Here is a 55,259-nt window from a genome sequence, read left to right as displayed (position 1 = left end):
GAGACTGTTGGGGCGGTCAACGTTACCCTCGCACCGCGAAAAATCATAATAAAGAGAGAATCCCATGTCACAGAGCGCCACTGCCGCACTGGCCAGCGATGACGATAAAAACGCCATCTACAAGCGCGTTACCCTGCGCCTGATCCCCTTCATCTTTATCTGCTATCTGTTCAATTACCTTGACCGGGTAAATGTTGGCTTTGCCAAGTTGCAGATGCTCGATGCATTGAAATTCAGTGAAACCGTGTACGGCCTCGGGGCCGGGATTTTCTTTATCGGCTATGTGCTGTGCGGCGTACCGAGCAACCTGGCGCTGACCCGGTTTGGCCCGCGGCGCTGGATCGCGTTGATGATGATCGTGTGGGGTACGCTCTCCACATGCCTGCTGTTTGTAACCACGCCCACGCATTTCTACACCCTGCGCCTGCTCACCGGTGCCGCTGAAGCCGGCTTCTTCCCCGGTGTGGTGTTGTACCTTTCGCAGTGGTTTCCGACCTTCCGCCGTGGGCGGATCATGGCGCTGTTCATGTCGGCGATCCCGGTTTCAGGTTTGCTCGGCAGCCCGTTTTCCGGCTGGATTCTCAATCACTTCGCTGCCGGCCAAGGTGGCCTGGCAGGCTGGCAGTGGATGTTCTTGCTGCAAGGCATCCCCACCGTAATCCTCGGCGCCCTCGCCTACTTCCTGCTCAGTGACAGCTTCGCCAATGCCAAATGGCTCAAGCCCCATGAGCGCGCGGTGCTGGAAGCCGACCAGGCCACTGACCTGGCGAACAAGCCGAAAACCACCAGCGACTCCCTGGCCGAAGTGTTCAAGAACCCGGCGATCTGGGCATTCGGCCTGATCTACTTCTGCATCCAGAGTGGCGTGTATGCGATCAACTTCTGGCTGCCGTCGATCATCAAGAACATGGGCTTCAGCGACAACCTGGTGATTGGCTGGCTCAGCGCGATCCCGTATCTGTTGGCAGCGGTGTTCATGCTGCTGGTGGGCCGCTCCGCCGATTTGCGCAAGGAGCGCCGCTGGCATTTGGTGGTACCGATGTTGATGGGCGCCATTGGCCTGGTGATCGCCGTTAACTTCGCCACTACGCCCGCTATCGCCATTCTCGGCCTGACCATCGCCACCATGGGCGCCCTGACCGGCCTGCCGATGTTCTGGCCGGTGCCCACCGCGATGCTCAGCGCGGGCGCGGCGGCGGGTGGCTTGGCGTTGATCAACTCCATGGGCCAGATGGCGGGTTTTCTCAGCCCGTATATCGTGGGTTTTGTGAAGGATGCCACCGGGTCCACGGATATGGCGTTGTACCTGCTGGCGGCGGTGATTGTGGGTGGGAGTGTGCTGGCGTTGCGGATGACGCGTACGTTGAAAGCATGAGGACTATTTTGCGGTCATAAGGCTTGCCCTCGCCCGCAATCGGCAAGGCGCTCATCCTGATAACCAAGGATGGGCGCCTAAAGGGTCAAGCACGCAGGCATAGCCGACTACGAATGATGGACATCGAAGGAGCCAACAGCGGAAAACTTATTGAGTTCATCGTTGAATTCGCACTCGAAGTTCCCCTTGGCATACCCCGTTTCAGGTACATGCTCTAAAACCACCTGACCACTGCGTGCCTCTAACAAGGCACGTTTTACGAACTGCGTGAACAACACTATTACCGCCGGATCGTCACCCCCCAACTGATAGGTGCCTGGCGGCGTTCCCTTGTTAACCACAATAGACAAAAGATCGTCTTGAGTCGGAATGGGGTCATAGTTATGAATGCGCCCTTTTATAGAATCGGCATCCTTGGGCAGCGGAAACAGGTCCAGATGATTTATCTCGACCGTTGTTGCTTCAAATGTCGGATACGGACGCGCTTCACCCCTAAAGTCCGCGTTGATAAAGCCAGTCCCGTTGCTGACCTCAAACGTGCCACTGGAGACCTCGATTTCATGAGAGGTACCGATTGCTTGTGCTTTGAAATTGAACGTTGCCGCCATCCGGTTATCTTTAAGCGATACCGTGATCTCCCCCGTCTGGGCAACGAAATTAAGCTGCTGCGTATAGAGCGAAATGACGGTGTTATGGCTGCCTATCAAGAAGGTTTGAGGTTTTCCGTCGTCACACAAGTTGCTAGGGACGTTGACGGTGAACACAATCAAACTACCGCCGGTTGAGGGGCGCCCGTAACTGATGAGTGTCCACACATCTTGATCCAGACGTAGTTCTTGGGTGGGATCGCCAACATAATCAAGCGCCAAGTAGCCGTTCAATGTGGCGGTGAAAGTGCCTTTCGACAACGGTAAAATAGGGACATGCAGTGACTGTTTCATGTTAACCAGCCTCGCCAATAAATAAGTTGATAAAAGAGTTTGTGGGAATGTTAGTACCCTGCTGGCTCGGGCGACACTGTCAACTTTGACAGGTATAAAAAATGATTCTCTTATAACAGAGTCCTATAGAAGTTTGCACCATCAGTAAGAGAGGTGCTCCTAGCGACTCTAGTAATCAATAAACGTTTTCTAGCCTGTAATTTCTAACAGTATCCAAACCTTATCCGTGCGCCTAGGCTGAGGGCTCAGTCACGCTTGGAGGGCTATCGAAATGAAAGGCAAAACAGCAGCTACTGAAGGTACTTTTAACGTTACGGTGACAGGCCAACATAACGTCGTTTTCATCGGCGACGCCGACAAGATGGAGCTATACCGTGAGACGAGTGGGTTATGGCATTTGGCTGCGACCCAGCGCTTATCGGACGTACCGAGTGATTTTCTAGGTATCGATATTTTGCTTCCTTCCGATTTACCTACGGACGGAAGTAAACACACCTACTCGTTTGCAGAAGGCGCAACCAGGCTTCATTTCTCTACGTATGAAAACCAGGGAAATCCAACCTATGCCGCCACTGCAGGGAAAATAGAGGTGTCATTCGACGGTACGAATCTAAAGGCCTCTTTTGGGGCGAGCGCCGAATTTGGCAGCCAAAAAATAGAGCTGGTTGACGGCACGGCGGAACTGAGAGGCCTTTCAACTGGCCTGACTGCACAATACCCGGCAACGGGCGAACTGAAAGCGGTGTTCCAGGGTGGCCCATTACCGGATCCAAAGTTTGTCGCAACCGAATTCAGAATTGATAGCTCAGATTTCGGCGGCCACCGCCCTGATCACCGAATGTTTATCGGCGACCATTACGATGACGACCTATCGCGAACTCGAAATATTCTATCCATCGTGATCAATAAGGACACGAAAGGACTGACCCATGTTTTGGCCGGCAACAACAATGTCCGGGTTCAGTTTATGCGCCTAGACACGTACGGTGGGGTGACAGCCCATGCGGGTACGCTGAAACTGAACGAAGAAGTCACCGACGATCATGGCTCGGGGGAGTTTTCCTGCTCCTTTCGAAAAAATGACGGACCTGAGTTTACTGTCGAAGGTACGTTTCGACTGACCAGAGTCCGTCACTGAGCCAATCACCTTGCGGGCGGGGCGTTTACAGCAGTCCCCCGCCATCAATGTCGATGATGCTGCCAGTCAAGAAGCCATTTTCCATTGCCAACACATACCCCGCCGCCACCTCCTGAGCCTGCCCCACCCGCCCAACCGGCAATGCGCCGCCCGCCTTGGCAAACATCGCCATACGCTGCTCTTCTCCAAGCCCTGCATAGGCCGGCGTGTCAATTACCCCGGGGCTGATGACATTGACCCGACGCGGTGCCAGTTCCTTGGCCAACTGTTTGCCCAATGCCTCGGTCGCGGCGTTAATGCCCGTCTTGATGAACTGCCCTGCCGCCAACTTGCGCCCCAGTTGGCCCGAGGTCAGGCTGATGCTGCCCTGTTCATGCAAAAAGGGCAGTGCCTGCTGAATGGCACGTAGTGAGCCCCAGAGCTTCACATCGAAGTTGTCCTGAGCTTCATCCAGGTTGGTTTCACTCAAGGGTTTGGCCTGCACCGAAGGGCCCGAGGTGTAGACCAGATGGTCAAAGCGCCCTACGGTCTCGAACAGCCGCTGCAAGGAGGCGCTGTCAGTGACGTCCACCGGCTCACTGCGCAGGCCGTTGGCGGAGCTTGACGCCAAGCGGCGCCCGGCCACGACCACGTGCGCGCCGCGTGCCAAGGCTGCCTGGGCCACTGCCGCGCCGATGCCACTGCTGCCACCAATGACGATGACGGTTTTACCGCTGAGGGAAGAAGTCATGAGAAAAACTACCTGGGTCAGAAAGTGAGCGTTCATCTTCCCAGCTTGGTAATCGATGAAAAATCCGGGTAAAACGACAAGATCTTTAAAGGATTTTTATCAATGAGCTCGATTCTCGACCTTGAAGTCTTCGTGCGCAGCGCCGACACCGGCAGCCTGACGGCCGCCGCCCGAGGCCTGGGCCTCACGCCAGCGGCGGCCAGTATTGCCCTCAAGCGCCTGGAAACGCGCCTCGGCATCCGCCTGCTCGCCCGCTCCACCCGCAGCATGCGCCTGACTGAAGAAGGCCGGCGTTACCTGGACAGTGTGCGGGTGGCGCTGGAGGCGCTGTCGGAAGGCGAGCACGCCATCAAGCAACAGGGCCAGAGCCTCAGTGGTTTATTGCAGTTGGCCGCGCCCTCGGACTTTGGCCGCAATGTGCTGCTGGGCTGGCTGGACGAGTTCAAGCTGGAGCACCCTGATATCCGCTTGCAACTGTTGCTCAACGACAGCAATGCCGACTTGTTTCGCGACACCGTCGACATTGCCTTGCGCTTTGGCGTGCCGAGGGACTCCAGCCTCGTGGCCCTGCCGGTGGTACCCGATCACCATCGCATTGCCTGCGCCAGCCCTGAGTACCTGGCGCGCCACGGCACACCGCTTGAGCCCGAAGACTTGGCCCACCACAGCACGCTGCGCTATATGCGCCGGGGCCAGGCCAATAGCACCTGGTATTTCCGCCAGGGGGCGTTGCTTCAAGAAGTCGAGGTGAGCGGTGACTACCTCAGCGATGACGGCGAGATTGTCCGCCGCTGGGCGTTGGCGGGGCATGGCATTGCTTATAAAGCTAACCTGGACGTGGCCCGTGATATTCAGGCCGGACGGCTGGTGCCCCTGCTACCCGAGTGGCAAGGCGAACCCACGCCGTTCAACCTGATGTGCCCCCACCGCCTGCAAGTGTCGGAACGCGTGAAAGTGCTGCACCGTTTTTTACAGGCGCGCTGCGTGACTTTGCTACGCAAATGAAGAAATGCGTCCAGGGCTTGTTCCAGAGCGCTCGGGTCTGGTATTGCATCACTTACATTTTGCCTGCCATGAGGAGCTTTGCATGATTTACCGCACATTGGGCCACTCCGGGTTGAAGGTCAGCGCTCTGACCCTCGGCACCATGATGTTTGGCGAACAGACCAGCACCGAAGATTCGCTGCGCATCATCGACAAGGCCTGGGACCAGGGCATCAATTTCATCGACACCGCTGACGTGTACACAGGCGGGCGCTCCGAGGAAATCGTCGGTGAGGCGATTGCACGCAACCGCCACGATTGGGTGGTGGCCTCCAAAGTCGGCTTCGGCCCTGCCGATGGCGTGCCCAACCGCAGCGGTTTGAGCCGCAAGCGTATGTTCACTGCGCTGGACGCCAGCCTGGCACGGCTGGACACCGAGTACCTGGACATCTACTACCTGCACCGCGAAGACCACGACACGCCGTTGGAGGTCACCGTGTCCGCCATCGGTGACTTGATCCGCGAAGGCAAGGTTCGCTATTGGGGCCTGTCCAATTACCGGGGTTGGCGCATCGCTGAAGTGATTCGCGTGGCTGAACGCCTGGGGGTTGATAAACCCATCATCAGCCAACCGTTGTACAACATCGTCAATCGCCAGGCCGAGGTGGAACAGATCACCGCTGCAGCGGCTTATGGGCTGGGCGTGGTGCCTTACAGCCCGCTGGCCCGAGGGGTGCTCAGCGGTAAGTACGCACCGGACGTCACGCCTGAACCCGGCAGCCGTGCCGCGCGCCAGGACAAGCGCATCCTGGAAACCGAGTGGCGGGTTGAATCACTGCGCATTGCCCAGCAGATCCAGCAATACACCCAAGGGCGTGGCGTAGGGATCGTCGAGTTCGCAATCGCCTGGGTGCTGAACAATGCGGCGGTGAGCTCGGCGATCGTCGGGCCACGGACCGAGGCGCAGTGGGACGCCTACACCGGGGCGCTGGCGGTGCAGATCAGCGCCGAAGACGAGGCGTTCATTGATTCGTTGGTCACGCCGGGGCATTCGTCCTCGCCGGGGTTCAACGATGTCGGGCATTTTGTATCCGGTCGATTGGCACGCCTGTAGACTGCCGACGAAATAATCGGCTTTCGCGAGGACAGCGTGTCTAAAGGTGTGGTGTTATCGGTTTTGGCCTCGGTGTTGTTTGCGGTGATGTATTACTTCACATCGCTGCTTACCCCCCTGAGTGGCCTGGAAATTTTCGGCTGGCGCATGTTGCTCACCGTGCCCTGCATGACGGTGTTCATGATTGTCAGCGGTGAGTGGCGCAGGGTGTGGGAACTGCTGCGCAGGCTGGCGGCTAAGCCACGGCTGATTGGCGGCGTGCTGGTGTCTTCTGCCCTGCTCGGCGTGCAGTTGTGGCTGTTCATGTGGGCGCCGCTCAATGGGCGCAGCCTGGACGTGTCGGTGGGGTATTTCCTGCTGCCGTTGACCATGGTGCTCACCGGGCGCCTGGTCTACGGCGAGCGTCTGTCACGGCTGCAACAGATCGCCGTGGTGTTGGCGGCGCTTGGCGTGTTGAACGAGCTGTATCAGGCCGGAGGTTTTTCCTGGGCAACACTGGTGGTGATCATCGGCTACCCGGTGTACTTCGTGGTGCGTAAGTACCTGAGCACCGACCATCTGGGTGGGCTGTGGCTGGATATGGCGTTGATGCTGCCGGTGGCCTGGTGGTTTGTACAAAGCGGCGAACAAGGCTTTGCCGTGCTGGATGGGCACCCAAAGCTCTATGCATTGATTCCCATGCTGGGCCTTATCAGTGCCTCGGCGCTGGTGAGCTATATCATTGCCAGTCGCTTGCTGGCGTTCAGCCTGTTCGGGCTGCTGAGCTACGTGGAGCCGGTGCTGTTGCTGGCGGTGGCGTTGCTATTGGGTGAAGGCATCGAGGGTGGGCAATGGCTGACCTATATCCCGATCTGGCTGGCGGTGATGGTGCTGGTGTATGAGGGGTTCAAGCACTTGGTGCGTCAGCGCCGGGCTTGATGGGCGGCTTAGCGTGAATGTCGGTTGCGGGGTTTCCCTACCCCTCTGTCGATTGAGTCAGGTCCTGACTTCGGTCGTCGGCACTTCAGGTGTGCCGGCGACTTGTTCAATGACGTTGGCTGTATTTTCCAACCCGTCTCGCCACGCACCGTAATAGGGAATGTTGCTTTGGATTTGGCTGCCTGTGCTTTCCAGATGGGCATCCATCTCGGCCTGATCGACTCCAAACAGCTTGCCGATACGATTGTCGCGGTTCAATTCAAGCAACGTTCCTTTAACGGGGTCTTTCACGATGGTTTCGATGGAGTGGGCCACATCGTCAGGAACACCCAGCGCTTTCAGCGCGGTGGCAAGGCCATGCCCAGGGCTTCTGAGTTGCTTCAGGAATTCGTCGTAAAGACCGTTTAGATTATTGGCACCCACATTGTCCAGGGCGGTACGGGCTATTTTTTTGCCGAACTCCTTTTCGGTCATGGGTTCAAGCGGTTTATTTTCGGTCAACCCGTTTTGAACGAAATAATATCTGAACTCCTTGTCGTCCTTTTTTTTCCCCGCGCCTTGTAAATTTCCATAAGCGTCGTAGCTATAGACTATGGCTTCCCCATCTGCCCGGTGCCCGACATAAAACGCCTTGCCATCTGGTTCAAGTTTATAGAGCTTGGTTCGCACCAGCCCGTCGACCGGAGCGGGCGGCACCGAAGCATCTTTGTTCAACCGTTCGAAAATATCACCCTTCTCGTCGCCAAAGCTGCCCACTACTGCATTGATGTCGCCATCAGCGAACTCGCCGAACTTCTTGTTAACCCGATCCTCCTGCTTCGGCGCTTTATCACTGGAAAAATGCTGGGTAAATCGCTTGCGCTCGGCCGGGTCGTTGGCTACATCCTTGAGCCAGGCAGTCATCTCCTCTTCATTTTTGAACTCATGAAACGAGGTCACGTCATCCTCCGGCATATACAGGACGAGATTAGGCCCCTCTTCCGTAGGCGGCACCCGCTTGATCACCATCATGTCGTTGGACTGAGCGCCATCAACGGCAAATGTCGAAACCTGTACCTTTGGACTTCCCGGTTTGTTGGGTGACACAGCTGCCTTCGTCAGTTGATACCCCTCGGCGCTGAATGTGCCGCCCAAGTATTCGGTTTCACCGTCATCGAGAAACTTTTTACGCGCCTGATCGACCGGGTCTGCATGGCCGGTTGAACGAACATTGCGCACAGGCCCAGCCTGCTCCGTTGATATAGATGGGCCGATCGGGTGTTGAGGGGTAGGAGAATTTACATTCATAAGAGAGCCTCTTCATGGTTCAGACGCAGGCTTTTCCTGCGTCCTGCCCTCTATGTGATATGTGAAGAAACATCTGTTCCTATTTCACCGCCGTTCAATTGCGACAGAACGCAACGCACACGAAAAAGCCCGGTAAAAACCGGGCTTTTTCGTTATCCAGTCAATCAGTCGGCGGTCAAGACACCACGACGCACCTGGTCACGTTCGATCGACTCGAACAGCGCCTTGAAGTTGCCCTCGCCAAACCCATCGTCGCCTTTGCGCTGGATGAATTCGAAGAACACTGGGCCCATCAGGGTTTCCGAGAAGATCTGCAGCAGTAGACGCTTGTCACCGGCAACCGACGAGCCATCCAGCAGAATGCCGCGCGATTGCAACTGGTCCACCGGCTCACCGTGGTTCGGCAGGCGGCCTTCAAGCATTTCGTAGTAAGTGTCGGGCGGCGCGGTCATGAAGCGCATGCCGATCTTCTTCAGCGCGTCCCAGGTCTGGATCAGGTCGTCGGTGAGGAACGCGACGTGCTGGATGCCCTCGCCGTTGAATTGCATCAGGAACTCTTCGATCTGCCCGGCGCCCTTGGACGACTCTTCGTTCAAGGGAATACGGATCTTGCCATCCGGCGCGCTCATGGCCTTGGAGGTCAGGCCGGTGTATTCGCCCTTGATATCGAAGTACCGCGCTTCGCGGAAGTTGAATAGCTTCTCGTAGAAGTTGGCCCAATAAATCATGCGCCCGCGATAGACGTTGTGGGTCAGGTGGTCGATGACCTTGAGGCCCGCGCCTACCGGGTTGCGATCAACGCCTTCGAGGTACACGAAGTCGATGTCGTAGATCGAGTTGCCTTCGCCGAAACGGTCAATCAGGTACAACGGCGAACCGCCAATGCCTTTGATTGCCGGCAGGTTCAATTCCATCGGGCCGGTGTCGATGTGGATCGGCTGGGCCCCCAGCTCCAGGGCACGTTTGTAGGCCTGTTGCGAGTCCTTGACGCGGAACGCCATGCCGCACACCGACGGGCCGTGCTCGGCCGCGAAATAGGAAGCGAGGCTGTCGGGTTCGTTGTTGAGGATCAGGTTGATCTCGCCCTGGCGATACAGGTGCACGTTCTTGGAGCGATGGGTCGCCACTTTGGTGAAGCCCATGATCTCGAAGATCGGCTCCAGGGTGCCTGGGGTGGGCGCGGCAAATTCGATGAATTCAAAGCCCATCAGGCCCATTGGGTTTGCGAGTTGGTCGGTCATGTTCGGTGCCTCATCATTCTTGTAGGTAGCAATTGATTAGTTGCGAGCAAGGATGAGGCTGGAGGGTGGCGCACAAGAGAGGCCTCGCACGCTGCGGGCGAGGAAGTCACCAAAGATGAGGGGGGAGCCAAGTAGCTTCATGGTGTCATCAGTCTCTGACGGCCGAGGCTTGCGTGAGCGCAAGTCCATATTCTTGTATGCGTAAACTGATTCTACACAGCGTAACCAGGTTTGTCCGTACTCTTATCAAATCCCCATTGCCCTGCCCGGCGCAAGGGGTTTGTTGCACAGGTAGATACCCAGCAGGATGATTGCGCCGCCCAGTAACATCGGCATGCATATCGGTTCTGTGATGCTGGATCGGCGTCAGTCTTCCCCGGCTGCCCTGGCATTCATCGCGCTGGCACAAGGGCTGTACCCCTCGCCTACTTAGTTACCGGCCTATGCGCTGCGTGCTCTCATGCGTCGCGCCATAGTCATCCAATGTGGTGAAGCGCAGCGTCGGCGTACCTCGCCACGGTACAACCCAACCCGGCATGATCAACTCGGCCGTTGAGCGCGGTGCCAGCATCGGTGGGTTTTCATGGCGGTATTCGACGCCCTCAAGGTTGAGTGCCACGCTGGAAAAGGTCACATGAAAGGCACTCGGGTTGCGCACCCGCAGCACCGGGCGGTCGTCTGCCAGTTGCCATTGCAGCGCCGCCACGGCATCTTCCGCCCTGCCAGGCAACGCATTGGGGCGCAGGAACAGTTTGATGCGCGTGCGAAACGCCAGTTGCAGTTGATGGCTTGCCGCGTCAGTAGGCCGTATCCCTAGCACATTCAGCCAATACACCACTTCCTGAGGATCGGTCATGGCTTTTCTGGGTACCGGGTGATAAATCACCCGCAACGCTTGAGCCTTGCCGGGGTCCATTCGCAGAATCGGTGGTGTGACAGTAAAGGGTACGTCACTCAATTCCGGCGCCATCTGGGGGTCGCCTTCATCGATCCATACCTGTACCAGCCGTGGGCTGTCCGCCTCGTTGCGCAGGGTGAGGGTTACCACCCGTGCCGCGGCCGGGTAAATAAGCCGGGTGCGATCAATGACGATTTCCGCTTGCACCATCGCCATAGATGCCGCCAGTGCCAGACCGGACACGCAGGTCAATAAGACTCGGATCATCACGCCGACTACCGATAGGCCAAAGTAAAGGTCGCCAGCCCGTTGGCCGTGCCCGGGCGGACGGTGGCGCCGGTTTGTATGTAGCGCGCGGTCAAGGGAATCTGGAAGGTGCCGTTGCCGGTGCTGCCTGCCAACCATTGATTCGGCGTGCCGATAGCGACGGCGTCGGCGCCGTAGCTGATCAGGTGGTTGCCAAACAGCAGTTGCAGCGCCACGCCCTTGGCGGTGGAGTTGGCGGTCAATGTCAGTTGGTCACTGCGATTGGCCGGTTGGGCCTGGTCGGTCAAGGTCAACAGCACATCGCTCTCAGCGCCCCCGCCACCAGCGCATTGCAAGGTGATGGTGCGGGTGGCATTGCCGGCCACGCTGCCAATGCCCTTGAACGCCCTGCTCTCCACCGCCCCCAGCGGGATCGCCACGGAGGGCGTCGAGACCGTGCAGGTGGGTTTACTCGGCGGGCCGACTTCGACACTGCCGAAGTTGAACGCGTGGTGCGTGTCGCTGGTGTACAGGTACAAGCCCGCGAAGGTACGCGGCGTAATGGTGCCGCCCTGGATCGGGCCGGTTACCACGAAGAACAAGCGGCCGCGCAAGCCCCACGTAGGCAAACCGGGATGGATCGGTCCGCGCAGCACCGTGACTCCGGTGGTTACGGTTTGCATCGGCCCCACGTCACGGTCCCGCGCCATAAACGCAAACCCGACGCCTTGCACGCCGGTCAGATGAACCGGCATGACGACCCCTGAGTGGAAGAAGTTACGTCCTGTCCAGGGAATCTCCCGTGCAATCCGCGTGGACGACCAATAGCGAACAATAAGGTTGGGCGGATATGTGCACCTCAACCCGTGCGCTACCTCGACGGGGTAGCCACCCGGGTTGCCCAGGGCCTGGCCGACCACAGGATTGGCGGGCACCGTAATGCGCGGCACCGACAGCACCGTCGGCGGCGCGGGCGTACACGTCGCCTTGGCCTGGGCATGGGGCGCGCTGGCGAGGGCGATGCAGGTCACCATTACAAGCCCTGCCAAACGTTGCGTACCGGGGCTGATCATCGGCTGCTGACCTCATTGTTGGCGGTGTTAGCGTGGCACCGGCTGACCAGTTGGTCGGCATTTTCCTGGCGGTGCCCCGGTGGCCGCGGTGGCAGACGGTATGGGATATAGCAGCGGTCACTTGCCGCCTCGGTCCAACGCACGGTCAGCGTGCCCTGGTCGGCCACGCCGCGCACAAACGCCTTGCCGGCTTGCCCAATCACCCCGACTTCCCTGCCCTGCTCGTCGAACACCTGAGCGGCAAAAGGCAGCGGCTGACCGTTGCGATGGGTCGCCTTGATCACCACCGCACGGCCACTGACGGTCTCGAACTTGACCAGCGACACTGCGCCCCCTGTCGGTACCACCGAGTGATTCGATTCCTTGAGCTCCACATCCATGGGCATGCCTTCGGGGTCGATATCCACGTCATTGGGATGGTAGGCCCGCAAGCTCGGCAACACGCCATAGCCGTGTGAGTCGATGCGTACACCCCCACCGATCTGCGCGCCCTGGGCATCCGGTGCATACACCAGTGCCGACGCTTCACCGAGGCTTTGCGAGAGGGTCACGCCACCGCCATGGGCAATCAGCCCGCCGTCGGCGCCCATGGACACTTGTGCGTTGTTGCCACTCTGGCCGTAACCTGCGCGCAGGTTGGCCGTGCTGCTGCGATACCCGGCGTAGGCATTTAGGCTGGAACCTGCCTGGCTCCCCGTGCCCTGGCTGCCGGCCAGGCCGTAGTGCCCCTCTGACGCCTCGCCGAGCAAGCCATTGATGCCCACTTGCTGTTGACTGCCCTTTGATTCGCCGGTGTCGCGCGACAAAGCGCTGCTCAGGGTCGGCGCCGACGTGCCCTGGCCCAGCGGCATCGACAGGGTCAGCGCCAGACGATTATCGACGCGACCGGGTTGCAACGCGCGGCCGAAAAAGATCGCGTCACTGTGGTCACGATCGCTGGGTGGGTCGGCGTCGCTGACCCTTGAGCGCTGCGCCGAAATGTTCCAGTTGAGCTGCTTCCAGCGTGATCCATAGCTGAGGGTGAAGGATGTCTGGCGACCTTGCCGGCTCGCCCAGTAGTCAACAGAACTGCCGTACAGGCTCAAGGTGCCTTCCCCCAGGTGCTGGCTGATCGTCAGGTCGAGACGGCTTTTCTGGCGGGCATAGCCCTCGATGTTCCCATGCTGGCGGGCCAGCTCCTGCACATTCAAAGCATCCGGCAGGCTCAGATAGCCGGCCGTGGAGAAGCGGTAGGCGCCCAGCGCAAAATGGGTTCCGGAAAATGGCAGGTTTTTGTTGTAGGCCAGGCCCCAACTGTGTCCGCCAACCACCCCGTTGCCCTCAACGCGGGTGCGCGAGTGCGTGGTGTCCAGGGCAAACGCGCCGATGGGCGTACTCATCGCCAGCCCGGCCTTGCCCTGCAAGTATCCCCGGGAGACCGCGCTGCCGCCGTACAGGCTCAAGCCATCGGTAAGGCCATGCTGCAAGGTGCCCTGAAACACCATGGGGCTGGTCTTGCTGACCCCGCGTTGCTGCACTTGGCCCAACGTGGTGCTGTAGTGAGTGGCGCCCTGGCGCAATAATTGTGGGGCCACGGAATACGGCACGACAAAGGTGGTGCGGCGCCCGTCCACCTCGGTGACGCTGACATTAAGGTCACCACCGTAGCCCGTGGGATAGAGGTCGTCGATGACAAAAGGCCCCGGGGCAACCTGGGTTTCGTAGATCGTGTAGCCGTTCTGGCGCACCGTTACCGTGGCGTTGCTGTCGGCGATGCCGTGTATCTGCGGTGCATAGCCTTGTTGCGACGGCACCAGCATGCGGTCATCGGTCGACAGGGTAATCCCCCGCACCCGCACGCCGTCGAGGACCTGGCCGTTACTGAAGCTGTCGCCAAGGGTCAGTTGCGAACGCCAGGCCGACAAGGGCCGTTGCAGGTACGTGGCGGTGTGTTGATAAGGCAACAGACCGCCACGGGAAGTCCAGGCCTGGCCGCCTTGGTGGCGCAGGCGCCAGTCGCCGAGGTTGACGCCGCCGTTGAGGCCCAGGTAACCCCGACCTTCCCCCGCCCCCGAAGTCACCGCTGCGGCGCTGAAGGTGTAATTGAGCAGCGCAACGTCGAGCCCCTTGTCCCAACGGGCCGGGTCAACGTAACCGCGCGCGGCTCGGCTGAGGTAAGCCTGCGGGATATTGACGTCGAGCGTCAGGGTCTCAATGTCGAGCTGGCTGCTGGCCAGGGGGATCCATTGGGTAAATTCACGGCACTGCGTGTCGGCGCTGCGTTCGTCAGGTGGCAGCACGACTCCGAGTTGGGCAAGTTCCAGGGCGCTCACGCAAGGCTGGACGTTGTCCTTGTCATCACGCGAGACAAAGCTGATTTCACGGCGCCCCGCGGATTGCCCATTGAGGAATACATCCACACGATAGACGCCAGGCGCCAATGCATTGCCCGTATTGAAACGCGAAATATCCACCGCCGTGGACAAGCCGGTGGTAAACGCCTCGATATCAAACAATAGCGCCGCGGCTTCGGCCGGCAGGCATAAGGTCGTGAACACACCCAGCGACACCATCAGCCGCGAGTTGCACAACAGCCAGGCAAACACGGGATGCCCCGTAAATGGCAGGTAAACAGACATAATCAAAACTTCAGGGGGGCTCGCTGCGGCGCGGAGAATGCGCCGTAATCATTGATGTATTTGAAATGCACCTGGGCGTCAGCGGGGATCGTCGGCAGGGTGCCGCGTACAGGCAGTTCAAGGCTGGCACCTGGCGGCACCATGCCTTCTTGTACCGGTATCAGGTGGGCGTCAGGCCGAGGGCCCAGCGCCAGTGCCACCTCGTTGAAGGTCACGTGAAAGGCCGTAGGGTTGTGTACGCGCAGTACGGCTGCGCGCTCGGTGCGCCTCAGACTCCAGCGCAGTTGCGCGGGGGCCTGGTCTGCACTGCCAGGCAAATGACGGGGGCGAAAAAACACTTTGGTGCGGATACGAAAAGCAAACTGCAGATGATTCCCTTCAGGGGCTTGTTCACCGAGTTCGGCCGCACTGATTTTCGGGGGGACCTCCAAGGCATTAAGCCAGAACAAGGACTCTCGATCTGGCGGCAACGGATCCTGGGTGTAGACCAGCCGCACACCCTGGCTTCTCCCTGGATCCAGGCGAAACACTGGGGGCGAGAGGCTGAACGGCACGTCGCTATGGGAGGGATCTGGAGTGGCATCGCCTTGATCCAGCCACACCTGGACCAGGCGCGGTGCCCGTTTATCGTCGTTGCTCAGGCGCAGGGTGATTTCACGGCGCTGCTGGGGGTAGATGTGCCGTGTGCCATCGATCACCACTCCCGCGTGGGCCGTGGACGGTAAGCCGGCGATGACAGCAAAGGTAAGGCTCGCCAGTAATGTGCGAAAAAGCATGCGTCCTTCCTTCAAGGCAGGGCCTGGCAGGTCGCCAGGCCCACTGGCCTTGATCAGGGGAATGTCACGGAATACAGCACTTGCGTGCTGATCGGGCCGGCGGTCGCTGCCCCCGTGGCGAAGTACTGAGCTGCAAATGGCAGCGTCACCGCGCCGCCGTCAGGCACTGTCGAGGTACTCGAAGTCAGGCCCAGCCGCAGATCCAGGGGCTGGTTGGTGACGCCGTCTACAATCTGTACTTCCACGAACTTTGCCGGTTCGGGTGTGGCTGGCGCCTGATTGACCAGGTTACCGGTCGCCGGGTTGATGGCCGGGCTGCTGCTCTCGAATAACACCGCGACCACCGTATCCTTCGGGCAACTGCCGACTTGGATAAAGAACGGCTTTACCCCCGCCGTCTGCCCGGCAGCCTTGAGTGCGCTGGCCTGGACCTTGTGCAGCGCAATGGCAAAGTCCGGCCCGGCGCCAGGCGCAGCGCCTGCCCCGCCACTGATGCTGCAGGTGGTGCCAGTGATCTCACCGGTCAGGGTGATAGTGCCGTCCGCCGCGAACGCCGGTAGAGCGACAACGCTGTTAGCCATCAACAAGGCAACGGCCAGTGCGATTTTTTTCATTGCTGCAAATTCCTGTGGAGTCGTTAAAAGGCTGCAAGGCGGCTTCCGACATTCGAAAGGCACGCGCCGACCGGCCCGCCAAAATTGGGCTAGCACGGCACTGAGAGAGGCTGGAGGGGTACGGTCCTGAGTCTCTTACTTCTTGCAACGATGTTTATGTTGCCTAGATGAAATCCCCGCCACAACTGACCGAACGGCTAGGTCAACCCGCTCAAAACAACTGAGCAGGCCTGCGTATTGCCATCTATCATCGGCTTATCTCACTCTTTTTCTCACGACTGACCGCCCCTATGCCCCTGACCGTCAAAGGCCCACGAAGCCGAGCCGCACGCTATTTCATCAGTGCAACCAGCGGCGTGTTGCCCATCTTGCTGGGGGTTGTGATTCTGTATTGGCAAGCCGAGCGCACCCTTGAACAAAGCACGGCGCAAACCGCTCAAGAAGCGGTGCGCCAGTTCGACCTGATGCTCGACAACACCGCCATCGCTGCCCAGGCTTTGCTGCCGCTGGCCGGTAAACCGTGTGACAGCGCCGCCAAGTTGGCGCTACGTGAACAAGTCACGCGTCGGCCGTTTGTGCGGGCCACCACGCTGTCCTGGCAGAAAAACATCTATTGCAGCTCGTTGTTTGGCGGTCGCTACCAATCGCCCGTCAACCCCGACGACTACGTGGATGGGCGCCTGTGGTTGATGAAAGGCAACCCCGTCACACCCGATACCGCCCTGCTGGTGTACCGCCTGGTCCAAGGCGATCAAGGCGCGTTTGCCTCGGTTGACGGTTACCACCTCACCAACGCCTTGCGCTTGATCAGCCGTTACGCGTATTTGGTATTGCACGTCGGCCCGAACTGGCTGGGTGCCGACGGCAAAGTGCATCAAGGCGCGTTGCCGACATTTGCCGTGGCGCCACAGCGCCTGGCTTCCGAGCGCTATCAATACAGTGTCGAGGCCGGAATGCCCGAGGGTGAAGTCTGGCGCTATATGCAGGCGCGGTATCCGGCCCTGTTCAGCCTGGTGGTGTTCTTCGGGATATTGGCGGGGCTGCTCGCTCACTGGCTGCAAAAACGTTCGTCAGCGCCAACCCACGAGTTACAACGCGCCTTGGGGGCCAATGAATTCATGCCCTATTTCCAACCGGTGGTACGCGGTGACACCCGCCAATGGGCCGGGTGTGAGGTGCTGATGCGTTGGAAGCATCCCAAAGAAGGGCTGGTGCGCCCGGACCTGTTTATTCCCCTGGCCGAAGACTCCGGCCTGATCGTGCCGATGACCCGTGCCCTGCTGCGCCAGACTGCCGCGCAACTGGCGCCTCATGCCGCGCGCTTCAGCCCAGGCTTTCATATCGGCGTGAATATCACTGCGCGCCATTGCCAGGACATGGCGCTGGTGCAGGACTGCCGGGAATTTCTCGCCGCGTTCCCACCCGGCCAGGTCACCCTGGTGCTGGAGTTGACCGAGCGGGAGTTGATCGAACCCACCGAGACCACCCGCCGCCTGTTCGAGGCGCTGCATCAAATGGGGGTCATGATTGCCATTGATGATTTTGGCACCGGCCACTCCAGCTTGGGCTATTTGCGCAATTTCAATGTCGACTACTTGAAGATCGATCAAAGCTTTGTCGCCATGATCGGTGCGGATGCGCTGTCGCGGCATATTCTGGACAGCATCATAGAGTTATCAGTCAAGCTGGATCTAGGCATTGTTGCCGAAGGCGTAGAAACAGCCCAACAGTGTGAGTACCTCGTGGCCCAGGGCGTGGATTTCCTACAGGGTTACCTGTTTGGCCGACCATTACCCTGCGATGAATTCATTAAATCGTTGGGCATCGTGGAATAGCCTTGCGCGGCCTATGATGAAAGATTGGTCTTTCTTTAAAAGACATGATTTACTCAGGATGAATTAACTACTACAATTTTTTCTGCCTGTGCAGAACTCGCAGAAGGGTCTTTTTCGTTGACGTGGCTTAACGTTCTTGGCTTATAGCTTTGTCTGCAGTTGATATCAGCAACTACATTATTGGAGTACAGATTTTGTCCAGACTCGCCGAATTTCGCGCAGCAGAAAAAGCCCTTCAAGAGCAGCTTGCACAGCTGGAATCCTTGAAGAACGACGCTGGCCTGAAGAAAGAAATCGAATTCGAAGAAAAGCTCAAGACGCTGATGGGCAAATACGACAAGAGCCTGCGTGATGTGATCGCTATCCTCGATCCCGCGCCACGCAAAGGCGGTGCACCGGCCGCCGCCGCGCCTAAACAGCGCCGCGCACGGGTGGTCAAGGTTTACCACAACCCGCACACCGGCGAACTGATCGAGACCAAAGGTGGCAACCACCGCGGCCTCAAAGCCTGGAAAGAAGAGTACGGCGCTGCCACTGTAGACTCCTGGCTTCGCGGCTGAAACATGTACTAAAAAATAGCCCCGCATACGCGGGGCTTTTTTTGCTCTAACGGTTCGGAATCGAACTTAACTCAGCGTTCATATTGTTCAAATTCGCTCAGCTTGAGCGGGTCAAAGTTTCAGACTGTTACGCACCAAACTGACTTCCTCCTTGCTCGCCTCGTACGCTTGCGCCTGGCCGGCGTATGAAAAAACATAGGCTTTGTCGACATCCAGCGCACCGACTAATGTTTGCGACAATACGTGTCGACCGTTCTCGGTAATCACGCAGGTAGTTTCCAGCGCGTCAAGCCGACTCAATGTCGTGGGGTGCATTTTGCTGCACACGCTTTGATAACCGCCACGGGCAAAGTCTTTCTGGATGGACTTGCGCATCTCCAGCAACACGCCAGCAAGATTAACTTTATGGCCGGCCTCAATTGGCGTTCCGGTCAACTCCATGACCATCAACGTGGCGCCATTTTCATCATTCTTGATCGCTCGCTGCCGGGACACTGCTAGGGGTTTGGCAGGCGGCTCGCCGTCAGGCACGACTTCTTCGACCTGCCAACCGCTGGGCCAATGGACCTGCGGCTCGGCGGCCAGCACAAACGGGCTGCCCAACAACACGCACATAGCACTCAACAGCGGCCTACGAAACTCGATCATTGCGAAAAACACCCAAGGTTCCAGCGGCAAAGTGTGCGGCCCGGCGCGCGCTGACCGCAAGGGCCTGGCGCGCTTTTTCATTTGGCGCAGCCGGTGCGCCTTGCGTATCATGGCCCGTCTGCATGGAGGCAGACCGCAAGCCAATGGACCGCTCATCTCACATTTTTTCTGGAGGGCCCATGAGCCTGCACGAATTGAACACCTTCCCGGGCGTCACCGCCCAACCCGACAACGCCACGGCGAACTTCGTGTTCAACCACACCATGTTGCGGGTCAAGGACATCACCAAGTCGCTGGACTTCTACACGCGCATCCTGGGTTTCTCCCTGGTCGAGAAACGTGACTTCCCGGAAGCCGAATTCAGCCTGTACTTCCTGGCCCTGGTGGACAAGGCCCAGATCCCGGCCGACGCCGCCGAGCGTACCCAGTGGATGAAGTCGATTCCGGGCATCCTCGAACTGACCCACAACCACGGCACCGAAAACGATGCCGACTTTGCCTACCACAACGGCAACACCGACCCACGTGGCTTTGGCCATATCTGTATCTCGGTGCCGGACATTGTCGCGGCGTGCGAACGCTTCGAAGCCTTGGGCTGTGATTTCCAGAAGCGCCTGACGGATGGCCGCATGAAGAGCCTCGCGTTCATCAAGGACCCGGATGCTTATTGGGTCGAGATCATTCAGCCGGCGCCGATGTAATAAGCACTGCGTGACGCGGAGCGTCACCGGATGCATTCCCACGCGGAGCGTGGGAACGAGAAAAACCCCATGATCGCTCATGGGGTTTTTCATTTTCAGCTCAGGATGATTTACGCCGGAGCAGAGGTACGGATCAGGTGATCGAACGCGCTCAACGAAGCCTTGGCGCCCTCGCCTACTGCAATCACGATCTGCTTGTACGGCACGGTGGTGACGTCACCGGCGGCGAACACGCCAGGCAGTGAAGTCTCGCCACGGGCATCGACAATGATCTCGCCGCGCGGCGACAGCTCTACGGTGCCTTTGAGCCAGTCAGTGTTGGGCAGCAAGCCAATCTGCACAAAGATGCCTTCCAGGTCGATGGTCTTGAACTCACCAGTGTCGCGGTCCTTGTAGGCAAGGCCGGTGACTTTCTGGCCATCGCCTTTGACTTCACTGGTCAATGCGCTGGTGATCACATCCACGTTCGGCAGGCTGTAGAGCTTGCGTTGCAACACGGCATCGGCGCGCAGCTTGCTGTCGAACTCAAGCAAGGTGACATGGCTGACGATACCGGCTAGGTCAATGGCCGCTTCCACGCCGGAGTTACCGCCGCCGATCACCGCCACACGCTTGCCCTTGAACAACGGGCCATCGCAGTGCGGGCAGAAGCACACGCCACGGGCTTTGTATTCCTGCTCGCCGGGCACTCCCATTTCTCTCCAGCGGGCGCCAGTGGCCAGGATCACGGTCTTGGACTTGAGTGTGGCACCGCTTTCGAAGCGAATTTCGTGCAGCTCACCGGCATTTTTTGCCGGTACCAGGCGGCTGGCGCGTTGCAGGTTCATGATGTCCACGTCGTACTGACGCACATGGGCTTCCAGTGCGCTGGCCAGTTTCGGCCCTTCGGTTTCCTGTACCGAGATAAAGTTCTCGATGGACATGGTGTCCAGCACCTGGCCACCAAAGCGTTCAGCCGCCACACCAGTACGAATACCTTTACGTGCTGCGTAGATGGCAGCCGAAGACCCGGCCGGGCCACCGCCCACCACCAGGACGTCGAAGGCGTCCTTGGCGCTGATTTTCTCTGCGGCTTTCTCGATACCGCTAGTGTCGAGCTTGGCGAGGATCTCTTCGAGGCCCATGCGGCCCTGGCCAAAGTTGACCCCGTTCAAGTAGACGCTCGGCACCGCCATGATCTGGCGCTCATCGACTTCGGCCTGGAACAACGCACCGTCAATCGCGACGTGGCGGATGTTCGGGTTGAGCACGGCCATCAGGTTCAACGCCTGGACTACGTCCGGGCAGTTCTGGCAGGACAGCGAGAAGTAAGTCTCGAAGCTGAACTCGCCTTTGAGGGCACGGATCTGTTCAATCACCTCGACACTGGCCTTCGACGGGTGGCCACCGACTTGCAGCAGGGCCAGCACCAGCGAAGTGAATTCATGGCCCATGGGGATGCCGGCGAAACGCAGGTTGATATCGGCACCCGGGCGGTTGATGGAGAACGATGGCTTGCGCGCATCATTGCCATCGGTGTTCAGGGTAATCAGCGTGGAGAGGCTGGTTACGTCCTGCAAAAGAGCAAGCATTTCCTGGGATTTCGCACCGTCGTCGAGGGAGGCGACGATCTCGATCGGCTGGGTGACCCGTTCCAGGTATGACTTCAACTGAGCTTTAAGATTGGCGTCCAACATACGGGCGATTTCCTGTTCATTCGGTTTATTGCAGACAAAAAAACGCCCGAGCGAATCTCGCCCGGGCGTTTTGAGGGCGGATGCAGCTTACTTAAGTGCGGATACCCGCCCTTGATACGCGTTCACAGACTTAGATCTTGCCGACCAGGTCCAGAGACGGCGCCAGAGTGGCCTCGCCTTCTTTCCATTTGGCTGGGCAGACTTCACCTGGGTGGGCAGCAACGTACTGAGCGGCCTTGATCTTGCGCAGCAGCTCGGAAGCGTCACGGCCTACACCACCGTCGTTCAGCTCAACGATCTTGATTTGACCTTCTGGGTTGATCACGAAGGTGCCGCGGTCTGCCAGGCCAGCTTCTTCGATCAGCACGTCGAAGTTGCGGGAGATGGTCAGGGTTGGGTCGCCGATCATGGTGTACTGGATTTTGCCAATGGCTGGCGAAGTGTTGTGCCAGGCAGCGTGGGCAAAGTGGGTGTCGGTGGAAACGCTGTAGATTTCGACGCCCAGCTTCTGGAATTCGGCGTAGTTGTCAGCCAGGTCTTCCAGTTCGGTTGGGCAAACGAAGGTGAAGTCGGCTGGGTAGAAGAATACAACCGACCACTTGCCTTTCAGGTCAGCGTCGGTCACATCGACGAAGCTGCCGTTTTTGAAAGCGGTAGCTTTAAACGGTTTTACTTGGCTGTTGATGATAGGCATCGTTGACTCTCCGTCAGGGGTTAAGAAGTTGATGAGTGAATCCTACCGGCTCTTTCGGTCGATGGCTCATTGGCAAACCTGATGCTGGCGATTGGTTTTCTCTATCAGGTAACTGTATTAATAGAAGAAATCTCAAATCAGTGGTTGGGTTGCCAGGGTCATGCCTAGAAACGGCGTCGCTTCAACATAGCGCATCGCAGATTTCATGTCGTTCCAACCGACGTAACTCATCAGCGACTTCAAATCCCAGCCACTGCGATGCGCCCAAGTGGCAAAGCCCCGCCGCAGCGAGTGGCTGGTGTATTGCTCGGCGGGGATGCCTGCGCGCTCAAGGGCCTGGCGCAGTAGCGGGATCACACTGTTGGGGTGCAAGCCCTCCTCGCCCAGGTTGCCCCAGCGGTCAATGCCACGGAATACCGGCCCGCGCACCAAAGCCGAGGCGCTGAGCCACTCGCTATAAGCCTGCACCGGGCACAGCCGCAACAGCGCCGGGGTCTGGTAGGTCTTGCCGAGGTTATCGCGGTCACTTTTGCTGCGCGGCAAGTACAGACTGATGCCTGCGCCGGGCACGGCTTGCACATGCTCGATGCTTAACCGGCACAGTTCATCACTGCGAAAGCCGCGCCAGAAGCCCAGCAGAATCAGCGCAGCATCGCGCTTGGCCCGCAGCAAGCGCGGTTGGTCGTGATGCTCGCTGGCCTGTTTGGCTTCAATGTCCAGGGCGGCGATCACCTGTTCCAAATGCTGGAGCTGCAAAGGCTCGGCCTGTCGCTCTCGCGCCGGGTGCACGGCGCGGATGCCCTTGAGCACTTTGCGTACCACTGGCGCCTTCGTCGGGTCGGCAAACCCTTGGCTGGTATGCCATTGCGCAAGTGCCGAGAGCCGCAGCTTCAAGGTATTGACCGCCAACACTCCGGCATGCGCCACCAAGTAACGCGCCACGCTGTCACTGGTGGCCGGCAGGAACCCTCCCCAACTGACTTCGAAATGCTCGATGGCTGCGCGGTAGCTGCGGCGCGTGTTGTCACGGGTGGCGGCGTTGAGATATCGGTCCAGGTCGCTCATAGGCGTCTTTTCGTACTGCTGACAGATGGATGGCGGAGGAAAACACAGATGACACGGGATAATACGCCAATATCCCATCTGTTAAATCTTGAATTTAAACGAGTTTTTAATCATGATATGGTATGTATCTACATACCATGTACCACAGTACTAAATCGACGGAGACCCCATGGCTCGTGGCGGCATAAACAAAGCAGTAGTGCAGACGGCACGCCTGGCGATCCTCGCCCGCGGCGAAAACCCCAGCATCGATGCAGTGCGTATCGAAATGGGGAATACCGGCTCGAAAACCACGATTCATCGCTATTTGAAAGAGCTGGACGAAAGCGAATCACGACAAACCATCACTCAGGCGCCAATTGACGATGAGCTTGGCGAACTGGTCGCACGCCTGGCGCAACGCCTGAAAGAGAAGGCCCAAGAGCCGATCGACCTGGCCCTGGCGCAATTCGAGCAACGCAAAGCCGCCCTGCTCGCCCAGGTAGAAACCCTGGAAGAGGCGCACACCCAGCTCAAACAGCAATTTGATATCCAGGCCGCGGCCCTGGCCGAAGAAAGCGCGGCGCTGCAAACCGCCAGCACCAGCTTGCAGACCGAGCAAACCCGTAACGCCGGGCTGAGCCAGGCATGCAGCGACTACGAGCTAAGGCTCAACGACAAGGACGAGCAGATTCGCTCACTGGAAGAAAAACACCTGCACGCCCGTGATGCGCTTGAGCATTACCGCACTGCCATCAAGGAGCAGCGCGAGCAGGAACAGCGTCGCCATGAAGGCCAGTTGCAGCAAGTTCAGGCCGAATTGCGCCAGGCACAGCAAAGCGCGCTGGTGCGCCAGGATGAGATCACCCAGTTGCATCGCGATAACGAGCGTCTGCTGAGTGAGCAGCGAGCGACCGCCAAGGAATTGAATGCGCTGCAGGAGCAAACTCGTCAGGACCAGGCGCTACAGCTGAAACTCAAGGAACAACTCAGCCAGATCGACAGCGAACGCGCCCTGCTCCAGGAACGCCTGCGCGTGGCCGTGCAGGACAGCCAATCACGCCAAGCTGCGCTACTGGAACATCAGCAGCACAACAAAGCGCTTGAGCTGGACCTGATCAAGGCCCAGGCAAGCATCGAAGCGCTGCGCCTGGCGGCCGTCGTTGCAACGGCGCCAGAAGCAGCAGAGCCAACCTGATCAGTCCGCCACGGGCGTGCGCATGGTGACGAATTCTTCCGCCGCCGTAGGATGCACGCCGATGGTTTCGTCGAAATGCTGCTTAGTCGCGCCCGCCTTGAGCGCGATCGCCAGCCCTTGCACGATTTCACCCGCATCCGGGCCGACCATGTGGCAACCCAGCACTTTGTCGGTGTCGGCGTCGACCACCAGCTTCATCAGGGTCTTTTCCTGGCAATCGGTGAGGGTCAGCTTCATCGGCCGGAAACGGCTTTCAAAGATCTGCACGTTGTGGCCGTGCTTGCGTGCATCCTCTTCCGTCAGACCGACTGTGCCGATATTTGGCAGGCTGAACACCGCCGTCGCGATATTGGCGTAATCCACCGGGCGGTATTGCTCGGGCTTGAACAACCGCCGCGCCACGGCCATGCCTTCAGCCAGGGCCACCGGCGTCAGCTGCACACGACCAATCACATCGCCAATCGCCAGGATCGACGGCTCGGCGGTCTGGTAGAGATCATCCACCGCGACGAAACCGCGCTCGTCCAGTTTGACCCCGGTGTTTTCCAGGCCCAGGTTATCCAGCATTGGGCGGCGGCCGGTGGCGTAGAACACACAATCGGCTTCCAGCACGCGACCATCCTTCAACGTGGCCTTGAGGCTGCCGTCGGCTTGCTTATCGATGCGCTCGATGTCGGCATTGAACTGCAAGTCCAGGCCGCGCTTGGTCAGCTCTTCTTGCAGATGCTTGCGCACCGAGCCATCAAAGCCGCGCAAGAACAAGTCGCCGCGATACAGCAATGAGGTTTGTGCACCCAAGCCGTGGAAGATGCCGGCGAACTCGACGGCGATATAACCACCGCCCACTACCAGCACGCGCTTAGGTAGCTCTTTGAGGAAGAATGCCTCATTGGAACCAATGGCGTGCTCGCGCCCTGGAATCTCAGGGATCTGCGGCCAGCCGCCGGTGGCGATCAGGATGTGCTTCGCAGTGAAGCGCTCACCGTTAATCTCCACCTGGTGGGCATCAACCAGGCGTGCATGCCCTTCATGCAGGGTCACGCCGCTGTTGACCAACAGGTTGCGATAGATGCCATTGAGGCGGTTGATCTCGCGATCCTTGTTGGCGATCAAGGTCGCCCAATCAAAGTTCGCCTCGCCCAGGGACCAGCCAAAGCCACTGGCCTGCTCAAAATCCTCGGCAAAATGCGCGCCATACACCAACAGCTTCTTTGGCACACAGCCGACGTTCACGCAGGTGCCACCCAGGTAGCGGCTCTCCGCCACGGCCACCTTGGCGCCAAAGCCAGCGGCAAAGCGCGCCGCGCGAACACCGCCAGAACCGGCGCCAATTACATACAGGTCAAAATCGTAGGCCATTTCACTCTCCTCGGCAGGACACCAGCATACCGACTTACATGGGGCTGAAAAACGAAAAAGCCACCCGAGGGTGGCTTTCGCTTAAAACGTACCGGCAAGCGTGAATCAGTAAGCCTTGCCCGTCTTGTAGAAATGCTCGTAGCAGAAGTTGGTCGCTTCGATGTAACCCTCAGCACCGCCGCAGTCGAAACGTTGGCCCTTGAACTTGTAGGCAATCACGCAACCGTCTTTGGCTTGCTTGAGCAGAGCGTCGGTGATCTGGATCTCGCCGCCCTTGCCTGGCTCGGTCTCTTCGATCAGCTTGAAGATGTCCGGGGTAAGGATATAACGACCGATGATCGCCAGGTTCGACGGTGCATCTTCCGGTGCTGGCTTCTCGACCATGTCGCGTACACGGATCAGGCCATCGCCAATATCATCACCGGCGATAACACCGTACTTATTGGTTTCGGTTGGGTTGACTTCCATCACCGCAACGATGGTGCAACGGTATTTCTGGTAGAGCTTGACCATCTGGGTCAGCACACCGTCGCCTTCCAGGTTGACGCACAAGTCATCCGCCAGGACCACGGCGAACGGTTCGTCACCGATCAGCGGGCGGCCGGTAAGGATGGCGTGGCCAAGGCCTTTCATTTGAGTCTGACGGGTGTAGGAGAACGAGCACTCGTCGAGCAATTTACGGATACCGACCAGGTATTTTTCCTTGTCGGTGCCCTTGATCTGGTTTTCCAGCTCATAGCTGATGTCGAAGTGGTCTTCCAGCGCGCGCTTACCACGACCCGTGACGATGGAGATCTCGTTCAAACCGGCATCCAGAGCCTCTTCCACACCGTACTGAATCAGTGGCTTGTTCACCACTGGCAGCATTTCTTTGGGCATGGCTTTGGTCGCTGGCAAGAAGCGAGTGCCGTAACCGGCTGCTGGGAACAAGCATTTCTTGATCATATGAGTCCTTACAAAGGGCTGTGCGTACGGAATTCGGCGCAGTCTAATCAGGCCGCAGTCACCTTACAATGGGTCCTGCTGGCGTTGCGATGTCATCATAGAGAAAAAATGTCGGCGTAAGTTCCGCTGATCCTGCAAAGGGTGTCACCAACGGTCAGTCAGCACCCGACTTGGCCCCTTGTTTAAAAGGGCTGCAATGGTTTTAGCACGCTTTTGCCCCTCTGGCACTGACCCGCAACAACTTGCGCCCTGCCCCGGCATTTGGCGCTATCATGGGCGCCTTGAACCAAGACCACGAGATTGCCAACAGATGTCAGAACCCAAAGGTGTAAACGGCTACCTGATCACGAAGCGAGCAGATGGCTGGCACTTGATCAATTTTCACGGCGACAGCGTTGCCGGTGTATTCGAAACCGAGAGCATGGCGATTGCCGTCGCTGAAGTGTTTGTGGATGAGGCGGGCCATGCATCGAGCAAGCGGCCGAAAACCAAGTAAGCCTCATGTGTTGCGCAAGAAGCCCCGTGAAAGGGGCTTTTTTGTTTGTCTGTACCTAGATGGCCGTTCGCTATAACCTTCGACAACGCCACGACAGTGTCAGCGCGCCCTTCCAATACCTCGATGACGAACCTCTATGAAAAAGATCCTGGCACTGACCGCAGTACTGGCACTCGCCGGCTGCACTACCGCTTCCGACACCTTGCTGAAAAATGGCGAACAAGGCTTGACCATCGACTGCTCGGGCGAGGCCAATTCATGGGCCAGTTGCTACGAGAAAGCGGACGCATCCTGCGCGGGCACCGGTTACCGCATCGTCGGCACTAACGGAACGCCGGCGCTCAAGGAGAGCGACAAGACCTTGGGCCAGGACGTGGGCAACTTCAAAGGCCGCAGCGTGGTGGTGGTCTGCAAGTAAGCCTGCTACAGGTGCACTTCAGCAAACTTGATCCCCAGGCCACGCAGGGTTTCGATCAGGTCATCCAGGCGCGCAAATGATTCGACCTCATCCTGCTCGTCCACCAGGAAGTAGCTGCGCCCGCCGCTCTTCTTGAAAAAAACGATCCACTCGCCCAAGTCGGCGGGGTTCTGGATGACATGGGTGGCTGAAATCTGGCCTTCAGCATGGCGGGCTTTGACGTGTTCTCGTTTCATAACGGGCTTTCCAGAAAAACAAATGCCGCTCAAACCCAGGGTTTGAGCGGCATCTTTGTAGTGAATGCCCGACAGTTTAACGGATGCAGGCCGTCCCTGCAGGGTGATGGCTTTTTTTATCGGGTTTGAGGGATGAGCCTGTGGCTCAACCGGAAATGCACTCTTCCCCTGCCTTCTTCACGTCGCCCGGGCGGATGGGCACATTGGACATGCTTTCATAAAGCTTGATGCTGCTACCGCTGGAGCGGTCTTCAATTTCAAAGATTGCCGAGGGGTCTGCCGAGAATTTCTGCGGCACGATCACCTGAATACCGTCTTTATGGGGCTCGATCTGCGGCGGCCGACGGGTCGCCTCCAATTTGCGCACCACACACGCCGCATATTCCTGCGGTTTCTTCCCTGAGATGACCACCAATGTTGGCGGGGTCTGCTTGATATCTGCAACCGAAGCACACCCACCTATTGCCAAGGCCAGCACCAACACACTCCACTTCATACAAAAACCTCCGATAAAGACCCTACGACAGCGGGGATGGTAATTTTCTCCCACCAACGTAGGATTTATCTGTGATAACTCGGTAAATAACTGTTTTAAATTGTCGAAGTCGTCGACGACGGCCCGATAATAAACGCGCTGGGGCTGATAAACTCCATCTTAACCTACGTATCGTTCTGATTTTTCAGAAAAAGCCCTTCTGGAGAGACCCCATGAAATTCATCCACCAGCGTGAGCACCTCAACGAGGGAGACATTGTCGTCATCGAATGCTCGCAGACCTGCAATATTCGCCTGATGAGTGATGCGAACTTTCGCAGTTTCAAAAACGGCGGCCGCCATACCTACCACGGCGGCGCATTTGATAAATTCCCGGCCAAGATCACCGCACCGAGCACCGGCTTCTGGAACATCACCCTGGATGTGGTGACCCGTCGCGCCATCAGCGTGACCCGCAAGCCTGCGTTGTCCCACAAGATCCGTATCGTTCGTCGTACCAGCAGCAAGCTGAGCTGACCCGAACACCTGACAGGAAAAAAGCTGTGACCACCACAACCAAATACGTCATCAAGTACAAGCTCAACGGCGAACGCCGCTTTGAATTCGCCCAGTTGCATAGCAACAGCGTCGATGAAGCCAAGCAAGCCTTGGCGAAAATTCATGATGCCAGCGACGAAATCACCGACATCAATGTGAGCAAGGCGCTGTAAGCCATGCCGGGCCCTACCGCCGATTTGTTTGCCGATGATGCCTTGCAACAGCCTGCCGGGCGCGAGCAAATTGGCGAAGAATCCTACGTACTGAAGGGCTATGCCCTGCCCTGGATCGAGCGGTTATTGCCTGAACTGCGGCGTGTCCTGGCTCAATCACCGTTTCGGCAGATGGTCACCCCCGGCGGCTTTACCATGTCGGCGGCGCTGAGCAGTTGCGGCGAGCTGGGCTGGACCACCGACGCCCGTGGCTATCGCTACAGCCCACTCGACCCGCGCAGCCAGCAACCCTGGCCCGTCATGCCCGCCACATTGCGCCAGCTGGCGGTGGCAGCGGCTACCGAGGCCGGTTTCAGCGGTTTTCAACCCGATGCCTGCCTGATCAACCGTTACGTACCGGGGGCGAAAATGTCCCTGCACCAGGACAAGAATGAGCGCAGCTACAGCGCGCCCGTGGTCTCGGTGTCCCTGGGGCTGCCGGCGGCTTTCCTGTTCGGTGGCCATTCGCGCAGCGACAAAACCCAAAAGGTTTCGCTGTTTCATGGTGATGTGGTGGTGTGGGGCGGCGTTGATCGCCTGCGCTTTCATGGCGTGATGCCAATCAAGGACGGCGTGCATTCGGTCATGGGCCCGCAGCGCATCAACCTGACCTTTCGCACCGCTGGGTAATTTGACCGCAAGCTTCGGAGTGTCGGGCGCGAGCGGCGGGCTTAATCTGCTCCGGAACCGTCAAGAGTGCAGGCCATGAACAACGAACACGATCCGCGCTGGGCTGCGATTATTGCCCGTGATGCCAAGGCTGACGCGCTATTTGTCTACGGCGTGAAAACCACCGGCGTGTATTGCCGCCCCAGCAGCGCCTCGCGCTTACCGCGCCCGGAAAATATCGAGTTCTTCGACACGCCGGCGCAGGCCGAGGCCGCCGGTTATCGCCCGAGTAAACGCGCTGCCGGCGACCAGACCCAGTTGGCCGCTCACCATGGGCAACTGGTGGCCGAGGCCTGCCGGCAAATCGAACAAGCCCAAACCCCGCCTAGCCTGGACATGCTCGCCCAATGCGCCGGGTTGAGTCCGTTTCACTTCCACCGCGTATTCAAAGCCAACACCGGGTTGACCCCAAAGGGTTACGCCAGCGCCCTGCGTTCGCGCAGAGTGCGCGACGGCCTCAAGGGCCAGCATTCGGTGACGGACACCCTGTACGACGCGGGCTTTAATTCCAATAGCCGCTTTTATGAAGCCGCCGACCAAGTGCTCGGCATGAAACCCCGAGACTACAAAGGCGGCGGCGCCAATAACACCATCCGCTTTGCCGTTGGCCAATGCTCGCTGGGGGCGATTCTGGTGGCGCAAAGCCAACGTGGCGTGTGTGCGATTTTACTGGGCGATGATCCGGACAAACTGGTGCGCGACCTGCAAGACCAGTTTCCCAAGGCTGAGTTGATCGGCGCGGATCAGGGTTTCGAACAACTGGTGGCCCACGTCGTCGGCTTTGTCGAAGCCCCTGCCGTGGGCCTGGATTTGCCCTTGGACCTGCGCGGCACGGCCTTTCAGGAGCGGGTGTGGCAGGCGTTGCGCGAAATCCCTGCGGGCAGCACCGCCAGCTATGCGCAGATTGCCGAGCGTATCGGTGCACCCTCCTCCTTTCGCGCCGTGGCCCAGGCTTGCGGTGCCAACCACCTGGCGGTGGCGATTCCCTGTCATCGCGTGGTGCGCAGCAATGGCGAGCTGTCGGGCTACCGCTGGGGCGTAGAGCGCAAGCGCCAGTTACTCGAGCGTGAAACCCAGCCCCACAAAACGCCGCTTCCGTCCAGTGAATAAAACAGACTGGCCGGGTGCTGATTGCCCTGCTAAAACAGCGAAAAGCCCTACTAACGCTGGAGAAGCACCCCATGAGCACCTGGCCAGACACCCGCATCCTTGACCTGTTGGGCATTGAGGTGCCGATTATCCAGGCGCCGATGGCTGGCGCGACGACCACCGCCATGGTCATCGCCGCCCAGCAAGCCGGTGCCCTGGGCTCCATGCCTGCGGCGGCGCTGAGCCAGGAGCAACTGCGCGAGGCCTTGGCCCTCATTCGCCAGGCCAGTCATGCGCCGCTAAACGTCAACTTCTTCTGCCATCAACCGCCCGATGTCGATGACGCGCGGGACCAGGCTTGGAAGGCCTTGCTGCAACCTTACTACCATGAACTGGGCGCCGACTTCGATGCGCCAACGCCGGTATCCAACCGCGCGCCGTTCAACGAAGCAGCCTGCCAAGTGGTAGAAGAGTTTCGGCCAGAAGTAGTGAGTTTTCACTTTGGCTTGCCAGAGAAGTCCTTACTCGACCGGGTAAAAGCCACCGGTGCCAAGGTGCTGTCATCGGCCACCACCGTCGAGGAAGCCGTGTGGCTGGAACAGCACGGCTGCGACGCGATTATTGCCATGGGTATTGAAGCCGGAGGGCATCGTGGCCTGTTCCTCAGCGATGACCTCAACAGCCAGATCGGCTTGATGGCGCTGCTGCCGCAGATTGTCGACGCGGTCAGCGTGCCGGTGATTGCTGCGGGCGGAATCGGCGATGCGCGTGGCATCGTTGCGGCCTTTGCCCTCGGCGCTTCGGCCGTGCAGATCGGCACGGCCTACCTGTTCACGCCCGAAGCCACTGTAAGCGCCTCCCATCACCATGCGCTGCGCCATGCCCAGGCCAGCGAAACCGCGCTGACCAACCTGTTTACCGGCCGCCCGGCGCGGGGCATCGTCAACCGGGTGATGCGTGAACTCGGCGCCATCAACCCGGCGGCCCCGGCGTTCCCCAAAGCCGGAGGCGCATTGATGCCGCTCAAGGCCAAGGATGAGGCCGGTTTCAGCAACCTGTGGGCAGGCCAGGCCCTGGGGCTGGGCAAAGACCTGTCCACCTACGACCTGACCCGCCAATTAGCCGAGCACAGCTTGAGCAAACTCACCCGCGGCTGATTTGAGCAGCAACTTGGCACTGTACCGGCAATGGCCAACCGCTATATATTCCCATACATAGCGGTAAGCCCTCTTTCCTGCACCCTGCCGTACACCTTCAAGGAGTTGCCTCATGATGACCCGCGTTTCGCGCCTGGCCCCCCTGCTTGCCGCCTTTGCCTTGGGTACGGCCCATGCCGATGAAGTTCAGGTGGCCGTGGCCGCCAACTTCACCGCCCCGATCCAGGCGATTGCCGCCGACTTCGAGAAAGACACCGGCCATAAACTGGTCGCGGCTTACGGTGCCACGGGGCAGTTCTACACCCAGATCAAAAATGGCGCGCCTTTTGAAGTGTTCCTCAGCGCCGATGACACCACCGCGCAAAAACTCGAAAGCGAAGGCGCTACCGTCAAGGGCTCACGCTTTACCTACGCGGTCGGTACCCTGGCGCTGTGGTCGGCCAAAGAAGGCTATGTGGATGCCAAGGGCGAGGTGCTAAAGAAAAATGAGTTCAAGCATTTGTCCATCGCCAATCCCAAGGCTGCACCCTACGGCTTAGCCGCCACCCAGGTGCTGGCCAGAGAAGGCTTGACTGACAAGGTCAAGGACAGGCTCGTCGAAGGCCAGAACATCACCCAGGCTTATCAGTTTGTTTCCACCGGCAACGCCGAGTTGGGCTTTGTCGCCCTCTCGCAGATCTACAAGGACGGCAAAGTCACCAGCGGTTCGGCGTGGATTGTTCCGGCCTCCCTGCATGACCCGATCAAACAGGACGCCGTGATCCTCAACAAGGGCAAGGACAGCGCCGCCGCCAAGGCCCTGGTGGACTACCTCAAAGGCCCGAAAGCCGCTGCCGTTATCAAATCCTACGGTTACGAGCTGTAAATGCCCCTGTCGAGTGCTGATTTTTCTGCGATCTGGTTGACCCTAAAACTGGCCTCGCTGACCACTCTGATCCTGTTGATCATCGGCACACCGATCGCCCTGTGGCTGTCGCGCACCCGTTCCAAGTGGCGCGGGCCCATTGGAGCAGTGGTCGCACTGCCGTTGGTGTTGCCGCCAACGGTCATCGGTTTTTACTTGCTGTTGGCCATGGGGCCCAACGGCTACGTCGGCCAGTTCACCCAGTGGCTGGGCCTGGGCACCCTCACCTTCAGCTTCGCCGGGCTGGTGATCGGCTCGGTGATCTACTCCATGCCCTTCGTGGTGCAGCCGTTGCAGAACGCGTTTTCGGCCATCGGCACGCGCCCGCTGGAAGTGGCCGCGACCTTGCGCGCCAACCCGTGGGACACGTTTTTCACGGTGATCCTGCCGCTGGCACGCCCTGGGTTTATCACCGCCTCGATCCTGGGCTTTGCCCATACCGTCGGTGAGTTCGGCGTGGTACTGATGATCGGCGGCAATATCCCGGACAAGACCCGTGTCGTCTCAGTGCAGATCTACGACCATGTCGAATCCATGGAATATGCCCAGGCCCATTGGCTGGCCGGGGCCATGGTGGTGTTCGCGTTTCTCGTGCTGCTGGCGCTCTATTCCAGCCGCAAAACCAAGATGGGCTGGAGCTGATCGCCATGATGGATATACGCCTGCAGCTGAAGTACTCCGCTTTTGCATTGGATGTGGACCTGCAATTGCCCGGCCGTGGCGTGAGCGCGCTGTACGGGCATTCTGGCTCCGGCAAGACCACCTGCCTGCGCTGCATCGCAGGTTTAGAACGCGCCGAACACGGCTTTGTGCAAATCAACGACGAGGTCTGGCAAGACAGTCGCAAAGGGCTGTTTGTGCCGCCACATAAACGCGCTTTGGGCTATGTGTTCCAGGAGGCGAGCCTGTTTCCTCACCTGTCGGTGCGCGCCAATCTGGAGTTCGGCCTCAAGCGTATTCCACGCCCGCAGCGGCGCGTGGGCATGGCCCAGGCCACCGAACTATTGGGCATCGGGCACTTGCTTGAGCGTCACCCGCAACACTTGTCCGGCGGCGAGCGTCAGCGCATCGGCATCGCCCGTGCCTTACTCACCAGCCCCAGGCTGTTATTGATGGATGAACCGCTGGCGGCCCTGGACAGCCCGCGCAAAAGCGAGATATTGCCTTACCTGGAACGCCTGCACGACGAGCTGGATATCCCGGTGCTCTACGTCAGCCACGCCCAGGACGAAGTGGCGCGGCTGGCTGACCATATCGTCTTGCTCAGCGACGGCAAAGCCCTGGCCAGCGGCCCTATCGGCGAAACCCTGGCGCGCCTCGACCTGCCCTTGGCGCTGGGCGACGATGCCGGCGTGGTGATCGCCGGCAGCGTCGTTGCCTACGACGCGCACTATCAGTTGCTCACCCTGCAGTTGCCCGATTGCCCGTTGCAGATGCGCGTGGCCCATGCCCCGCTGGCGGTGGGCAACCCACTGCGGGTCAAGGTCCAGGCGCGGGATGTGAGCCTGAGCCTGCAGGCCGAAGAACACAGCAGCATCCTCAACCGCTTGCCGGTGACCGTCACCCAGACTGTCGGCGCGGACAACAGCGCCCATGTGCTGGTGCGCCTGGACGCCGGCGGCACGCCCTTGCTGGCGCGCATCACGCGCTTCTCCCGCGACCAATTGCAACTGCATCCGGGCCAGACGCTGTGGGCGCAAATCAAGGCGGTGGCAGTACTGGCTTAAGCATTTGGCACGACCGCAGGGCGCTGCGGTCAATCAGACATACCGGCCTGATTTGTTGCCAAGGAACCCGCCCCATGCCTGACTCTTCGTTACCCGCCGACCTGCCCCGCGACCTGCATTATGTGGATGACACCCAGCCCGGCATCCGCCGTAAAAAAGTGCGAGGCACGTTCCAGTATCTGAACGCCAAGGGCGAGCGCATTACCGACGCGGACGAAATCAAACGCCTGAACGCCTTGGCGGTGCCACCCGCCTACACCGACGTTTGGATCTGCGCCGACCCTCGCGGCCACCTGCAAGCCACCGGCCGCGACGCCCGTGGCCGCAAGCAATACCGCTACCACCCACGCTGGCGCGAGGTGCGTGACAGCGACAAGTATGCGCGCTTGCAGGCCTTTGGCGCCGCCTTGCCCAAATTGCGCAAACAGCTCGAAGCGCAAATCGCCGAACCCGGGTTTACCCGCGAAAAAGTGCTGGCCACGGTGGTGATGTTGCTGGACGCCACGCTGATCCGCGTCGGCAATACCCAATATGCCCGCGAGAACAAGTCCTACGGCCTGACCACCCTGCGCAACCGCCATGTGGACATCAAGGGCAGCGAGATCCAGTTCCAGTTTCGTGGCAAAAGTGGCGTGGAGCATCAAGTCAGCGTAAAGGATCGGCGCCTGGCGCGGGTGGTCAAGCGCTGCATGGAATTGCCGGGGCAAAACCTGTTCCAGTACCTGGACGAAGACGGTGAGCGGCATACCGTCAGCTCCCAGGACGTCAATGACTACCTGCACAGCCTGACCGGCGAAGATTTTACCGCCAAGGACTACCGCACCTGGGCCGGCACGGCGATGGCGCTGGCGGTGTTGCGCGAGTTGGCGTGGCAGCCCGAATCCGACGCAAAGCGGCATGTGGTGGCGATGGTCAAGGATGTCGCCCGGCAGTTGGGCAACACGCCGGCGGTGTGTCGCAAGTGCTATATCCACCCGGCGGTGCTTGAGCATTTCAGCCTCGGCCAATTGTCGAAGTTGCCCAAGCCGCGGGTGCGCAAAGGCCTGAAAGCCGAAGAGGTCGCACTGGCGATGTTCTTGGAAAAACTGGCCGAAGACTTGCCGCACAAAGTTAACGTGGGTTAGGCTCTGCCTCCCTTCTGACTCACGGGATGACCGCCGACGTGAACATCTAAGCCTTCCAGAATGTATCTGCAACGAGCCGCCTGGCGCGCTTGTTGGCCTGTTCGACATTTTTTGGAGGTGCTGATGACTGACGTCAAACGGCTGCCCGCGCTTGTTTCCCTGCAACACCTGTCTTTCCAGTTCGCCAATGGCGAAACCTTGCTGGCGGACGTAAACCTGTCCGTTGATCAAACGCCTACCGGTATCGTGGGGCGCAATGGACGGGGCAAAAGTATCCTGGCGAAATTGATGGCCGGCGTGCTACTGCCCTCCTCCGGCACCCTGAAAAAACCCGCCAATGTTGCCTATGTGCCCCAGGCCATCGCGGTTCAAGCAGGGCAAACCATCGCCGATATCACCGCAACTGCCGCTGCCTTGGCAGCCCTTGCACGTATGGCCCAGGGCGATGCACGCCTCGGTGATCTGGAGCTGATCGACGATCGCTGGGACCTCGCCGAAGGCCTGCGCCAGGCGCTGGATGCAGCGGGTTTGCCAACCCTCAGCGCCAGTACCCCGGCCGATCAACTCAGTGGCGGCCAACTGGCCAGGGTCGCGCTGATCGGGGCGTTGTTGGCGGCGCCGCAGTTGCTGATTCTGGATGAACCCAGCAATCACCTTGACGCTGCCGGACGCGATTGGCTGTTGCATGTGTTGCGCGATTGGCGCGGCGGGCTGGTAGTGGTCAGCCATGATCGACAGTTGCTCAACGTCATGGGTCGCATCATTGAGCTGTCGCCCCTGGGCATTCAGGTCTATGGCGGCAACTACGATGCCTATCGCCAGCAACGCGATACTCACCAGCAGGCCGCGATGGCCTCGTGGGAGCAGGCGCGTCTGGCCCGCAGCCGCGAGCGTCGGCGCCTGCAAAAAGATCACGACGACCTGCAGCGCCACGCCGCACGCGCACGTAAACAGGCCGAGACCGCCAACGTCGACCGTTTTACCAGGGCACGCTGGAAAAGCGCGGCAAAGGAAGTCGTCAGCAACGTGGGCAGTGCCCATCATGCGTGCAAAAACCAACTCGACGCCCAGGTACGTCAAGCTTACGAGCGCGTGGTGGATGAGACGCCCACACTGCTCGCATTACCAGGCTCGAGCGTCCCCAATGGTCGCCAGGTACTGGTGCTGGAACAGGCGCAGTTGCCTTGGCTCGATCCGCTGGCACCCGCCAGCTACCTGACGCTCAACCTGACAGGCCCGGCTCGCGTTGCCGTACGTGGGCCAAACGGTTGCGGCAAATCGACCTTGCTCAAACTGCTTGCAGGCCTTTGGCGGGCGGTCAGTGGCGAATGCACCGTGGCGGTGCCGAGTGCCTATATCGATCAACACCTGGCGCTGCTGGATGACCGGCGCAGCCTTGTCGAGCAACTTAACCTGCTCGACACGCCCCTGGCCGAAGCCGAACTGCGCACACGCCTGGCGTTATTGCAGCTGGACGCGCTGCGGGTGACGCAGCCCGCAGGGCAACTCAGCGGCGGCGAGCGCTTGAAAGCCGCGATGGCCGTTGCCCTCTGGCGTGAGACACCGGCGCAATTGCTGTTATTGGATGAACCCACCAATCACCTGGACCTGGAATCGGTGCTGGCGTTTGAGCAGGCATTGAAGGGGTTTACCGGCGCGCTGCTGGCCGTGTCCCATGACGAGGCATTCTTGCAGGCGATCGAGCCGACTCACCATCTGACGTGGCACGCCACCGGCTGGCAACTGGAGCGTGTCTGAGGTCATTGCGCGGACAGGCAAAGCATCCTACGGTAGTGGCCGGATAATCTCACCGAGGAAACCGGCCCCATGCTGCCTTCGTCCCGCAAGCCTTACGCCAATGCCACGCTCGCCCTTCGACAGCGCTGGCGCGGGCGGGTGGGCTTGATGCTGGTGGCCTGTCTGTCGGTGCTGGCGGGCATGACCGATGCCATCGGCTTTATGGCCAGCGGCGATTTCGTCTCGTTCATGAGCGGTAACACCACGCGCCTGGCGGTGGCTATCAGCGTGGGCGACCTGGGGCTCACCGGACGGCTGGTGTTGTTGGTCGTCACCTTCGTGGTCGGCAATGCCTTGGGTGTGCTGGTCAGCCGTTTCAGCAAGCGCCATGCGTTGCCCTTACTGCTGTGCATCGGCGCCTTGCTCTGCGCTGCGGCGTTGTGGCCTGCCACCGACACCTTGCCCGCGTTGCTCGCGGCGATCATTGCCATGGGCATGCTCAACGCGGCCGTCGAGGAGGTGAACGGGTTACCGGTGGGGCTGACCTACGTCACCGGGGCGCTGTCACGCTTTGGTCGCGGGCTGGGCCGTTGGTTATTGGGCGAGCGCCGCAATGGCTGGCGCGTGCAATTGATTCCGTGGGGTGGGATGTTCATTGGCGCTGTGATCGGTGCGCTGCTGGAACAGCAGATGGGCCTGCGCGCATTGTGGGTCAGTGGTGCGTTGGCTGGGGCCTTGGGGGTGGCGACACTGTTGATTCCGCGACGCTGGCACTTGGGTTTCATGCCCCGTTGAGGTGGGGTGGAGGAGCTCGTTCGACGTTTAAGCCTCGACATCCGTGTACCGGTAAAGAGCCATCACGTCGAACGAGCGAGTGAATCATAAGCCAATGCCCGGTGGCTGTCCCGCCAGGCGTTTCGGAATATGACTAAGGCAACCGACTTACAGACAAGTGGCCAGTGCTGCCAGGCGACGTTTAGCCGGCATAGTGTCCTGCGCGGCGTAGTAGTTGACCGTAGACCCTGCGCCGGTGCTGAGTACATCGACAAAGTAATCGCCACCGGTGGTGTACACCGTGAAACCACCCGCCTCGGTCGCTTCCTTGAAGCCGCCGGCATCGACGCCGAACACGCTTTCATCCTGCCAGCCGAACTGGATGCACTGGGCAACGACCAGGGTGGCCTTGTCTGACGCCAGGGTCTTGTAGGGGCTGCCTGCGCGCGCCTCTTTCATCTTCGAACCTGCGCAACCGGCCAGTGCCGCCAGTATCAATACGCCCATTACCACGTTGTGCATGCCATTGCTTCCTTGGAAAAACCGTGACTCTACCACTGTGCCGAGGCCAACTGACGCGCCCATGAACTTTGTTTCACTGTGAAGAGCCAACACGCCGCCTATAGTGGCCAGGCTCATTTTTTAGAAGTCTCCCTTCTGCCCGCCACCCCGCGGGCTTTTTTTTGCCCGGGTATCAGAGCCACCAACGCAGCAGATAGAACAGCGCCATGCTCAATAACACGGTGGTCAATACGCTGCGTGTCCAGTACATCAACGCCACGGCGCAGATACCGGCCAGCAGGTAAGGGTTGGTCGGGCTCAGGTTGAGCTGATGGTCCGCCAGGAAAATAATCGGCCCGCAGATCGCCGTGAGCATGCCTGGCACGGCGAAGCCCAGAAATTCACGCGCGCGGCGATTGAGCCGCACCGGCAAGCGTGGCTCGATAAACAGGTAACGGTTGAAGAACACCACCAGGCCCATGGCTACAATCATCAGGTAAATCATCGTTGCCCCACTCCCAGCCGCTTGCAGGCAAACCCCGCGCTCATCCCCAACACACCAGAGACCACCACCGCCGATTCCCAGTGCAAATAACTCAGCCAGACTGAGCACAGCAGTGCCACCGCCACGCATACCACCGTGGGTACATCGCGCACCACGGGGGTGATCAAGGCGATAAAGGTGGCGGCAATCGAGAACTCCAGCCCCAATTGATCAAGGCCGGGAATGCTCTTGCCCAGCACAATGCCGGCAAGGGTAAAGAGGTTCCAGATGATATAAAACGTCAGGCCGACGCCCAGGGCATACCAGCGATTGAAGGTCTGGCGGTCATAGTGGTTGACCAGGGCGAAGAACTCATCGGTCAACAAAAACCCCAGGCTCATGCGCCAGCGGGTGTTGAGCGAAGAAAGGGTAGGACGCATGTGCATGCCATAAAGCAGATGCTGGGAGGTCAGCAGCAAGGTGGTCAACACAATGGAAATCAGGCTGGCACCGCTCTTGACCATGCCAATGGCGACCAGTTGTGCGGCGCCGGCAAACACAATGGCAGACAAGCCTTGGGCTTGCAGCGGGGTAAATTGCGCGTCGATAGCCATCGAGCCGGCCAGCAAACCCCAGGGTGCGCAGGCCAGGGACAAGGGAATGACGGCGATGGCGCCGCGGGTGAAGGCGTAATGAGGTAATGCAGTGGACATGGAAACGGCTCATCGACAGACAGTCGACAAGCATGCCAGCACGAACGAGGGCGTGTCTTGAACGATCTTGCTCAGGCGAGCTTGACCGACACCTGCTCCACCGAATCCCGGGCCTCGCGCAATTCGTAGGCATCCTGGTTCAGTCGGTGGATGGTATTGAGCAGGCGTTGGCGCAGCACTTCATCGCCGAGTTTTTCCACGGCGCGCATCAGGTCAAACGCCGCGGTTTCGTTATTTTCCGCGACAGAATCCAGGGTCTTGCGCAGGTTGCGGGTGGCTCGGGTCACGCGGGGTCTTCCTTCATCAGCAATGGGCAGGCACGTTAGGACATTTGTGTTTCATTTTAATTTCAAACAGTTGTGGCGGTTTCAAAGGCATTTGATCCATATCAATTGAAACAAGATTTGACCGATATATATGGAAATACGTATATTCGAATGTACCTACTTGAAAAGTCCTTGATCATGTCAGACCTCCTCATCCCGACCGCCCTGTTCAAATGCCTGGCCGATGGCACCCGTGCACGGGTGACCTTACTGATCCTGCGCGAGGGCGAACTTTGTGTGTGTGAGTTGATCCATGCCTTGGACGACAGCCAGCCAAAAATCTCCCGCCATCTCGCGCAATTGCGCAGTTGCGGCCTGCTGGTGGACCGTCGTCAAGGGCAATGGATCTACTACCGCATCAATCCGGCACTGCCCGCTTGGGTCACTCAGGTGCTGGACATCACTCTGCAAGCCAACCAGCCATGGTTGCAGGACGACGCACTGCGTCTGAATGCAATGGGCGACCGACCACAACGGGCCAGCACCTGCTGCTGAGCCATCGGAGCTTTTATTCATGCTTGTCGCAATTGCGATTTTCCTCGTCACCATCGTGCTGGTCATCTGGCAACCCAAGGGCCTGGGCGTCGGCTGGAGTGCCACGTTGGGCGCCATCCTCGCGCTGGCCTGCGGAGTGATCAGCCTGGCGGACATTCCGGTGGTGTGGCACATCATCTGGAACGCCACCGGTACCTTTGTCGCGTTGATCATCATCAGCTTGTTGCTGGACGAGGCAGGCTTCTTCGCCTGGACAGCCCTGCATGTGGCGCGTTGGGGCCGTGGTCGCGGGCGGCGGTTGTTTGCTTATATGGTGCTGCTGGGTGCGCTGGTATCGGCGCTGTTTGCCAATGACGGTGCGGCGTTGATCCTGACGCCTATCGTGATGTCGATGCTGTTGGCCTTGCGATTTTCGCCGACGGCGACCCTGGCCTTCGTCATGGGCGCCGGGTTTATCGCCGATACGGCGAGCCTGCCATTGGTGGTGTCGAACCTGGTGAATATCGTTTCGGCGGACTATTTCAAGATCGGCTTCAACGAATATGCTGCCGTGATGGTGCCGGTGAACCTGGTCAGCGTGGCTGCGACCCTGGCAGTGCTGCTGTGGTTTTTTCGCCGGGACATTCCCCAAACCTACGACCCGGCTGACCTGGAAGACCCCAGCAGTGCCATCCATGACCCTGCGACGTTCCGCGCTGGTTGGTGGGTACTGGGTATTCTGCTCATCGGCTGTTTCGCCCTGGAACCTCTGGGTATTCCCATCAGTGCGATTTCCGCCGTCTGCGCCGTGCTGCTGCTGGTGATTGCCGCCAAGGGCCATAAGATTTCAACGCGCAAAGTCCTCAAGGAAGCGCCTTGGCAGATCGTGATTTTTTCCCTGGGCATGTACCTGGTGGTGTATGGCCTGCGCAACGCCGGCCTGACCGACTACCTGGCCACCTGGCTCGACTCCTTCGCCACCTACGGCGTGTGGGGCGCGGCCATGGGCACCGGGGTACTGACGGCGCTGCTCTCCTCGGCCATGAACAACCTGCCGACGGTACTGATTGGCGCGTTGTCCATCGAGTCCAGCCATGCCGTGGGCGTGGTCAAGGACGCGATGATCTACGCCAATGTGATCGGCAGCGACCTGGGCCCGAAAATCACGCCTATCGGCAGCCTGGCCACCTTGCTGTGGCTGCACATCCTGGCGCGCAAAGGCATCACCATCACCTGGGGTTACTACTTCAAGGTCGGGATCGTGCTGACCTTGCCCGTGCTGCTGATCACCCTCGCCGCCCTCGCCTTGCGCCTGAGCCTCTAAAGGAACGCCCCATGAAAGTCCTGTTCATGTGTACCGCCAACAGCTGCCGCAGCATCTTGTCCGAGGCGATGTTCAACCACCTGGCACCGTCGGGCTTCGAGGCGATCAGCTCTGGCAGCTTCCCCAAGGGGCAGGTGCTGCCACGCAGTCTGACCACGTTGCAGGCGGCGGGCATCAGCACTGACGGCCTGTACAGCAAAGGCAATGACGCCTTTGAAGACAGCCCGCCGGATGTAGTCATCACCGTATGCGATAAAGCGGCCGGTGAAGCGTGCCCGGTGTATTTCGGCCCAGCGGTGAAGACGCATTGGGGCTTGGAAGACCCTTCCGAGGTGCAGGGTAACGAGGCGCAGGTAGAGGCGGCATTCACGGCCACCCTCGACATTATCGCTGCACGCTGCAAGGCGTTTTTTGCACTTCCGTTTGCGAGTTTATCGTCGGATGAATTGAAGGCTGAAATCGACCGCATTGCCTCAACACCGCAGCCTTTGTAGGAGCGAGCTTGCTCGCGAAAAACTCATAAGCACCGCGTTCATTCAGGAAACGCGCGTTATCGTTGACGCTTCTCGCGAGCAAGCTCGCTCCTACAGGGACCTGTGACAGACGCTGATTCTGTGGGCAATGCATGGCTAGTGTGGGAGCTGGCTTGCCTGCGAAGGCGGTGGTTCAGTTGAAGATTGAGTGGCTGACATACCGCCATCGCGAACGTTCCTACAGAGGACGTGGTATCCCCTTCCCGGACTGACGTATGCTCTGGCACTTTCTCGAAAGGAACTGAGCATGCTGTCGATCTTTGTTTATGCGCTGGTATTCGGCTTCGTATTTTGCCTTTCCCCCGGCGCCGTACTGGCAGAGACCCTGCGCCGCGGCTTGCTCCATGGCTTCACACCGGCCCTGCTGGTGCAGTTCGGCTCGCTGGTGGGCGACGCCGTCTGGGCCGTGATTGGCCTCACCGGTATCGCACTGCTGATCCAGCATGATGCAGTGCGGGTACCACTCACAATCATCTGCGCGCTGTACCTGGCTTGGTTGGGCATCCGCAGCCTGATCGATGCCTGGCAGCTACCCGCAACCGGCAACGCCCCTGCCAGCTCAGGCAAAAATGCGTTGGCGGTGGGCGCGGCGATTTCCCTGGCCAACCCGAAGAACATCGTCTACTGGGGCGCCCTGGGCAGCGCCCTGTCGGGGATTGTCGGCACCACCCCCAGCCACGGGCAAACGCTGATGTTTTTTGCCGGCTTCATGCTGGCGTCGGTGCTCTCGTGTTTTCTCACTGCCGCCTTGGTAAACCTGCTGCGCAAAAACGCATCACCGACTTGGCAACGCGTGAGTTATGCGGCCTGCGGTTTAGTATTGATCTATCTGGCACTCCTCGCCGCGCAAGGTATATGAAGTTATTCAACCTACAACTTACGCGCGCCTCTTATCTGAACGAACTCTGAACACCGGATAATTTAATTAATCATACGTTGACATTCACTGACGCCCTGAGTAGATTGCCCGTGCCCGCAACTGGGGCCTTTTTTAAACCTCACAAAAGAAGCCAATGGACACAGTATCTAGTCGCTGTCCGAGCACCGCCTCTGCGGGCGTCGGGCGCCAAACCCAGAATATGACAGGACTCGCGTTCCAGGTCCGGTAAGCTGCGCTAGAGCTTGATGCTCCACCGTAACTGCCTCACCGGTCGCCCGTCCGGTCCCGAGGTGTGTTATGACCTTCCAACTCCTTGTTTTGCCCGATACACGCACACTGGTCGCCGCCCTGCGCGCCAAGCTGTGCCGCGAGCCCGTGGGCTTTTCGTCAACCCGCTCGACCTTTGCCATACCCTCCCCTCAAGTGCGTCCGGCACCGCCGCTGGCCCACTGGCGTATCTGCCCTGAAAGCGGCCACCTGGTGCAGCACTGGGATCACGCCGACCCTCAAGACCCACAGAGACCCCAGGTTTCCAGCCTGGCGCAAGCCCGCTTGCTGTTCGGTCTTTACCTGAGCGCTCGCGCCGCCTGACCTGGCTGCAAACTACAACTTTCTTTTTGATACCCCTGGAGTTCTTTATGAACAAGTCCAGTAGTAGCCCGCTGCACGTTAGTTAATTAACGCACTGTTAGCGGGCCCTTCAGAAGTTACGTGAACACTTTATCTAAACCGATCGCGAAGTCCGCGACTCGGCATGCTTTCGCTCGCCTGTCTACAGGTAAGTACCGGGTATGTTTTGTCGAGAATTGGCGACAGGAGTACAGACAATGAGCGCCGTAAAAAACACGCCTCTGCACAAAAAAAATGGCACCGCCACCGACACCAAGCTGTCGATGCGTGCCGCCCGTGAAGCCCACAATGGCCTAGCAGCCACCCTCGCCAATGTACGGGCCACCCAGGACGGCCTGACCGAACTGGACGCCTCGGCGCGCCTGCAACGGGAAGGCTATAACGAAGTCGCCCATGACAAGCCGCCACACGCGATCATCCAGTTCCTGCAGGCCCTGAACAACCCGTTCATCTACGTGCTGTTGACCCTGGGCGGCATCAGCTTTGTGACTGACTGCTGGCTACCGATGCAGGAAGGCGAAGAGGCTGACCCGACCAAGGTCGTCATTATCATGACCATGGTGCTGCTCAGCAGCCTGCTGCGTTTCTGGCAGGAACACCGTTCGGCCAAATCCGCCGAGGCCCTCAAGGCTATGGTGCGCACCACCGCCACCGTGCTGCGCCGCGAGCAGGTTGGCGCCCAGCCCACCTTGCGCGAAGTGCCGATGCGCGACCTGGTGGCCGGCGATATCGTGCAGTTGTCTGCCGGCGACATGATCCCTGCCGACATCCGCCTGATCGAATCCCGTGACCTGTTTATCAGCCAGGCCGTGCTGACCGGTGAAGCCTTGCCGGTGGAGAAGTACGACACCCTGGGCGATGTCACGCAAAAATCCGCCTCTACCCTCGCCGCCGACCAAGGCAATCTGCTGGACTTGCCGAACATCTGCTTCATGGGCACCAACGTGGTCAGCGGTCGCGCCAAAGCGGTGGTGGTGGCAACGGGGCCGCGCACTTACTTCGGCTCCCTGGCCAAGGCGATTGTCGGCTCGCGGGTGCAAACCGCCTTCGACCGCGGCGTGAACAGTGTCAGCTGGCTGTTGATCCGCTTCATGCTGGTGATGGTGCCCATCGTATTTTTCCTCAATGGCTTCTCCAAGGGCGATTGGGGCGATGCCTTCCTGTTTGCCCTGGCAGTAGCCGTCGGCCTTACCCCGGAAATGCTGCCGATGATCGTCAGCGCCAACCTGGCCAAGGGTGCTACGGCCATGGCCAAGCGCAAGGTGGTGGTCAAGCGCCTCAATGCGATCCAGAACTTCGGTTCGATGGACGTGCTGTGCACCGACAAGACCGGCACCCTCACCCAGGACAAGATCATCCTCGAGCATCACGTCAATGCCTTCGGCCAGCGCGATGACGCCGTGCTGTCCCTGGCCTGGCTCAACAGCTTTCACCAGAGCGGCATGAAAAACCTGATGGACCAGGCGGTGGTGCAGTTCTCGGAACAGAACCCCAAGTTCCAGGTGCCGTTTGCCTACAGCAAGGTTGACGAATTGCCGTTCGACTTTGTACGCCGCCGCCTGTCGATTGTGGTCAAGGATGCCGCCGGTGACCATCTGCTGGTGTGCAAAGGCGCGGTGGAAGAGATGCTGAGCATTGCCACGCACGTCATGGAGGCCGGCGAAGCCTTGCCCCTGGATGAGCGCCGTCGTGACGCCCTGCTGACACTCGCCAATGACTACAACGAAGACGGTTTCCGCGTACTCGTAGTGGCGACCCGCAATATCCCCAAAGCACTGGCACGCCAGCAGTACACCACCAGCGACGAACGCAACCTGGTGATCCAGGGCTTCCTGACCTTCCTGGACCCACCAAAGGAAACCGCAGGCCCGGCCATTGCGGCGCTGCAACAGATTGGCGTGGCGATCAAAGTGTTGACCGGTGACAACGCCGTGGTCACCAGCAAGATCTGCCGCCAGGTTGGACTGGAACCCGGCCAGCCGCTGCTGGGCGTGGAAATCGAAGCCATGGACGACGCCACTTTGCTGCGCCGTGTGGAAGAACGCACGGTGTTCGCCAAGCTCACGCCGCTGCAAAAATCCCGCGTGCTCAAGGCCCTGCAAGCTAACGGGCACACCGTCGGCTTCCTCGGCGACGGTATCAACGATGCACCGGCGCTGCGCGATGCCGATGTGGGCATTTCGGTGGACAGCGGTACCGACATCGCCAAGGAATCGGCGGACATCATCCTGTTGGAAAAGAGCCTGATGGTGCTCGAGGAGGGCGTGCTCAAGGGCCGCGAAACCTTCGGCAATATCATGAAGTACCTGAACATGACCGCCAGCTCCAACTTCGGCAACGTGTTCTCGGTGCTGGTGGCCAGTGCGTTCATTCCGTTCATGCCGATGCTGGCGATCCACCTGCTGCTGCAGAACCTGATGTACGACATCTCCCAGTTGGCCCTGCCGTGGGACAAGATGGACAAGGAATACCTGGCCAAGCCGCGCAAGTGGGATGCGAAAAACATTGGCCGCTTCATGATCTGGATCGGCCCTACCTCGTCGATCTTCGACATCACCACCTTTGCGCTGATGTGGTACGTGTTCTCGGCCAACAGTGTGGAAATGCAGACCCTGTTCCAGTCCGGCTGGTTTATCGAGGGGCTGCTTTCGCAAACCCTGGTGGTGCATATGCTGCGCACCCGCAAGATCCCGTTCTTCCAGAGCACAGCCGCCTGGCCGGTGTTGATGATGACCTGCATCGTGATTGCCTTGGGCATCTACGTGCCGTTCTCGCCGCTGGGCACCCTGGTGGGCCTGCAACCGCTGCCGCTGGCGTACTTCCCGTGGTTGGCGGGCACCTTGCTGGCTTACTGCTGCGTCGCCCAATTGATGAAGACGATCTACATCCGCCGCTTCAAGCAGTGGTACTGACCCTCCCCGCCGTTCAAGCGCTGGCGGCCGCCCGGTCGCCCGCGTGCAATACAAGGATTTGCTCATGCGCGTGTTGATCTGTGCAGGTCGTCATTACGCCGACACCAAAAAGTCCCGCCATGTGCTGGACGCTTACCACCGCCTGCGCCCGGTGCAGGTACTGATCCACGGCGGCAACCAGTTCCTGGGCAGTGAGATCGAGGAATGGGCACGGGAAATCGGTATCGACGTGGTGCGCTACCCACCCAATTGGCAGCGCCACGGCAAACAGGCCGAACGCCAGCGCAACCACTTCATGCTGGCCGACAGCCGCCCCGACCTGATCATCGCCCTGCCGGGCGGTGACGATACCTCGGAGCTGGTTTGCCAGGCCAAAGCCAGCGGCATTTCGGTGCTGACCGTAGAAAGCTGAATTCAAGCGAGGTGCATCATGCACAAAAAACACACGCCGGCACGCCGCGACGGGTTTGCCAAATATCGCGCACGCCACTCTCGCGGTGCTCGCCCAACTTTGCTGTTACTGCCACCGGCCAAGCGCCGTGCATTGCAGCGCAACTTGATCTTTATCGGCATGACGCTGGGCCTGGTCTTTGTCGTCGCGTTGATTTCAAAAGCCCAAGCCGCAGGCGGCGCTTATGTGGTTGATGACGGCGCGATCAACGCGCCGGGGGAATGCAACGTCGACGCCTGGTACAGCGCCCAGCGGCACGCGGGGAGTACCCACAACAGCAACGTGTCGCCCGCCTGCACGTTCAGCGCCATGCCTGCCGTGCAATGGGGCGCCGCGTTGTCACGGGCCACGGATGCAGGCAAAGGCGAGACGCAGATCAGCCCGCAAGCCAAGGTGCAGGTGCTGTCACGGCAAGACTTGGGCTTGGAACTGGCGGTTGCTGTCGGGGCGCATGTCGCGCTGGATCGCCATCACGGGTTTGATGGCGCAGACCTGAACATCCCACTCACATGGCAACCCCTGGCGCCCCTGCGGCTGAACCTGAACGCCGGCTGGAGCCACGCCTACAACGAGGGTGATCAACAGCATCGCCTGACGTGGGGCACGGGGTTCGAATATCAGTTGGCAGACGCGCTCACATTGATTGGCGAGCGCTATGGCCAGGAAGGCGGCGAACAGGCCTGGCAGGCTGGGCCGCGTTTGCACATCGGCGAATTTGTCGACGTGGACGTGCTGGTCGGGCGCAGCCTGATTGGCGATCGCGCCCAGTGGCTGACCACTGGGGCGACGCTGAGGTTCTAGGCTTTGGCCTGCTGCTCCAGATGCACCTGCAATTGCGGATCGATTTGCAACTGACCGGCCAGGTCGTCGAGGTAATTACGCTCGGCGTCCTGTTGGTCATCGACCAGCATCACGCTCGCCAGATAAATCTCCGCTGCGATTGCCGGGTCATTGGCATACTCGGCAAAATCGGCGGCATCCAGGGGCTTGGCGACTTCGGCGTCGAGCCACTGCTGCAATTGTGGGTCGTCGGTATGACGGCCGATCTCGGCGGAAATCATCTGCTGCTCTTGTGCATCGATTTCGCCATCGGCCTTGGCCGCCGCGATCAACGCACGCAGTACGCCGTGGCTATGGGCTTCGGCTTCAGGCCCGTCAAGCTGGTCAACGGTCTGGATAGCTTGCTGCGGTGCCGAAGCCTGTTGGCGTTGCCAGGCTTGGTACGCCTGGAACGCCGCCATGCCCAGGGACGCCAGCGCCGCGTAGTTCATCCCACCGCCGCTACGCGTCTGGGAGGTGCCACCTGCCGGAGCGCCGCCCAACAAGCCACCCAGGCCACCGAGTAAACCACCCAAACCGCCGCCAGCCGAAGATGCATTGCCGGTGCCGGCGCCCTTCAACAGCCCACCTAGCAACCCGCCCAGGCCGCCGCCCAGGCCGCCGCCCGAAGTGCCGCCGCCTTGCTGCCCTGCACGCAACAGTTGTTCTAGTAGATCGCTGGTATTCATGGTGTCGCCCTCCGGGGCGCAATAGTGGCGTTGATCAAACATAGTCCTCCCGCGATGGAACACCATGACCGTCGGGCGGGCAAGCTTTATGATGGCGCCATCACGCCGACAAGGGAGAACAGCGGTGAACCGCATCGAGCATATTGCGTTGATGGCCACTTACAACCAATGGATGAACCGCAAGGTCTACGACGCCGCCAGCACCCTGACGCACGCAAAATTGACCCAGGACCGCCAGGCTTTTTTCGGCTCGATCCTCGGCACCTTGAACCACCTGATGCTGGGTGACACCGTCTGGCTCAAGCGCTTTGCCGAACACCCGGCCAACTTTGCGGCCTTGGCGCCGCTGAACGGGGTGGCCACGCCCAGCGACCTCAAGCAATTGGCCTTCGCCAGCCTCGCTGAATTATCGGCCCATCGCGCCTGGCTGGATCAACTGATCATCGATTGGACCAACAGCCTGCACGAGTCCCACCTTGATCAACGCCTGCGCTATCACAACATGCGCGGCCTTGCTGCCGAGAAACCCTTCTTCGGCCTGCTGGTGCATTTTTTCAACCACCAGACCCACCACCGCGGCCAGGTGACGACACTGCTGAGCCAGGCGGGTGTGGACGTAGGGGTCACCGACTTGCTGGCGCTGATTGACTGAAGGCCGACACGGTCAATGTGGGAGCTGGCTTGCCTGCGATGGCGGTGTAACAGATTCAAACCTGTGACTGACACATCGCTATCGCAGGCAAGCCAGCTCCCACAGTTGCCCTATATTGCCCAAACTATCAGTGCCGTCACTTCACCTTGCTGCTCAAACTCTCCACACTGCGCTTCAAATCATCCAGGCTACGCTTGAGCCCGTCGATCTCGCTTTTCTGCCGCTCTATCGTGCTCTTCTGCTCATCCACCGTACGCTTGAGACTCGACAGCTGGCTGTCACTGCTACTGGTACTCGAACCGTCCTTGCGCTTGAACTCATCAAACGCACGCTCCTGCCCTTCCACCTTACTTTTCAACCTTTGCAGTTCGCTTTGACTCTGTTTTTGCCCAGCCTGCAGCGCCTCGACATCACCAACGGAAACACCCGACGGCTTCAACACATAGGCACCGCCCACGTCCATCGAGCCGGCCGTTAACTTATCTGAAGACGACGCACTAAACTCACCCCACTGCACCGCACTCCCCGCCTGCGCCGAGCTGAACACGGCAGTGCCGAACAAACCCGCCACACCCACGGCCATGATCCAAGCCTGCTTACGGACACTGAGCATCAAACAACTCCTGGCGAAATGCCGAAATGGCATATCGCTATGACTGTCATTTATGGGGCTTGTTCCTGGGTTGCTTGCGTTCATCAGCACTTGGCACAAAGGCCCTGTAGATCACTGATCTGCCAAGCTTTTTCCTGCGCATCTTTATGCGGGAAAACCGGCCTGGAGGTTGCGCTGAAGCGGCTAGATCTATATATTCCCAACCCTGTTACACCGCGCTACCGCCCGAATGGCGAAACTGGTAGACGCATGGGACTTAAAATCCCCCGCTCGTAAGGGCGTCCCGGTTCGATTCCGGGTTCGGGCACCATAGATATCAAGGGCTTGCCGGGGAAACCTGGGCAGGCCCTTATCTTTTCTGTTCCGCAATTCCCTCGCCTGGCGTCCTGCCGAACGAATTCCCCACCTCTTTATTCAGACCGAACTACCGTCTTGTACTAACGTTCTATCGAGATAGGCTTGGGCGCTTCCAAGTCATCCCGCATGGAGCTAAATATGTCTGACGATTTGAAAAACCGTGGCCCGCAAGATCGCGCTCGAGTAAACACCTCGGAAGCTTGGGAGGTGAAGTACTGGACCAAAGAGTTCGGTGTAACCGAGCAACAGCTCAAGGATGCAGTGAGAGCTGTTGGTCCGATGGCTGACGACGTACGCAAGAAACTCGGTAAGTGAAGAGTGGTGACGCCCCGCGCGCAAGCGGGGCTGTTTACTGAACCTCATTGTGGTTATTACGCCGCTAGACTACGGTAAAAATGAGTGAATCCGTCAGGCTGAAAAGCGTAATTGGCGATTACTTATTTGGCTCGAATTTCGCAAACATCAGGCCGAAGAAAAAACCTCCGACCATGGCCAGATAGACCGACTTGTAGCCTGCGACGTTATAGGCCAGCCAGTAGTTGACCGCAGTGATGACGGCGAACGCCACGAAGAACTGTTTACGAGAAAATCGGCTGAAAAAGCGCTCTACCGCCGCATTCATCGCCTTGAGCTTGTTCATTGCGCCTCGTCCTTGAAAAAAGTAGAAATCCTAGCTCAACCCTCTATTGCCCGCCATGCTGCATCCGTTAGCGGAGGGCACCGCCGGGACTGGAACGGCCGTAAATACGAAGTAGCGGCATGATCAGGTCAGTTGCTCGATCGATAAATGAACGCCGGCCATCCACTGGCTTTGATTACTGAGCGCCAACACTTGGAACCCATAAAGTGCATGCAGTCGCTGCCTGAGCAATGAGCCAATCATGCTCACGCTTTGCGAAGGGTCGAGGCATCTCATAAGAGATCCGAAGCGCAAAGTTATAGGCGCCAATGACTTCGTTTCCAGTCGGTGTCGCTTCTTTCAATTTTGTGTTGGTTTTTAGCCCTTCTACGGCTCCGTGTAGGGCCAGTGCTTGTTTGGACGTGTCTGCACTTTCTTCCAAGATTTTTACCGCGATAAAGGCTGCATTAGAGCAGCGATCCATCTTTTCCCACTGCTTCAGCTGTGCCTCATCACCCAGCGCTACAGCGGAGGTGAGCAGCATCAGTGAGCCAATCCAAATACGCATAGTTTTGATCCTTCAAAAATTTCGGCATTAATACCCCAACCCTGACCAAATTGCCACCACCATTCACGTAGGACGGCACCTACCTGAGGTAAAAGAAAAAGAAAAAGAAAAAAGGGACAGATATATTTTCCAGAGACTCATTCGCTATATCTAAAAGGGCTCGTCAACCCTATAAATAAATCTGTCCCGTTTTTTGAAAGAACGCATGGGCATTGCTATCTTTGGCGTGCTGCTGAATGCGCTGCTGTTGATGCCTGACGATTTGATGTCTCCGATTCACGCGGGCTCTCCTTGTTCTAGCGGTGTGTGTTCGCAACTATCACCGTAGACCAAGGGCGGCCTTTTTTCTTTTTTTCTAATCAGATCAGCCGGTTAGCTGTTGAGTAAGTGCCATTCAAATCTGCCCCCTTTTTTGCGAATCTATCCGCTTGTCAATGGTTTGCACTATGATTTTTTATGCGCTCTAAGAACTCAGCCATAGCTAGTGGATCCCGCTCCACTAGCTCTTCAATTAAATCTTCTGCTGCCCAGTGCAAAATCATGTCTCCTTCATCTCGATCTTTGCAGAGAATGAGATCACTTGACAAAGAGGAGTCAAGAACATTGACCTCACTTTCACTGAGTGCCATCAACCCACCGTAACCATCATAGGGAATGACCCAGTAAAAGCGCTCGTTCCTTATCCAGTAAATCCCAAAAACCTGCACAGGCTCTTCTCGGCCAATTTCTCGAACAATCATGTCCACATCACTCAATAGTTCTTCCGGGCTGCAGCACAGGCGGCAGCTGCTGGGGCGTCGTGATTTTCATATCATATGCTTTATCGGTAACGGAGTTGTACTGATAGTGAACGGTTATATTTTCTCCGTTAAGCAGCCGCTGACTGGCTTCCATTTTTTTCCATCCTTCACTTCGCGGAAAATCTTTGTCGCCTGCTAATTTCGTATCACGACCAGCCGAGGGATTATCAATCACTCTATTCCACAACGTTTGCTCATTCAAATCTCGCGGCACAGTAGACTGATAGCTCTTTGCTGTTGAATGAGTTGCATAGTTAAGAAGGCCAGCTGAAAATTCATCGGCCGAGTTTCCCTTCCATAGCTATCTCGACTTACTTTAGACCTTTCAGTAACAGCGCTTGGGCTATATGGATCATCCACCACAGCTGGTTTACCGCCACTGAACTCACCCGCATTTCCATCTTTTGTACCGACTAATTATCGACTATGGGCAATACTCAACCATATAACTGCTCCCTAGTTCTTGCTGCATCGATTTGGCCAGTTCCTCTCCCTCTGCTTTATGCCGAAGCTCTGCCTCAGGCGTGGCAAAACAAGAATCGGGCGGGTAGTCGTTGTTGAACGTCGACTGATACTCACCGTCCCACTCACTGATTTTGACCATCAGCTCTGGACAAAGGGGTAAATCTTCAATATCAACGTGCCCCATTCTATCCGGATCTGGGCAGAATATCGGCCCAGCCAAATACTCACTCGTTAGTCTTAACCTGATCATGGCAATGGTTTCCAAGAACTGACCGGATTAGCTCGAACCACGAAGCCGTTTGAGCTAACCCCAACTGCGGTATTTTGCTCAACACCATTGTGCGTGATGCGATAAACATTAGCCGAACCATTGGTCCCGACAACTTTCCCACGCTCAAGAGCACTCATTACAACATTTGGAATGTCATCACGTGAGATGCCTTTGTTGACAAAGTCGGCTTCGTGTCGTTTGTAGATATGTTGCAATCCGGCAGCATCAGTACCCTTTTCCAGCCAGACTGTTCGGCCATCTGGCAACCTACGGATATCAACCACACTTCCTGGGGTGATTTTAGTGCCTACAGGCAATCCCGAAATCAATTCGTCCCTCGTCAGAGCGGACCCCGACACTCCTTTTGCACCAACTTACAAACTACTTAAACGCCAAGCGCCCTCAACAAAGTCGAAGCATCCTTTAATAGTTTGGGATCTTGGCTTAAATTCTTCACTTCGGCCAAAGCGCAAACGGCCTTTTGCGCCGCACTTGTATTTCTCTGCCAACACTCTGCACTCACACTCGCCAGAGCTGCAAGCAGCTCGCCGTCGTATCTCTCTCCTGCCAACACATCATCATGTAGTAATATCACAGCAAAGGGTAATAGCTCATTAACAAAAAGATTTTGCCTAATTGCGCGACATACATCTCCTACACTTAAGTGATCTAGTGGAGTATCGCATACCAAAAGATACCATTCGCTCAACGACGACGGGCTGTCTTCTGGTAACCAACTGATTTGAGTAAGTCTTTCCAATTCACGAAACGTCATATCCCGGCACCATTTAAAGCTGACTCAATACGATTGATAGTATCGACCGCTCGCTGACGTGCAGCTTGCGCTGACGGTTCATTCACCCCTTCAAGGTGTCCGCATGGTTCCGTAAACCTCGAAGAGTGTCGTTCATCTCTTTTAGGTGATCCCAATAACCACCGCCAGGCTTCGGAACAGGATTACCAGCCATATCCTTTAAGGTACCCGTAATATCACTATCCTTGAAATCATGAGAATATTGTCAATTTTTCCGACAACTCTTTTTTGGCCTTGACTCAGCGTAGCCAGAGTGTCTCCAGCCCCTTTTGCACCAACTAATCTTCGACAATTATATCTACAGCTTGCCCCTTGATAGCTACTCGCCCCCAGTCTCCGGTCAGTTCATAGCCATCATCACAACCAACAAAACTGTCTATATTCCCATAATCGAACTCGCCCGAAGCATCTGCATATGCCATAAACCTCCTATCAAGCCATTCGAAAGAATCTACATTTAGAAAGCGCAAAAAAATCTTTCTATAGCAATGTTTCTCTCCTTCTTGTGGCTTTTTATATTTTGGATGACTTTCAGTAAGAACTGCTTCTAACTCAAAGATTAGAGAGTCCTCCGCCTCACGAACAGATAAAACATAGCTATCTTCGAGATAGATATTTGAAAGCGAGGGAATTTCATAATAGTTCATATTTATCCTCACAAATCAAAGTCAATTGACGTGTGATTATCCGGACTTTTTCTTGTTACCGGATTACCAAAGGCGTCTGTTCTTTGACCTGTCGCGCTTTTAAACTCAACATGTGGATCAGCACTTCCTGGCGCCCGCGAACTGCCTTGTTTGATTGTCACACGAGGAATGCCATTCGCGTCAAGATATTTGAGAGTGCCACCACCAGTCTGTACAGGCTTCCAACCTTGAGCTTCCGCATATTGCTTCAACTCGCTAGCTTTTGGCGTTCGACCGGGTTCAAAAATCTTATTAATGCCTTTTGCACCATTAGCAAAAACCGTGCTCCCCGCCTTCACGCCTAAGGACTTAACTTCCCCAAGCACAGCATCCATCAAAAACTCAGTCGCTACAACATACTCATTTCCATGCAAAAGGTTATCAGGGTCGACTTTAGCCTCCTCATGAACCCCCTTCATAGTTTCAACAGTACGATCTGTCAGCTTTGCAGCGAGCTCGATAGCTTTAGATTCTTTGAACTCTCTGTACT

General features: G+C 58.4%; 64 protein-coding genes and 1 tRNA gene. 33 read left to right on the top strand and 32 right to left on the bottom strand.

Going from position 1 to position 55,259, the window contains the following annotated elements:
• Positions 1-64 precede the first annotated feature (64 nt).
• Positions 65-1,375 carry an MFS transporter gene (locus QK296_RS23490; protein ID WP_057711319.1) on the top strand — a complete coding sequence of 437 codons (1,311 nt, stop codon included), beginning with the start codon at positions 65-67 and terminating at the stop codon, positions 1,373-1,375.
• Between the two features lie 107 nt (positions 1,376-1,482).
• On the opposite strand, the gene QK296_RS23485 is transcribed toward QK296_RS23490, so the two are convergent.
• On the bottom strand, positions 1,483-2,316 hold the full coding sequence (locus QK296_RS23485; RefSeq protein WP_034135024.1) for a hypothetical protein: 834 nt from the start codon (positions 2,314-2,316) through the stop codon (positions 1,483-1,485).
• A 271-nt stretch (positions 2,317-2,587) separates the two neighbouring features.
• Here QK296_RS23485 and QK296_RS23480 point away from each other — a divergent pair, with 271 nt between their 5' ends.
• The gene (locus tag QK296_RS23480; protein ID WP_034135025.1) at positions 2,588-3,454 is read left to right on the top strand and encodes a hypothetical protein; all 867 of its coding nucleotides are present in this window, start codon (positions 2,588-2,590) and stop codon (positions 3,452-3,454) included.
• A 25-nt stretch (positions 3,455-3,479) separates the two neighbouring features.
• On the opposite strand, the gene QK296_RS23475 is transcribed toward QK296_RS23480, so the two are convergent.
• Positions 3,480-4,184, bottom strand: coding sequence for an SDR family oxidoreductase (locus QK296_RS23475; protein WP_282391361.1), 705 nt, complete (start codon positions 4,182-4,184; stop codon positions 3,480-3,482).
• A 102-nt stretch (positions 4,185-4,286) separates the two neighbouring features.
• Here QK296_RS23475 and QK296_RS23470 point away from each other — a divergent pair, with 102 nt between their 5' ends.
• The 3 genes from QK296_RS23470 (at position 4,287) to rarD (ending at position 7,200) form a co-directional block, all read left to right on the top strand.
• The gene (locus QK296_RS23470; protein WP_282391359.1) at positions 4,287-5,189 is read left to right on the top strand and encodes a LysR family transcriptional regulator; all 903 of its coding nucleotides are present in this window, start codon (positions 4,287-4,289) and stop codon (positions 5,187-5,189) included.
• Positions 5,190-5,271: 82 nt separating this feature from the next.
• Complete coding sequence (locus QK296_RS23465) at positions 5,272-6,282, top strand: aldo/keto reductase (protein ID WP_282391357.1); 1,011 nt, start codon at positions 5,272-5,274, stop codon at positions 6,280-6,282.
• A 36-nt stretch (positions 6,283-6,318) separates the two neighbouring features.
• Complete coding sequence (rarD, locus tag QK296_RS23460) at positions 6,319-7,200, top strand: EamA family transporter RarD (protein WP_282391355.1); 882 nt, start codon at positions 6,319-6,321, stop codon at positions 7,198-7,200.
• Positions 7,201-7,257: 57 nt separating this feature from the next.
• Here the strand turns inward: rarD and QK296_RS23455 are convergent, their stop codons facing one another.
• The 7 genes from QK296_RS23455 to QK296_RS23425 all read right to left on the bottom strand — a co-directional run bounded on the left by QK296_RS23455 (position 7,258) and on the right by QK296_RS23425 (position 15,953).
• Entirely contained in the window at positions 7,258-8,487 is a 1,230-nt protein-coding gene (locus QK296_RS23455) for a DUF6543 domain-containing protein (RefSeq protein ID WP_282391353.1), read from the bottom strand.
• A gap of 164 nt (positions 8,488-8,651) precedes the next feature.
• The gene (gene hppD / locus QK296_RS23450) at positions 8,652-9,728 is read right to left on the bottom strand and encodes a 4-hydroxyphenylpyruvate dioxygenase (RefSeq protein WP_003191286.1); all 1,077 of its coding nucleotides are present in this window, start codon (positions 9,726-9,728) and stop codon (positions 8,652-8,654) included.
• Between the two features lie 433 nt (positions 9,729-10,161).
• A complete protein-coding gene (locus tag QK296_RS23445; RefSeq protein ID WP_282391350.1) occupies positions 10,162-10,893 on the bottom strand; it encodes a molecular chaperone in 732 nt (243 codons plus the stop codon).
• A gap of 8 nt (positions 10,894-10,901) precedes the next feature.
• Positions 10,902-11,945 carry a fimbrial protein gene (locus tag QK296_RS23440; RefSeq protein ID WP_282391348.1) on the bottom strand — a complete coding sequence of 348 codons (1,044 nt, stop codon included), beginning with the start codon at positions 11,943-11,945 and terminating at the stop codon, positions 10,902-10,904.
• The gene (locus tag QK296_RS23435) at positions 11,942-14,563 is read right to left on the bottom strand and encodes a fimbria/pilus outer membrane usher protein (RefSeq protein WP_282391346.1); all 2,622 of its coding nucleotides are present in this window, start codon (positions 14,561-14,563) and stop codon (positions 11,942-11,944) included. Before QK296_RS23435 ends, QK296_RS23440 begins: the two co-directional genes overlap by 4 nt.
• Positions 14,564-14,565: 2 nt before the next feature.
• On the bottom strand, positions 14,566-15,339 hold the full coding sequence (locus QK296_RS23430; protein WP_120248076.1) for a fimbria/pilus periplasmic chaperone: 774 nt from the start codon (positions 15,337-15,339) through the stop codon (positions 14,566-14,568).
• A 53-nt stretch (positions 15,340-15,392) separates the two neighbouring features.
• Positions 15,393-15,953 (bottom strand): fimbrial protein, encoded by a 561-nt coding sequence (locus QK296_RS23425; protein ID WP_003191294.1) that lies wholly within the window; start codon positions 15,951-15,953, stop codon positions 15,393-15,395.
• Positions 15,954-16,243: 290 nt separating this feature from the next.
• On the opposite strand from QK296_RS23425, the gene QK296_RS23420 reads away from it, so the two are divergent.
• Complete coding sequence (locus QK296_RS23420; protein WP_282391344.1) at positions 16,244-17,788, top strand: EAL domain-containing protein; 1,545 nt, start codon at positions 16,244-16,246, stop codon at positions 17,786-17,788.
• Positions 17,789-17,982: 194 nt separating this feature from the next.
• Positions 17,983-18,348, top strand: coding sequence for a histone-like nucleoid-structuring protein, MvaT/MvaU family (locus tag QK296_RS23415; protein ID WP_003191298.1), 366 nt, complete (start codon positions 17,983-17,985; stop codon positions 18,346-18,348).
• 111 nt (positions 18,349-18,459) lie between these two features.
• Here the strand turns inward: QK296_RS23415 and QK296_RS23410 are convergent, their stop codons facing one another.
• Positions 18,460-18,996, bottom strand: a complete 537-nt coding sequence (locus tag QK296_RS23410; RefSeq protein ID WP_003191300.1) for a DUF4946 domain-containing protein — start codon at positions 18,994-18,996, stop codon at positions 18,460-18,462.
• Positions 18,997-19,175: 179 nt separating this feature from the next.
• Here QK296_RS23410 and gloA point away from each other — a divergent pair, with 179 nt between their 5' ends.
• Positions 19,176-19,697, top strand: coding sequence for a lactoylglutathione lyase (gene gloA / locus QK296_RS23405; protein ID WP_003191301.1), 522 nt, complete (start codon positions 19,176-19,178; stop codon positions 19,695-19,697).
• A 110-nt stretch (positions 19,698-19,807) separates the two neighbouring features.
• On the opposite strand, the gene ahpF is transcribed toward gloA, so the two are convergent.
• From ahpF to QK296_RS23390, 3 genes are all read right to left on the bottom strand, one after another.
• Positions 19,808-21,373 carry an alkyl hydroperoxide reductase subunit F gene (gene ahpF / locus QK296_RS23400; RefSeq protein ID WP_034135034.1) on the bottom strand — a complete coding sequence of 522 codons (1,566 nt, stop codon included), beginning with the start codon at positions 21,371-21,373 and terminating at the stop codon, positions 19,808-19,810.
• A 130-nt stretch (positions 21,374-21,503) separates the two neighbouring features.
• Complete coding sequence (ahpC, locus tag QK296_RS23395) at positions 21,504-22,067, bottom strand: alkyl hydroperoxide reductase subunit C (RefSeq protein ID WP_003191303.1); 564 nt, start codon at positions 22,065-22,067, stop codon at positions 21,504-21,506.
• Between the two features lie 132 nt (positions 22,068-22,199).
• On the bottom strand, positions 22,200-23,132 hold the full coding sequence (locus QK296_RS23390; RefSeq protein ID WP_003191304.1) for a site-specific integrase: 933 nt from the start codon (positions 23,130-23,132) through the stop codon (positions 22,200-22,202).
• Between the two features lie 169 nt (positions 23,133-23,301).
• On the opposite strand from QK296_RS23390, the gene QK296_RS23385 reads away from it, so the two are divergent.
• Positions 23,302-24,309, top strand: coding sequence for a DNA-binding protein (locus QK296_RS23385; RefSeq protein ID WP_003191306.1), 1,008 nt, complete (start codon positions 23,302-23,304; stop codon positions 24,307-24,309).
• Here the strand turns inward: QK296_RS23385 and gorA are convergent, their stop codons facing one another.
• Entirely contained in the window at positions 24,310-25,668 is a 1,359-nt protein-coding gene (gene gorA / locus QK296_RS23380; RefSeq protein WP_003191308.1) for a glutathione-disulfide reductase, read from the bottom strand. It abuts the gene before it with no gap.
• Positions 25,669-25,773: 105 nt separating this feature from the next.
• A complete protein-coding gene (gene galU / locus QK296_RS23375; RefSeq protein WP_003173830.1) occupies positions 25,774-26,613 on the bottom strand; it encodes a UTP--glucose-1-phosphate uridylyltransferase GalU in 840 nt (279 codons plus the stop codon).
• Between the two features lie 310 nt (positions 26,614-26,923).
• Here galU and QK296_RS23370 point away from each other — a divergent pair, with 310 nt between their 5' ends.
• Complete coding sequence (locus QK296_RS23370; protein ID WP_003191311.1) at positions 26,924-27,109, top strand: hypothetical protein; 186 nt, start codon at positions 26,924-26,926, stop codon at positions 27,107-27,109.
• A gap of 136 nt (positions 27,110-27,245) precedes the next feature.
• Positions 27,246-27,527, top strand: coding sequence for a hypothetical protein (locus QK296_RS23365; RefSeq protein WP_003191312.1), 282 nt, complete (start codon positions 27,246-27,248; stop codon positions 27,525-27,527).
• 5 nt (positions 27,528-27,532) lie between these two features.
• Here the strand turns inward: QK296_RS23365 and QK296_RS23360 are convergent, their stop codons facing one another.
• Positions 27,533-27,763 (bottom strand): hypothetical protein, encoded by a 231-nt coding sequence (locus QK296_RS23360; protein ID WP_003191314.1) that lies wholly within the window; start codon positions 27,761-27,763, stop codon positions 27,533-27,535.
• Between the two features lie 145 nt (positions 27,764-27,908).
• Positions 27,909-28,259 (bottom strand): hypothetical protein, encoded by a 351-nt coding sequence (locus QK296_RS23355; RefSeq protein WP_003191317.1) that lies wholly within the window; start codon positions 28,257-28,259, stop codon positions 27,909-27,911.
• Between the two features lie 212 nt (positions 28,260-28,471).
• On the opposite strand from QK296_RS23355, the gene QK296_RS23350 reads away from it, so the two are divergent.
• The 11 genes from QK296_RS23350 to QK296_RS23300 all read left to right on the top strand — a co-directional run bounded on the left by QK296_RS23350 (position 28,472) and on the right by QK296_RS23300 (position 38,209).
• Entirely contained in the window at positions 28,472-28,774 is a 303-nt protein-coding gene (locus QK296_RS23350; protein WP_003191319.1) for a DUF1883 domain-containing protein, read from the top strand.
• 26 nt (positions 28,775-28,800) lie between these two features.
• Positions 28,801-28,968 (top strand): hypothetical protein, encoded by a 168-nt coding sequence (locus QK296_RS23345; protein ID WP_003191320.1) that lies wholly within the window; start codon positions 28,801-28,803, stop codon positions 28,966-28,968.
• 3 nt (positions 28,969-28,971) lie between these two features.
• Positions 28,972-29,637 (top strand): DNA oxidative demethylase AlkB, encoded by a 666-nt coding sequence (alkB, locus tag QK296_RS23340; protein WP_282391343.1) that lies wholly within the window; start codon positions 28,972-28,974, stop codon positions 29,635-29,637.
• Positions 29,638-29,712: 75 nt separating this feature from the next.
• Positions 29,713-30,786, top strand: coding sequence for a bifunctional DNA-binding transcriptional regulator/O6-methylguanine-DNA methyltransferase Ada (gene ada, locus QK296_RS23335; protein WP_003191323.1), 1,074 nt, complete (start codon positions 29,713-29,715; stop codon positions 30,784-30,786).
• A gap of 71 nt (positions 30,787-30,857) precedes the next feature.
• Positions 30,858-31,922 (top strand): nitronate monooxygenase, encoded by a 1,065-nt coding sequence (locus tag QK296_RS23330; RefSeq protein ID WP_282391342.1) that lies wholly within the window; start codon positions 30,858-30,860, stop codon positions 31,920-31,922.
• 112 nt (positions 31,923-32,034) lie between these two features.
• Positions 32,035-32,787: a molybdate ABC transporter substrate-binding protein gene (modA, locus tag QK296_RS23325; protein ID WP_003191327.1), complete on the top strand. Its 753-nt coding sequence runs from the start codon at positions 32,035-32,037 to the stop codon at positions 32,785-32,787.
• Positions 32,788-33,468 carry a molybdate ABC transporter permease subunit gene (gene modB / locus QK296_RS23320; RefSeq protein WP_034135039.1) on the top strand — a complete coding sequence of 227 codons (681 nt, stop codon included), beginning with the start codon at positions 32,788-32,790 and terminating at the stop codon, positions 33,466-33,468.
• A 5-nt stretch (positions 33,469-33,473) separates the two neighbouring features.
• Positions 33,474-34,553, top strand: coding sequence for a molybdenum ABC transporter ATP-binding protein (modC, locus tag QK296_RS23315; RefSeq protein ID WP_282391341.1), 1,080 nt, complete (start codon positions 33,474-33,476; stop codon positions 34,551-34,553).
• Between the two features lie 74 nt (positions 34,554-34,627).
• Entirely contained in the window at positions 34,628-35,677 is a 1,050-nt protein-coding gene (locus tag QK296_RS23310; RefSeq protein WP_094774771.1) for a DNA topoisomerase IB, read from the top strand.
• A gap of 123 nt (positions 35,678-35,800) precedes the next feature.
• Positions 35,801-37,435, top strand: a complete 1,635-nt coding sequence (locus tag QK296_RS23305) for an ABC-F family ATP-binding cassette domain-containing protein (RefSeq protein ID WP_282391340.1) — start codon at positions 35,801-35,803, stop codon at positions 37,433-37,435.
• A gap of 69 nt (positions 37,436-37,504) precedes the next feature.
• Complete coding sequence (locus QK296_RS23300; protein WP_094774773.1) at positions 37,505-38,209, top strand: YoaK family protein; 705 nt, start codon at positions 37,505-37,507, stop codon at positions 38,207-38,209.
• Positions 38,210-38,356: 147 nt separating this feature from the next.
• Here QK296_RS23300 and QK296_RS23295 read toward each other — a convergent pair whose 3' ends face one another.
• From QK296_RS23295 to QK296_RS23280, 4 genes are all read right to left on the bottom strand, one after another.
• Complete coding sequence (locus QK296_RS23295) at positions 38,357-38,710, bottom strand: hypothetical protein (RefSeq protein WP_094774774.1); 354 nt, start codon at positions 38,708-38,710, stop codon at positions 38,357-38,359.
• A 172-nt stretch (positions 38,711-38,882) separates the two neighbouring features.
• Complete coding sequence (locus QK296_RS23290) at positions 38,883-39,194, bottom strand: AzlD domain-containing protein (RefSeq protein WP_282391339.1); 312 nt, start codon at positions 39,192-39,194, stop codon at positions 38,883-38,885.
• Entirely contained in the window at positions 39,191-39,886 is a 696-nt protein-coding gene (locus tag QK296_RS23285) for an AzlC family ABC transporter permease (protein WP_003191338.1), read from the bottom strand. The genes QK296_RS23290 and QK296_RS23285 overlap by 4 nt, the downstream gene beginning before the upstream one ends.
• A 71-nt stretch (positions 39,887-39,957) precedes the next feature.
• Entirely contained in the window at positions 39,958-40,173 is a 216-nt protein-coding gene (locus tag QK296_RS23280) for a hypothetical protein (RefSeq protein ID WP_003191339.1), read from the bottom strand.
• 177 nt (positions 40,174-40,350) lie between these two features.
• Between QK296_RS23280 and QK296_RS23275 the strand changes: the two genes are divergently transcribed.
• The 8 genes from QK296_RS23275 (at position 40,351) to QK296_RS23240 (ending at position 48,217) form a co-directional block, all read left to right on the top strand.
• Positions 40,351-40,707 carry a metalloregulator ArsR/SmtB family transcription factor gene (locus QK296_RS23275; RefSeq protein ID WP_003191341.1) on the top strand — a complete coding sequence of 119 codons (357 nt, stop codon included), beginning with the start codon at positions 40,351-40,353 and terminating at the stop codon, positions 40,705-40,707.
• A 19-nt stretch (positions 40,708-40,726) separates the two neighbouring features.
• A complete protein-coding gene (locus QK296_RS23270; protein WP_034135045.1) occupies positions 40,727-42,010 on the top strand; it encodes an arsenic transporter in 1,284 nt (427 codons plus the stop codon).
• A gap of 11 nt (positions 42,011-42,021) precedes the next feature.
• Entirely contained in the window at positions 42,022-42,504 is a 483-nt protein-coding gene (locus tag QK296_RS23265; protein ID WP_003191344.1) for an arsenate reductase ArsC, read from the top strand.
• 286 nt (positions 42,505-42,790) lie between these two features.
• Positions 42,791-43,402: a LysE family transporter gene (locus QK296_RS23260; protein ID WP_003191345.1), complete on the top strand. Its 612-nt coding sequence runs from the start codon at positions 42,791-42,793 to the stop codon at positions 43,400-43,402.
• Positions 43,403-43,720: 318 nt separating this feature from the next.
• Positions 43,721-44,014, top strand: coding sequence for a hypothetical protein (locus QK296_RS23255; RefSeq protein ID WP_003191347.1), 294 nt, complete (start codon positions 43,721-43,723; stop codon positions 44,012-44,014).
• A gap of 236 nt (positions 44,015-44,250) precedes the next feature.
• Complete coding sequence (mgtA, locus tag QK296_RS23250) at positions 44,251-46,965, top strand: magnesium-translocating P-type ATPase (RefSeq protein WP_094774775.1); 2,715 nt, start codon at positions 44,251-44,253, stop codon at positions 46,963-46,965.
• A gap of 64 nt (positions 46,966-47,029) precedes the next feature.
• The gene (locus tag QK296_RS23245; protein ID WP_003191350.1) at positions 47,030-47,377 is read left to right on the top strand and encodes a DUF2493 domain-containing protein; all 348 of its coding nucleotides are present in this window, start codon (positions 47,030-47,032) and stop codon (positions 47,375-47,377) included.
• Between the two features lie 18 nt (positions 47,378-47,395).
• Complete coding sequence (locus tag QK296_RS23240; protein ID WP_057711353.1) at positions 47,396-48,217, top strand: hypothetical protein; 822 nt, start codon at positions 47,396-47,398, stop codon at positions 48,215-48,217.
• Here QK296_RS23240 and QK296_RS23235 read toward each other — a convergent pair.
• Complete coding sequence (locus QK296_RS23235) at positions 48,214-48,924, bottom strand: tellurite resistance TerB family protein (protein WP_282391338.1); 711 nt, start codon at positions 48,922-48,924, stop codon at positions 48,214-48,216. The two genes, QK296_RS23240 and QK296_RS23235, sit on opposite strands and share 4 nt — an antisense overlap.
• Before the next feature lie 124 nt (positions 48,925-49,048).
• On the opposite strand from QK296_RS23235, the gene QK296_RS23230 reads away from it, so the two are divergent.
• A complete protein-coding gene (locus QK296_RS23230; protein ID WP_282391337.1) occupies positions 49,049-49,576 on the top strand; it encodes a DinB family protein in 528 nt (175 codons plus the stop codon).
• 136 nt (positions 49,577-49,712) lie between these two features.
• Here the strand turns inward: QK296_RS23230 and QK296_RS23225 are convergent, their stop codons facing one another.
• The gene (locus QK296_RS23225; protein WP_282391336.1) at positions 49,713-50,189 is read right to left on the bottom strand and encodes a hypothetical protein; all 477 of its coding nucleotides are present in this window, start codon (positions 50,187-50,189) and stop codon (positions 49,713-49,715) included.
• A 223-nt stretch (positions 50,190-50,412) separates the two neighbouring features.
• Between QK296_RS23225 and QK296_RS23220 the strand changes: the two genes are divergently transcribed.
• Together QK296_RS23220 and QK296_RS23215 are read left to right on the top strand one after the other, a co-directional pair.
• Positions 50,413-50,499 (top strand) — tRNA-Leu (locus QK296_RS23220).
• A gap of 185 nt (positions 50,500-50,684) precedes the next feature.
• Positions 50,685-50,861, top strand: coding sequence for a DUF3606 domain-containing protein (locus QK296_RS23215; protein WP_003191493.1), 177 nt, complete (start codon positions 50,685-50,687; stop codon positions 50,859-50,861).
• A 118-nt stretch (positions 50,862-50,979) separates the two neighbouring features.
• On the opposite strand, the gene QK296_RS23210 is transcribed toward QK296_RS23215, so the two are convergent.
• The 9 genes from QK296_RS23210 to QK296_RS23170 form a co-directional block, all read right to left on the bottom strand.
• On the bottom strand, positions 50,980-51,186 hold the full coding sequence (locus tag QK296_RS23210) for a hypothetical protein (protein WP_003191494.1): 207 nt from the start codon (positions 51,184-51,186) through the stop codon (positions 50,980-50,982).
• Positions 51,187-51,361: 175 nt separating this feature from the next.
• Positions 51,362-51,733, bottom strand: a complete 372-nt coding sequence (locus tag QK296_RS23205) for a hypothetical protein (protein WP_122993389.1) — start codon at positions 51,731-51,733, stop codon at positions 51,362-51,364.
• A 431-nt stretch (positions 51,734-52,164) separates the two neighbouring features.
• On the bottom strand, positions 52,165-52,479 hold the full coding sequence (locus QK296_RS23200; protein ID WP_240520848.1) for a hypothetical protein: 315 nt from the start codon (positions 52,477-52,479) through the stop codon (positions 52,165-52,167).
• 1 nt (position 52,480) lies between these two features.
• The gene (locus tag QK296_RS23195; RefSeq protein WP_240520847.1) at positions 52,481-52,708 is read right to left on the bottom strand and encodes a hypothetical protein; all 228 of its coding nucleotides are present in this window, start codon (positions 52,706-52,708) and stop codon (positions 52,481-52,483) included.
• A gap of 249 nt (positions 52,709-52,957) precedes the next feature.
• The gene (locus tag QK296_RS23190; RefSeq protein WP_137203694.1) at positions 52,958-53,263 is read right to left on the bottom strand and encodes a hypothetical protein; all 306 of its coding nucleotides are present in this window, start codon (positions 53,261-53,263) and stop codon (positions 52,958-52,960) included.
• A complete protein-coding gene (locus QK296_RS23185; RefSeq protein ID WP_133633692.1) occupies positions 53,245-53,598 on the bottom strand; it encodes a hypothetical protein in 354 nt (117 codons plus the stop codon). Before QK296_RS23185 ends, QK296_RS23190 begins: the two co-directional genes overlap by 19 nt.
• A 56-nt stretch (positions 53,599-53,654) precedes the next feature.
• Complete coding sequence (locus QK296_RS23180; RefSeq protein ID WP_137203693.1) at positions 53,655-54,044, bottom strand: contact-dependent growth inhibition system immunity protein; 390 nt, start codon at positions 54,042-54,044, stop codon at positions 53,655-53,657.
• A gap of 317 nt (positions 54,045-54,361) precedes the next feature.
• Positions 54,362-54,730: a hypothetical protein gene (locus tag QK296_RS23175; protein ID WP_003191502.1), complete on the bottom strand. Its 369-nt coding sequence runs from the start codon at positions 54,728-54,730 to the stop codon at positions 54,362-54,364.
• A gap of 8 nt (positions 54,731-54,738) precedes the next feature.
• On the bottom strand, positions 54,739-55,259 hold a 521-nt coding region (locus tag QK296_RS23170), incomplete at its 5' end, for a hypothetical protein (RefSeq protein ID WP_212614255.1).

The organism is Pseudomonas sp. AL10 (assembly GCF_029960685.1).
Taxonomy (GTDB): Bacteria; Pseudomonadota; Gammaproteobacteria; order Pseudomonadales; family Pseudomonadaceae; genus Aquipseudomonas; species Aquipseudomonas lactis.
The sequence above is the reverse complement of the archived record's forward strand: the minus strand, read 5'-3'. Positions and strand labels throughout refer to the sequence as shown.

Coding starts and splice junctions, on each gene's coding strand:
- QK296_RS23490 (WP_057711319.1), top strand. CDS start 65: ATGTCACAGAGCGCCACTGCCGCACTGGCCAGCGATGACGATAAAAAC.
- QK296_RS23485 (WP_034135024.1), bottom strand. CDS start 2,316: ATGAAACAGTCACTGCATGTCCCTATTTTACCGTTGTCGAAAGGCACT.
- QK296_RS23480 (WP_034135025.1), top strand. CDS start 2,588: ATGAAAGGCAAAACAGCAGCTACTGAAGGTACTTTTAACGTTACGGTG.
- QK296_RS23475 (WP_282391361.1), bottom strand. CDS start 4,184: ATGACTTCTTCCCTCAGCGGTAAAACCGTCATCGTCATTGGTGGCAGC.
- QK296_RS23470 (WP_282391359.1), top strand. CDS start 4,287: ATGAGCTCGATTCTCGACCTTGAAGTCTTCGTGCGCAGCGCCGACACC.
- QK296_RS23465 (WP_282391357.1), top strand. CDS start 5,272: ATGATTTACCGCACATTGGGCCACTCCGGGTTGAAGGTCAGCGCTCTG.
- QK296_RS23455 (WP_282391353.1), bottom strand. CDS start 8,487: ATGAATGTAAATTCTCCTACCCCTCAACACCCGATCGGCCCATCTATA.
- hppD (WP_003191286.1), bottom strand. CDS start 9,728: ATGACCGACCAACTCGCAAACCCAATGGGCCTGATGGGCTTTGAATTC.
- QK296_RS23445 (WP_282391350.1), bottom strand. CDS start 10,893: ATGATCCGAGTCTTATTGACCTGCGTGTCCGGTCTGGCACTGGCGGCA.
- QK296_RS23440 (WP_282391348.1), bottom strand. CDS start 11,945: ATGATCAGCCCCGGTACGCAACGTTTGGCAGGGCTTGTAATGGTGACC.
- QK296_RS23435 (WP_282391346.1), bottom strand. CDS start 14,563: ATGTCTGTTTACCTGCCATTTACGGGGCATCCCGTGTTTGCCTGGCTG.
- QK296_RS23430 (WP_120248076.1), bottom strand. CDS start 15,339: ATGCTTTTTCGCACATTACTGGCGAGCCTTACCTTTGCTGTCATCGCC.
- QK296_RS23425 (WP_003191294.1), bottom strand. CDS start 15,953: ATGAAAAAAATCGCACTGGCCGTTGCCTTGTTGATGGCTAACAGCGTT.
- QK296_RS23420 (WP_282391344.1), top strand. CDS start 16,244: ATGCCCCTGACCGTCAAAGGCCCACGAAGCCGAGCCGCACGCTATTTC.
- QK296_RS23410 (WP_003191300.1), bottom strand. CDS start 18,996: ATGATCGAGTTTCGTAGGCCGCTGTTGAGTGCTATGTGCGTGTTGTTG.
- gloA (WP_003191301.1), top strand. CDS start 19,176: ATGAGCCTGCACGAATTGAACACCTTCCCGGGCGTCACCGCCCAACCC.
- ahpF (WP_034135034.1), bottom strand. CDS start 21,373: ATGTTGGACGCCAATCTTAAAGCTCAGTTGAAGTCATACCTGGAACGG.
- ahpC (WP_003191303.1), bottom strand. CDS start 22,067: ATGCCTATCATCAACAGCCAAGTAAAACCGTTTAAAGCTACCGCTTTC.
- QK296_RS23390 (WP_003191304.1), bottom strand. CDS start 23,132: ATGAGCGACCTGGACCGATATCTCAACGCCGCCACCCGTGACAACACG.
- QK296_RS23385 (WP_003191306.1), top strand. CDS start 23,302: ATGGCTCGTGGCGGCATAAACAAAGCAGTAGTGCAGACGGCACGCCTG.
- gorA (WP_003191308.1), bottom strand. CDS start 25,668: ATGGCCTACGATTTTGACCTGTATGTAATTGGCGCCGGTTCTGGCGGT.
- galU (WP_003173830.1), bottom strand. CDS start 26,613: ATGATCAAGAAATGCTTGTTCCCAGCAGCCGGTTACGGCACTCGCTTC.
- QK296_RS23370 (WP_003191311.1), top strand. CDS start 26,924: ATGTCAGAACCCAAAGGTGTAAACGGCTACCTGATCACGAAGCGAGCA.
- QK296_RS23365 (WP_003191312.1), top strand. CDS start 27,246: ATGAAAAAGATCCTGGCACTGACCGCAGTACTGGCACTCGCCGGCTGC.
- QK296_RS23360 (WP_003191314.1), bottom strand. CDS start 27,763: ATGAAACGAGAACACGTCAAAGCCCGCCATGCTGAAGGCCAGATTTCA.
- QK296_RS23355 (WP_003191317.1), bottom strand. CDS start 28,259: ATGAAGTGGAGTGTGTTGGTGCTGGCCTTGGCAATAGGTGGGTGTGCT.
- QK296_RS23350 (WP_003191319.1), top strand. CDS start 28,472: ATGAAATTCATCCACCAGCGTGAGCACCTCAACGAGGGAGACATTGTC.
- alkB (WP_282391343.1), top strand. CDS start 28,972: ATGCCGGGCCCTACCGCCGATTTGTTTGCCGATGATGCCTTGCAACAG.
- ada (WP_003191323.1), top strand. CDS start 29,713: ATGAACAACGAACACGATCCGCGCTGGGCTGCGATTATTGCCCGTGAT.
- QK296_RS23330 (WP_282391342.1), top strand. CDS start 30,858: ATGAGCACCTGGCCAGACACCCGCATCCTTGACCTGTTGGGCATTGAG.
- modA (WP_003191327.1), top strand. CDS start 32,035: ATGATGACCCGCGTTTCGCGCCTGGCCCCCCTGCTTGCCGCCTTTGCC.
- modB (WP_034135039.1), top strand. CDS start 32,788: ATGCCCCTGTCGAGTGCTGATTTTTCTGCGATCTGGTTGACCCTAAAA.
- modC (WP_282391341.1), top strand. CDS start 33,474: ATGATGGATATACGCCTGCAGCTGAAGTACTCCGCTTTTGCATTGGAT.
- QK296_RS23310 (WP_094774771.1), top strand. CDS start 34,628: ATGCCTGACTCTTCGTTACCCGCCGACCTGCCCCGCGACCTGCATTAT.
- QK296_RS23305 (WP_282391340.1), top strand. CDS start 35,801: ATGACTGACGTCAAACGGCTGCCCGCGCTTGTTTCCCTGCAACACCTG.
- QK296_RS23300 (WP_094774773.1), top strand. CDS start 37,505: ATGCTGCCTTCGTCCCGCAAGCCTTACGCCAATGCCACGCTCGCCCTT.
- QK296_RS23295 (WP_094774774.1), bottom strand. CDS start 38,710: ATGCACAACGTGGTAATGGGCGTATTGATACTGGCGGCACTGGCCGGT.
- QK296_RS23290 (WP_282391339.1), bottom strand. CDS start 39,194: ATGATTTACCTGATGATTGTAGCCATGGGCCTGGTGGTGTTCTTCAAC.
- QK296_RS23285 (WP_003191338.1), bottom strand. CDS start 39,886: ATGTCCACTGCATTACCTCATTACGCCTTCACCCGCGGCGCCATCGCC.
- QK296_RS23275 (WP_003191341.1), top strand. CDS start 40,351: ATGTCAGACCTCCTCATCCCGACCGCCCTGTTCAAATGCCTGGCCGAT.
- QK296_RS23270 (WP_034135045.1), top strand. CDS start 40,727: ATGCTTGTCGCAATTGCGATTTTCCTCGTCACCATCGTGCTGGTCATC.
- QK296_RS23265 (WP_003191344.1), top strand. CDS start 42,022: ATGAAAGTCCTGTTCATGTGTACCGCCAACAGCTGCCGCAGCATCTTG.
- QK296_RS23260 (WP_003191345.1), top strand. CDS start 42,791: ATGCTGTCGATCTTTGTTTATGCGCTGGTATTCGGCTTCGTATTTTGC.
- QK296_RS23255 (WP_003191347.1), top strand. CDS start 43,721: ATGACCTTCCAACTCCTTGTTTTGCCCGATACACGCACACTGGTCGCC.
- mgtA (WP_094774775.1), top strand. CDS start 44,251: ATGAGCGCCGTAAAAAACACGCCTCTGCACAAAAAAAATGGCACCGCC.
- QK296_RS23245 (WP_003191350.1), top strand. CDS start 47,030: ATGCGCGTGTTGATCTGTGCAGGTCGTCATTACGCCGACACCAAAAAG.
- QK296_RS23240 (WP_057711353.1), top strand. CDS start 47,396: ATGCACAAAAAACACACGCCGGCACGCCGCGACGGGTTTGCCAAATAT.
- QK296_RS23235 (WP_282391338.1), bottom strand. CDS start 48,924: ATGAATACCAGCGATCTACTAGAACAACTGTTGCGTGCAGGGCAGCAA.
- QK296_RS23225 (WP_282391336.1), bottom strand. CDS start 50,189: ATGCTCAGTGTCCGTAAGCAGGCTTGGATCATGGCCGTGGGTGTGGCG.
- QK296_RS23215 (WP_003191493.1), top strand. CDS start 50,685: ATGTCTGACGATTTGAAAAACCGTGGCCCGCAAGATCGCGCTCGAGTA.
- QK296_RS23210 (WP_003191494.1), bottom strand. CDS start 51,186: ATGAACAAGCTCAAGGCGATGAATGCGGCGGTAGAGCGCTTTTTCAGC.
- QK296_RS23205 (WP_122993389.1), bottom strand. CDS start 51,733: ATGCGTATTTGGATTGGCTCACTGATGCTGCTCACCTCCGCTGTAGCG.
- QK296_RS23180 (WP_137203693.1), bottom strand. CDS start 54,044: ATGACGTTTCGTGAATTGGAAAGACTTACTCAAATCAGTTGGTTACCA.
- QK296_RS23175 (WP_003191502.1), bottom strand. CDS start 54,730: ATGAACTATTATGAAATTCCCTCGCTTTCAAATATCTATCTCGAAGAT.